The organism is Enterobacter sp. HG048 (assembly GCF_024702055.1).
Lineage (GTDB): Bacteria > Pseudomonadota > Gammaproteobacteria > Enterobacterales > Enterobacteriaceae > Enterobacter > Enterobacter dykesii.
Window position 1 is genome coordinate 1 of the sequence record NZ_JANLIZ010000014.1, and the last position, 57205, is coordinate 57205.

The 57205-nt window shown below is 57.4% G+C and carries 53 protein-coding genes, 1 rRNA gene and 1 pseudogene (1 of these 55 cut by a window edge); 34 read left to right on the plus strand and 21 right to left on the minus strand.

What is annotated here, in order from left to right; all coding sequences use genetic code 11:
- Positions 1 to 452: ribosomal RNA gene (locus NUX24_RS15795) — 16S ribosomal RNA — on the minus strand; the annotation flags it as partial.
- A gap of 497 nt (positions 453 to 949) precedes the next feature.
- On the opposite strand from NUX24_RS15795, the gene NUX24_RS15800 reads away from it, so the two are divergent.
- On the plus strand, positions 950 to 1903 hold the full coding sequence (locus NUX24_RS15800; protein WP_257832712.1) for a nickel/cobalt transporter: 954 nt from the start codon (positions 950 to 952) through the stop codon (positions 1901 to 1903).
- 33 nt (positions 1904 to 1936) lie between these two features.
- On the opposite strand, the gene proP is transcribed toward NUX24_RS15800, so the two are convergent.
- A complete protein-coding gene (gene proP / locus NUX24_RS15805) occupies positions 1937 to 3439 on the minus strand; it encodes a glycine betaine/L-proline transporter ProP (RefSeq protein ID WP_047653062.1) in 1503 nt (500 codons plus the stop codon).
- 648 nt (positions 3440 to 4087) lie between these two features.
- Here proP and kdgT point away from each other — a divergent pair.
- Entirely contained in the window at positions 4088 to 5080 is a 993-nt protein-coding gene (gene kdgT, locus NUX24_RS15810; RefSeq protein WP_257832715.1) for a 2-keto-3-deoxygluconate transporter, read from the plus strand.
- 44 nt (positions 5081 to 5124) lie between these two features.
- On the opposite strand, the gene NUX24_RS15815 is transcribed toward kdgT, so the two are convergent.
- Together NUX24_RS15815 and crfC are read right to left on the minus strand one after the other, a co-directional pair.
- The gene (locus NUX24_RS15815; RefSeq protein ID WP_054829827.1) at positions 5125 to 6000 is read right to left on the minus strand and encodes a diguanylate cyclase regulator RdcB family protein; all 876 of its coding nucleotides are present in this window, start codon (positions 5998 to 6000) and stop codon (positions 5125 to 5127) included.
- Positions 5997 to 8349: pseudogene (crfC, locus tag NUX24_RS15820) on the minus strand (clamp-binding protein CrfC). The gene NUX24_RS15815 and the pseudogene crfC overlap by 4 nt, the downstream one beginning before the upstream one ends.
- A 595-nt stretch (positions 8350 to 8944) precedes the next feature.
- Here crfC and NUX24_RS15825 point away from each other — a divergent pair.
- The 16 genes from NUX24_RS15825 to phnP all read left to right on the plus strand — a co-directional run bounded on the left by NUX24_RS15825 (position 8945) and on the right by phnP (position 20596).
- A complete protein-coding gene (locus NUX24_RS15825) occupies positions 8945 to 9280 on the plus strand; it encodes a zinc ribbon domain-containing protein YjdM (protein WP_023310096.1) in 336 nt (111 codons plus the stop codon).
- Positions 9281 to 9360: 80 nt separating this feature from the next.
- Positions 9361 to 9798 (plus strand): VOC family metalloprotein YjdN, encoded by a 438-nt coding sequence (yjdN, locus tag NUX24_RS15830; RefSeq protein WP_257832720.1) that lies wholly within the window; start codon positions 9361 to 9363, stop codon positions 9796 to 9798.
- A gap of 136 nt (positions 9799 to 9934) precedes the next feature.
- Complete coding sequence (phnC, locus tag NUX24_RS15835; RefSeq protein ID WP_023334215.1) at positions 9935 to 10723, plus strand: phosphonate ABC transporter ATP-binding protein; 789 nt, start codon at positions 9935 to 9937, stop codon at positions 10721 to 10723.
- 24 nt (positions 10724 to 10747) lie between these two features.
- Positions 10748 to 11764 (plus strand): phosphonate ABC transporter substrate-binding protein, encoded by a 1017-nt coding sequence (gene phnD, locus NUX24_RS15840; protein ID WP_257832723.1) that lies wholly within the window; start codon positions 10748 to 10750, stop codon positions 11762 to 11764.
- Positions 11765 to 11816: 52 nt separating this feature from the next.
- Complete coding sequence (gene phnE / locus NUX24_RS15845) at positions 11817 to 12596, plus strand: phosphonate ABC transporter, permease protein PhnE (RefSeq protein ID WP_257832725.1); 780 nt, start codon at positions 11817 to 11819, stop codon at positions 12594 to 12596.
- A gap of 20 nt (positions 12597 to 12616) precedes the next feature.
- Positions 12617 to 13342 (plus strand): phosphonate metabolism transcriptional regulator PhnF, encoded by a 726-nt coding sequence (phnF, locus tag NUX24_RS15850; RefSeq protein ID WP_257832727.1) that lies wholly within the window; start codon positions 12617 to 12619, stop codon positions 13340 to 13342.
- Entirely contained in the window at positions 13343 to 13795 is a 453-nt protein-coding gene (gene phnG, locus NUX24_RS15855) for a phosphonate C-P lyase system protein PhnG (RefSeq protein WP_109492570.1), read from the plus strand.
- On the plus strand, positions 13792 to 14376 hold the full coding sequence (gene phnH, locus NUX24_RS15860) for a phosphonate C-P lyase system protein PhnH (protein ID WP_257832731.1): 585 nt from the start codon (positions 13792 to 13794) through the stop codon (positions 14374 to 14376). The genes phnG and phnH overlap by 4 nt, the downstream gene beginning before the upstream one ends.
- Positions 14376 to 15440, plus strand: coding sequence for a carbon-phosphorus lyase complex subunit PhnI (locus NUX24_RS15865; protein WP_257832732.1), 1065 nt, complete (start codon positions 14376 to 14378; stop codon positions 15438 to 15440). The genes phnH and NUX24_RS15865 overlap by 1 nt, the downstream gene beginning before the upstream one ends.
- Complete coding sequence (gene phnJ / locus NUX24_RS15870; protein WP_193805537.1) at positions 15433 to 16278, plus strand: alpha-D-ribose 1-methylphosphonate 5-phosphate C-P-lyase PhnJ; 846 nt, start codon at positions 15433 to 15435, stop codon at positions 16276 to 16278. The genes NUX24_RS15865 and phnJ overlap by 8 nt, the downstream gene beginning before the upstream one ends.
- A complete protein-coding gene (gene phnK / locus NUX24_RS15875; RefSeq protein ID WP_008500057.1) occupies positions 16275 to 17030 on the plus strand; it encodes a phosphonate C-P lyase system protein PhnK in 756 nt (251 codons plus the stop codon). The genes phnJ and phnK overlap by 4 nt, the downstream gene beginning before the upstream one ends.
- A 9-nt stretch (positions 17031 to 17039) precedes the next feature.
- Positions 17040 to 17720 carry a phosphonate C-P lyase system protein PhnL gene (phnL, locus tag NUX24_RS15880; RefSeq protein ID WP_257832737.1) on the plus strand — a complete coding sequence of 227 codons (681 nt, stop codon included), beginning with the start codon at positions 17040 to 17042 and terminating at the stop codon, positions 17718 to 17720.
- Positions 17717 to 18853, plus strand: coding sequence for an alpha-D-ribose 1-methylphosphonate 5-triphosphate diphosphatase (gene phnM, locus NUX24_RS15885; RefSeq protein ID WP_257832739.1), 1137 nt, complete (start codon positions 17717 to 17719; stop codon positions 18851 to 18853). Before phnL ends, phnM begins: the two co-directional genes overlap by 4 nt.
- On the plus strand, positions 18850 to 19401 hold the full coding sequence (gene phnN / locus NUX24_RS15890; RefSeq protein WP_257832856.1) for a ribose 1,5-bisphosphokinase: 552 nt from the start codon (positions 18850 to 18852) through the stop codon (positions 19399 to 19401). Before phnM ends, phnN begins: the two co-directional genes overlap by 4 nt.
- Positions 19394 to 19828, plus strand: coding sequence for an aminoalkylphosphonate N-acetyltransferase (phnO, locus tag NUX24_RS15895; RefSeq protein ID WP_257832741.1), 435 nt, complete (start codon positions 19394 to 19396; stop codon positions 19826 to 19828). Before phnN ends, phnO begins: the two co-directional genes overlap by 8 nt.
- 9 nt (positions 19829 to 19837) lie before the next feature.
- Entirely contained in the window at positions 19838 to 20596 is a 759-nt protein-coding gene (phnP, locus tag NUX24_RS15900) for a phosphonate metabolism protein PhnP (protein ID WP_257832743.1), read from the plus strand.
- A gap of 40 nt (positions 20597 to 20636) precedes the next feature.
- Here phnP and yjdP read toward each other — a convergent pair whose 3' ends face one another.
- A complete protein-coding gene (yjdP, locus tag NUX24_RS15905; protein ID WP_039262386.1) occupies positions 20637 to 20960 on the minus strand; it encodes a DDRRRQL repeat protein YjdP in 324 nt (107 codons plus the stop codon).
- A gap of 69 nt (positions 20961 to 21029) precedes the next feature.
- Positions 21030 to 23312 (minus strand): ATP-binding protein, encoded by a 2283-nt coding sequence (locus NUX24_RS15910; protein ID WP_257832746.1) that lies wholly within the window; start codon positions 23310 to 23312, stop codon positions 21030 to 21032.
- Between the two features lie 169 nt (positions 23313 to 23481).
- Between NUX24_RS15910 and NUX24_RS15915 the strand changes: the two genes are divergently transcribed.
- From NUX24_RS15915 to NUX24_RS15940, 6 genes are read left to right on the plus strand one after another with little or no spacing between them, the layout of a single operon-like run.
- Entirely contained in the window at positions 23482 to 25002 is a 1521-nt protein-coding gene (locus NUX24_RS15915) for a sugar ABC transporter ATP-binding protein (RefSeq protein ID WP_047653081.1), read from the plus strand.
- Positions 24999 to 25994, plus strand: coding sequence for a ribose ABC transporter permease (locus NUX24_RS15920; protein ID WP_023310077.1), 996 nt, complete (start codon positions 24999 to 25001; stop codon positions 25992 to 25994). The genes NUX24_RS15915 and NUX24_RS15920 overlap by 4 nt, the downstream gene beginning before the upstream one ends.
- 32 nt (positions 25995 to 26026) lie before the next feature.
- Entirely contained in the window at positions 26027 to 26968 is a 942-nt protein-coding gene (locus NUX24_RS15925) for an ABC transporter substrate-binding protein (RefSeq protein WP_021242935.1), read from the plus strand.
- 49 nt (positions 26969 to 27017) lie between these two features.
- Complete coding sequence (locus NUX24_RS15930; RefSeq protein WP_257832750.1) at positions 27018 to 27704, plus strand: D-lyxose/D-mannose family sugar isomerase; 687 nt, start codon at positions 27018 to 27020, stop codon at positions 27702 to 27704.
- Positions 27705 to 27714: 10 nt separating this feature from the next.
- Positions 27715 to 28575, plus strand: a complete 861-nt coding sequence (locus tag NUX24_RS15935) for a ketose 1,6-bisphosphate aldolase (protein WP_257832858.1) — start codon at positions 27715 to 27717, stop codon at positions 28573 to 28575.
- Positions 28575 to 29579 (plus strand): carbohydrate kinase family protein, encoded by a 1005-nt coding sequence (locus NUX24_RS15940; protein ID WP_257832752.1) that lies wholly within the window; start codon positions 28575 to 28577, stop codon positions 29577 to 29579. The genes NUX24_RS15935 and NUX24_RS15940 overlap by 1 nt, the downstream gene beginning before the upstream one ends.
- Here the strand turns inward: NUX24_RS15940 and NUX24_RS15945 are convergent.
- On the minus strand, positions 29576 to 30307 hold the full coding sequence (locus NUX24_RS15945; protein ID WP_029740750.1) for a response regulator: 732 nt from the start codon (positions 30305 to 30307) through the stop codon (positions 29576 to 29578). The two genes, NUX24_RS15940 and NUX24_RS15945, sit on opposite strands and share 4 nt — an antisense overlap.
- Before the next feature lie 255 nt (positions 30308 to 30562).
- Between NUX24_RS15945 and fdhF the strand changes: the two genes are divergently transcribed.
- The 3 genes from fdhF (at position 30563) to NUX24_RS15960 (ending at position 33981) form a co-directional block, all read left to right on the plus strand.
- Positions 30563 to 32710 carry a formate dehydrogenase subunit alpha gene (gene fdhF, locus NUX24_RS15950; RefSeq protein ID WP_257832755.1) on the plus strand — a complete coding sequence of 716 codons (2148 nt, stop codon included), beginning with the start codon at positions 30563 to 30565 and terminating at the stop codon, positions 32708 to 32710.
- Positions 32711 to 33032: 322 nt separating this feature from the next.
- Positions 33033 to 33185, plus strand: a complete 153-nt coding sequence (locus tag NUX24_RS15955; protein ID WP_047653088.1) for a Hok/Gef family protein — start codon at positions 33033 to 33035, stop codon at positions 33183 to 33185.
- A gap of 121 nt (positions 33186 to 33306) precedes the next feature.
- Positions 33307 to 33981 (plus strand): tetratricopeptide repeat protein, encoded by a 675-nt coding sequence (locus tag NUX24_RS15960; protein WP_047653089.1) that lies wholly within the window; start codon positions 33307 to 33309, stop codon positions 33979 to 33981.
- A gap of 52 nt (positions 33982 to 34033) precedes the next feature.
- On the opposite strand, the gene gltP is transcribed toward NUX24_RS15960, so the two are convergent.
- Complete coding sequence (gene gltP / locus NUX24_RS15965; RefSeq protein WP_023310067.1) at positions 34034 to 35347, minus strand: glutamate/aspartate:proton symporter GltP; 1314 nt, start codon at positions 35345 to 35347, stop codon at positions 34034 to 34036.
- Positions 35348 to 35770: 423 nt separating this feature from the next.
- Between gltP and acs the strand changes: the two genes are divergently transcribed.
- From acs to actP, 3 genes are all read left to right on the plus strand, one after another.
- On the plus strand, positions 35771 to 37729 hold the full coding sequence (gene acs / locus NUX24_RS15970; protein WP_048976116.1) for an acetate--CoA ligase: 1959 nt from the start codon (positions 35771 to 35773) through the stop codon (positions 37727 to 37729).
- Positions 37730 to 37807: 78 nt separating this feature from the next.
- Complete coding sequence (locus NUX24_RS15975; protein ID WP_257832759.1) at positions 37808 to 38122, plus strand: DUF485 domain-containing protein; 315 nt, start codon at positions 37808 to 37810, stop codon at positions 38120 to 38122.
- Complete coding sequence (actP, locus tag NUX24_RS15980) at positions 38119 to 39768, plus strand: cation/acetate symporter ActP (RefSeq protein ID WP_032662568.1); 1650 nt, start codon at positions 38119 to 38121, stop codon at positions 39766 to 39768. Before NUX24_RS15975 ends, actP begins: the two co-directional genes overlap by 4 nt.
- Positions 39769 to 39800: 32 nt before the next feature.
- Here actP and NUX24_RS15985 read toward each other — a convergent pair whose 3' ends face one another.
- Entirely contained in the window at positions 39801 to 40490 is a 690-nt protein-coding gene (locus NUX24_RS15985; protein WP_257832763.1) for an LrgB family protein, read from the minus strand.
- Complete coding sequence (locus NUX24_RS15990; RefSeq protein WP_257832765.1) at positions 40483 to 40893, minus strand: CidA/LrgA family protein; 411 nt, start codon at positions 40891 to 40893, stop codon at positions 40483 to 40485. The genes NUX24_RS15985 and NUX24_RS15990 overlap by 8 nt, the downstream gene beginning before the upstream one ends.
- Positions 40894 to 40995: 102 nt before the next feature.
- Between NUX24_RS15990 and NUX24_RS15995 the strand changes: the two genes are divergently transcribed.
- On the plus strand, positions 40996 to 41883 hold the full coding sequence (locus tag NUX24_RS15995; protein WP_023310061.1) for a LysR family transcriptional regulator: 888 nt from the start codon (positions 40996 to 40998) through the stop codon (positions 41881 to 41883).
- Between the two features lie 47 nt (positions 41884 to 41930).
- On the opposite strand, the gene NUX24_RS16000 is transcribed toward NUX24_RS15995, so the two are convergent.
- The 4 genes from NUX24_RS16000 to soxR form a co-directional block, all read right to left on the minus strand.
- Complete coding sequence (locus tag NUX24_RS16000) at positions 41931 to 43577, minus strand: Na+/H+ antiporter (RefSeq protein ID WP_126331182.1); 1647 nt, start codon at positions 43575 to 43577, stop codon at positions 41931 to 41933.
- A 150-nt stretch (positions 43578 to 43727) separates the two neighbouring features.
- On the minus strand, positions 43728 to 45077 hold the full coding sequence (gene ghxP, locus NUX24_RS16005; protein ID WP_023310059.1) for a guanine/hypoxanthine transporter GhxP: 1350 nt from the start codon (positions 45075 to 45077) through the stop codon (positions 43728 to 43730).
- A gap of 294 nt (positions 45078 to 45371) precedes the next feature.
- Positions 45372 to 46043: a glutathione S-transferase family protein gene (locus NUX24_RS16010; protein ID WP_109846225.1), complete on the minus strand. Its 672-nt coding sequence runs from the start codon at positions 46041 to 46043 to the stop codon at positions 45372 to 45374.
- 267 nt (positions 46044 to 46310) lie between these two features.
- Positions 46311 to 46769, minus strand: coding sequence for a redox-sensitive transcriptional activator SoxR (soxR, locus tag NUX24_RS16015; protein ID WP_257832769.1), 459 nt, complete (start codon positions 46767 to 46769; stop codon positions 46311 to 46313).
- A 98-nt stretch (positions 46770 to 46867) separates the two neighbouring features.
- Here soxR and soxS point away from each other — a divergent pair, with 98 nt between their 5' ends.
- Complete coding sequence (soxS, locus tag NUX24_RS16020; RefSeq protein ID WP_013095071.1) at positions 46868 to 47194, plus strand: superoxide response transcriptional regulator SoxS; 327 nt, start codon at positions 46868 to 46870, stop codon at positions 47192 to 47194.
- Positions 47195 to 47200: 6 nt separating this feature from the next.
- Here soxS and NUX24_RS16025 read toward each other — a convergent pair whose 3' ends face one another.
- Complete coding sequence (locus tag NUX24_RS16025; RefSeq protein ID WP_257832772.1) at positions 47201 to 48766, minus strand: EAL domain-containing protein; 1566 nt, start codon at positions 48764 to 48766, stop codon at positions 47201 to 47203.
- 646 nt (positions 48767 to 49412) lie between these two features.
- Here NUX24_RS16025 and NUX24_RS16030 point away from each other — a divergent pair.
- Positions 49413 to 49694, plus strand: coding sequence for a YjcB family protein (locus NUX24_RS16030; protein ID WP_008503385.1), 282 nt, complete (start codon positions 49413 to 49415; stop codon positions 49692 to 49694).
- Between the two features lie 62 nt (positions 49695 to 49756).
- Here NUX24_RS16030 and ssb1 read toward each other — a convergent pair whose 3' ends face one another.
- A complete protein-coding gene (gene ssb1, locus NUX24_RS16035; RefSeq protein ID WP_047653100.1) occupies positions 49757 to 50287 on the minus strand; it encodes a single-stranded DNA-binding protein SSB1 in 531 nt (176 codons plus the stop codon).
- Between the two features lie 251 nt (positions 50288 to 50538).
- Here ssb1 and uvrA point away from each other — a divergent pair, with 251 nt between their 5' ends.
- Positions 50539 to 53361 (plus strand): excinuclease ABC subunit UvrA, encoded by a 2823-nt coding sequence (gene uvrA / locus NUX24_RS16040; protein WP_041911534.1) that lies wholly within the window; start codon positions 50539 to 50541, stop codon positions 53359 to 53361.
- A 3-nt stretch (positions 53362 to 53364) separates the two neighbouring features.
- On the opposite strand, the gene NUX24_RS16045 is transcribed toward uvrA, so the two are convergent.
- The 5 genes from NUX24_RS16045 to NUX24_RS16065 form a co-directional block, all read right to left on the minus strand.
- A complete protein-coding gene (locus NUX24_RS16045) occupies positions 53365 to 53718 on the minus strand; it encodes an MmcQ/YjbR family DNA-binding protein (RefSeq protein WP_023310053.1) in 354 nt (117 codons plus the stop codon).
- A gap of 2 nt (positions 53719 to 53720) precedes the next feature.
- Entirely contained in the window at positions 53721 to 54137 is a 417-nt protein-coding gene (locus NUX24_RS16050) for a secondary thiamine-phosphate synthase enzyme YjbQ (RefSeq protein WP_023310052.1), read from the minus strand.
- Between the two features lie 113 nt (positions 54138 to 54250).
- Entirely contained in the window at positions 54251 to 54964 is a 714-nt protein-coding gene (gene aphA, locus NUX24_RS16055; protein WP_032662578.1) for an acid phosphatase AphA, read from the minus strand.
- A gap of 217 nt (positions 54965 to 55181) precedes the next feature.
- Positions 55182 to 56375 (minus strand): aromatic amino acid transaminase, encoded by a 1194-nt coding sequence (tyrB, locus tag NUX24_RS16060; RefSeq protein ID WP_047653102.1) that lies wholly within the window; start codon positions 56373 to 56375, stop codon positions 55182 to 55184.
- A gap of 75 nt (positions 56376 to 56450) precedes the next feature.
- Positions 56451 to 57205, minus strand: the 3' portion of a protein-coding gene (locus NUX24_RS16065; protein WP_257832779.1) for an AAA family ATPase. It continues 256 nt past the right edge of the window; the window shows 755 of its 1011 coding nt (coding positions 257–1011); the start codon falls outside the window, past its right edge; it ends in the stop codon at positions 56451 to 56453.

The window sequence follows — 57205 nt, forward strand, 5'->3', positions numbered from 1 at the left end:
CCTTCCTCCCCGCTGAAAGTACTTTACAACCCGAAGGCCTTCTTCATACACGCGGCATGGCTGCATCAGGCTTGCGCCCATTGTGCAATATTCCCCACTGCTGCCTCCCGTAGGAGTCTGGACCGTGTCTCAGTTCCAGTGTGGCTGGTCATCCTCTCAGACCAGCTAGGGATCGTCGCCTAGGTGAGCCGTTACCCCACCTACTAGCTAATCCCATCTGGGCACATCTGATGGCAAGAGGCCCGAAGGTCCCCCTCTTTGGTCTTGCGACGTTATGCGGTATTAGCTACCGTTTCCAGTAGTTATCCCCCTCCATCAGGCAGTTTCCCAGACATTACTCACCCGTCCGCCGCTCGTCACCCGGGAGCAAGCTCCCTGTGCTACCGCTCGACTTGCATGTGTTAGGCCTGCCGCCAGCGTTCAATCTGAGCCATGATCAAACTCTTCAATTTAAGTTTGATGCTCGTGAATTAAACTTCGTAATGAATTACGTATGTTCACTCAGAGACTTGGTATTCATTTTTCGTCCGAGGACGTTAAGAATCCATGTCACTTTGAGTGCCCACACAGATTGTCTGATAAATTGTTAAAGAGCAGTTGCAACGCGGCTTTCGCTCACCGTTGCGAGGTGGCGTATATTACGCTTTCCTCTTTCAGAGTCAACCCGTTATTTCAGGATTTTTTCTCTTCAACCGACCGGGCTGTTTGTGAAGTGATTCACATCCGCCGTGTCGATGGAGGCGCATTATAGGGAGTTCTCAGCAGGCCGCAACCGCTAAATGACAGAAAAATGACTGACTGCTGCATTCCACAGCAAAACCCCGCCTTATACCCTTTTATGCACAAAGTTATCCACAATCATGAGCGGATCGCGATGCGATCCTACGAATTGAACGGGAAGATCAACTATACTAGCGGCAAATACTCTCCTCAGTGCAGGCCCACCCTCATGACCACACAACCCCTCGCCCGCGACTGGCGTCTCCCTACAGCAGGGGTGATGCTGCTGGCACTCCTCTTTGCGGGTTTTACCCTGCATGCGCACTGGAACGCCTTTATCCAGTGGTGTCTCGCCACGCAAATTACGCTGCACCGCTATCTTGTGATGTATCTGCTGCAGCTTAATAACCACCAGTACAGCGGCGGATTATGGCTGTTAACGGGGGCTTTCCTTTATGGTGTCCTTCACGCCATCGGACCCGGGCACGGAAAATTCATCGTGACGACCTATCTGACCACCAATAAGGAAAGCGAGCTGGCCGCCCGGGTCGTCCCCTTCCTGGGTAGCCTGATGCAGGGCGTCAGCGCCATTCTGTTTGTCTTTATTCTGGCGGTGGGGTTTAACCTCGCCTCCGGGGATATCAGTACTAGCCGCTGGTACGTGGAGAAGATAAGCGCAGTGCTTATTGGTGCATTCGGTGCTTTTGTCATTTATCAGGCGCTGAAGAGCCTGCGCCCGCGCAGGATGTCTATCTCCGCCATCAAGCCTCTTCATCAGCACGATGAACACTGTGGCTGCGGCCATCACGGCGTAGGTACAGACCTGACGCAGGGTGACTGGAAAACCCGTCTGGGCGTGATTCTGGCAATTGGCGCACGCCCGTGCAGCGGGGCGATCATGATTCTGATGTTTTCGAATGCGCTGGGCATTGTCACCTGGGGAGTGGCCGCGGTCATGACCATGTCTTTGGGAACCGCACTCTCTATTGTGGGGCTTTCACTGGCAGTACGTTATGCCCGCGAGCGCACGGTGACCTGGTTCGGCGAAAGCACCTCATTAAGATGGCTCGTACCGGCAGTCAAAATAGCCGGCGGGATAGTCCTGATCCTGTTTGCGACGGTACTGTTCCTGACGGTGATACCCATCAGCGCCAATGGCGACTACATCGCTGCTGGATGCTAATAAAAGAAAACCCGCCGTTGGCGGGTTTCTTTATTACTCGTTGATGCGTGGATGTTGGTCCACCAGTCGGGAGCGTTTTTTCTGCAGCTCTTCAATCTCTGCGTCAATATCCTCAATCTTCTGCTCTACGTTGTCGTAGTGCTCGCGCAGGATCTCTTTCGCTTCCTGGATATCAGACGCCGCAGGCGTTGCACCTTTCAGAGGACGGTTCGCCGTCTCCTTCATGGTAAGACCGGTAATCAAACCAATCACCGCAATCACCATCAGGTAATAAGCCGGCATCATCAGGTTCTGCGTGCTCTCGACCAGCGAGGCGGCAAGCGTCGGGGTCAGACCGGCAATCAGCACCGAGATGTTAAAGGCCGCGGCCAGCGCGCTGTAGCGAATATGCGTCGGGAACATCGCGGGCAGCGTAGAGGCCATCACCCCGATAAAGCAGTTAAGGATCACCGCCAGCATCAGCAGACCGGCAAAAATCAGCCCCAGCACATCACTGTTAATCAGAATGAATGCCGGAATTGCCAGAGCAAACAGCGCAACGCTTCCCAGGATAATGAACGGTCGACGACCAAAACGGTCACTCAACAGGCCCATAATCGGCTGCACAAACAGCATACCCACCATGATGGCGATAATAATCAGCACACCGTGATCTTCCGAGTAGTGCAGGTTATGCGACAGGTAGCTCGGCATGTAGGTCAACAGCATGTAGTAGGTCACGTTGGTCGAAATCACCAGACCAATACAGGTCAGCAGGCTGCGCCAGTGCTTAGTGGCAATCTCTTTGAACGACACCTTCGGACCATCCTGCAGCCCTTCGCGGTCACCCTGTTCCAGTTTATCGACGTGCTGCTGGAAAGCAGGCGTCTCTTCCAGCGCATGACGCAGGTAAAGACCAATTATCCCCAGCGGCAATGCCAGGAAGAACGGGATACGCCAGCCCCAGTCGAGGAAGTTATCTTCACCTACCACGGTTGAAATCAGTACGACTACGCCCGCGCCCATAACAAACCCGGCAATCGAGCCGAAGTCCAGCCAGCTCCCCATAAATCCGCGCTTACGGTCCGGGGAATACTCGGCAACGAAGATCGAGGCACCGGTATATTCACCGCCTACGGAGAAGCCCTGCGCCATCTTACAAATCAGCAGGAGAATGGGTGCCCAAATGCCGATGGTGGCGTAAGACGGTATAAGGCCGATACAGAATGTACTGATCGACATGATGACGATGGTGATTGCCAGGATCTTCTGACGACCATATTTATCGCCGAGCATACCGAAGAACAGACCGCCCAGCGGGCGAATCAGGAAGGGAACGGAGAACGTACCCAGTGCGGCAATCATCTGCAGGCTGGGATCGGCCCCGGGGAAAAACACTTTACCTAACGCATAGGCCACAAAGCCGTAGACACCAAAATCGAACCATTCCATCGCATTACCGAGCGAGGCTGCGGTAATGGCTTTACGCAGCTTTGCGTCATCAATAATGGTGACGTCGCGAAGCGTGATGGGTTTAATCTTTTTCCTTCTCAGCATAGCTATCCTCGTTGACTCGGCCCTGTCTGTTTCACAGTTCAGTTAGCGTTCTGTGAATCATGGGATCCGCTCCATGCGAATCGCCTTATTCAAGCGTAGCAGGTTTACTTACATTGACGTTTTACGTCGATACAACCGAACCTGTTGACGCCTGCCTGGGCAGTTAATGACCTTTTTACCCTACCAGCGTTTATATTTGTGATCAACTTCACACATATTTTCGCGTCTCGTCAACTCAGGCAAATTTTTGTCAGGGAGTGCCAATAAGTACTTCCTTACCCCACCTGAAGAACATCCTCCCGCACGTCATTATTTCTTTCGTAACAGAAAAACAAACCACGTTAATTCACATCAGATTTACATAAATTTTCATCAACGGGAACCGGCCTCAGGTTTTACATTGAATATGTGATAAAGATAACTAAAACGATGTTTTATTTTCATTGAATCAATATTCCAATGATCGCATCATAAATCCGAATTCAGCGTTTTACGTGTTCCAGGAAAAGGTTAATTGAGAGCACGCATTTAATTTTGTTGCAGGGCTTTCGAAAAAACACCACAAGCAATACGAGCAATCAATTGAATTTATTGACTAATTTTTAACGCCTATCCCCCGTACTGCGGGATCCGATGTGAGGTTTGTCTATGAAGATTAAAGCCACGATAGAACGTATACCCGGCGGTATGATGCTGGTTCCGCTGGTACTGGGCGCGATCCTGAATACCCTTGCTCCCAATACCGGAGCTTATTTTGGCGGTTTCACAAAAGGCATGATAACAGGCACGGTTCCCATTCTTGCCGTCTGGTTTTTTTGTATCGGCGCATCCATTAATTTGCGGGCAACGGGGACAGTATTACGGAAATCCGGCACGCTGGTGATAACCAAAATATCGGTAGCCTGGGCGGTGGCAATGATATGCGCGACGTTCATTCCGGAGAATGGAATTCAGACCGGGTTCTTCGCGGGTTTATCGGTCCTGGCGATTGTCTCCGCGATGGATATGACCAACGGCGGATTGTACGCCAGCCTGATGAACCAGTACGGGACGAAAGAAGAGTCCGGCGCATTTGTGTTGATGTCACTGGAGTCCGGCCCGCTTATGACGATGCTGATCCTGGGGTCTGCTGGCCTGGCCTCGTTTGAACCGCACCACTTTGTCGGCGCGATCCTGCCCTTCCTGGTCGGTTTCGCCCTTGGCAATCTCGACCGCGATCTGCGTGATTTCTTCAGCAAAGCCACGCCGGTGCTGATCCCGTTCTTCGGTTTCGCGCTGGGGAACACCATCAACCTGAAGGTCATTCTCGATACCGGCCTGCTGGGTATTGTGCTGGGTATCGCCGTGATCGTCATCACCGGTATTCCGCTGATTATTGCCGATCGCGTAATCGGAGGAGGAAACGGCACGGCCGGCGTCGCCGCCTCTTCAGCCGCCGGTGCTGCTGTTGCAAACCCGGTGATTATTGCCCAAATTAACCCGGCCTTCGAACCGGTCGCCGCTTCAGCGACGGCGCTGGTTGCCGCGAGCGTGATCGTCACCGCGATTCTGGTCCCCATCATCACGGCGCTGTATGCGAAACGCTACGGGAATATGCAAGAGACCCTGCCAGAACCGAAGCCGATAGAAATGAATCATTAACACACCGCACCATTCCCTCTCCCAACGGGGAGAGGGTGAGGGATTTACCCAAAAATCTCTTCCACCATCGCGTCCACCAGCCGTTTTGCCGAACAAAGCCTCGGCATGCCCAGCGCGACGGTCTGCCAGTTTTGCGTCACTGACCAGCTCACCGGATGTTGATCCGCCTGACACCAGTCCCCCAGCCAGCCCAGCATGTCTTTATGATCGATTAAACCCGGAGAGGCCGGCGTTGTCAGCCACTGGTGATAGAAATGGCGGGTCGTGGGGGACGCGTTGATGCCCTGTGCCAGATAGTTAGCCGCCATGCTGCGCAGGTTATCCTTAAGCATTGCCGCCACATCTTCATTCGCGAGGCGGCATGCGTCACCAAATGCCCCCCAGCGCAGCTCTTCCAGGACGATAAAACAGCGCCCGGCCAGCGACCAGCCATCATAATGCCCGGCCCGCCAGCGGGTAAAAATCTGCTCGCTATGCTCACCCGCCTGCACCGTCAGCCCGCGCTGGGTTAGCGCCTTCTCTTTATAGGCGGCGCGTTGGGTAAAATGAGAAGCGAGTTCAGCGTACTGCTGCATCAGGCCGGGGGACTGCTGGGCGCGCGGGTGCGTCTGCTGGCGCAAAGCAATCAGCTTCTCTGCCATCAGCGTCAGCGCGAGATGACCCGGGTCAAGCATGCCGGCCAGTTTTTCCGCCAGCCCCAGGCGCAGCGCTGCATTTTCATTGAGCATACCCGCCATCGCCCAGGGGCGTAGCCGGGTATGCGTCATGATTTCCTGAGTCAAACGCTCACGAAACTGAAGCTGTTGTGGTCCCAGGTGAGGATGACGCGCCGCGTCCACGCCCTGCACCAGATCGACCATAAATTTTGGATTTATACACTCCAGCGTTCGCCCGGGGCCGTCCAGTAGTGGTGTTGTCATGGTTGCTCTGCCGCGAATAGAGTTTGAATATCATCGCGTAACAGTCGGGTATCTTCCTGTATCCACGTCGCAGTCGTAATGCTTTGCTTCAACAGCTGGCAGAGCGCTCGGGTTGAATGCTCATTCTGTTGACGCACTGCGAGGCTATCACGCAAGCTTTCCTGTAACCCGGTCAGGCACAACGAAATCTGCAAAAAACGTCGCCATTCCTGCCGTAACAGAGACATCGACCTGCGCGGACAAAGCTTTACGTATTTGTTCACAAAACAGCTCAATATGTTGCTTAAATTTGTCATGTAGCTGCGCAATATCGATAACATATCGCGTGCGCGTTTCCACATACTCATCCCAGCCCCAGCCCGGGCTATTGAGCCAGCGAGCGACCGTTTCTCGCATGCTGCTCCCGCCTGATGAGGGGCCTGCCTGGCTGTCATCCTGCGCTATCGCATCATTAAACAGCGCTCGCGTGTTGAAGTTAAGCTGGTGAGCCTGAAACGCCGGGAAACTGATTCGCGCCCGAAAACCCGCATGGCTCAGATGCTCTTTAATACGCGTTTCGATGGGGCGCATGGCTTCGTTCAGGGAACGCGCCAGCGTAGATTCAAGCTGGTCGAAGCGTAACGCCAGCTCCCGGCAGATTCTCGTCTGTGCATCCAGCATCACCCGTTCGCAGGAGGAGCGGATTTTACTCAGCGCGATCTGCGCCTGCCCTTCATCGTCCAGAACCAGCTGCTTCAGCTCGTGCGGCTCCTCACCGTGAGGGGTCTGCCGATCGATGCCAGCCAAATCAAGAATATGCTGGGCGCTGAACACCTCGCCAATCGCCTGGTTAAGCGCGGTTTTTTGCGCTCCCATAAAGTCCGCAGTGGCGTTTAGCGCCTCCTCAACTTCATGTTTCACCTCATCGCTCACCACGCTCTGACGCGTCTGGAGAAGCGCCATGTCCTCTTCCAGACGTGCGATATTCAGTTCCAGCGCCTCAAAGGCAACCGTCAGCCCCTGATAGCGGAAGTCGAGGTACTCCCGGGCATTTTGTGCGTAGTTGAGCAGCTTATGCGAGGCCGAACGCAGCGCGTAAAGCGAGGCATTGGCATAGGCGGCGTAGATCAGCTTGCGTATCGGTTGTTCGAAAAGCGAATCTTCCCAGAGCAAATCGGCAGCATGACGAATATGGTCGATATCGTCCAGGTCCGCCGTACGCCAGCGCCGCCCAAGCGCCGCTTCGGCAAAATCCTGCACCCAGGGTTGCTCCTGATGATCCGGCAGTTGTCCGTGGGTACTCATCTCGTAGCGAGCGCGGTTCGCCAGATAGGCCCACATGGACGAAACGGGGTAGATCTGGCCAGGCGAAATATTGCCTTTCATTAAGGTGCCGGAGATCATCGCCCGGATCTGCTCTTCATCATCGCTATTGCGATCTTTCTGATCGAATTTATTAACCAGCGCATATAGAGGCACGGATTTTCCCGCCGCGGAAATGGCCTGCCGGACTTCTTCATCAGAAATGGATTTAAGCTGGGTATAATCCATCACGGCCAGCACCGCCGACGCGCGGGACAACTGCTCGCTGAGCATTTTTTGCAGATGCGGCTGTCCCGCCTCATTCGGCCCGGGCGTATCGAGCAGCGTCAGCTGCCCGAGGTGAGCATCCAGACCCGCAAGATGCACGAACTCCACTTCAATGACCGGAATGTGTTCGATAGCCGCATATTCAGAGAATGGAAACGCCACGCCTAACGCCTGGGATAGTCTCACCAGATCGTTGAGGCTTTTCAGACAATGAAATATCGGCTGCGCGCCCAGGTGATGCTTCTCAAAAGCTTCTCCTTTTTCAATGCGCTCCAGCAGCGTATTCATGTCTTTATCAATTTCCAGATGCTGGGCCAGCTTCCCGCGATCGTAATCGCATAGCTTTTTCTGGAGCAGTTGAATCAATTCATCAATTGGCGAGGCATGTGAGAAATGCAGCACCGGCTCCTTCTGGCCCGGCGTGTGGCGAATTAGGGTAGGAAGCGCCGTCATCGGACGATTGCGGTTCGGCAACACTTCAGTCCCCACAATCGCATTAATGGTAGTCGATTTCCCCGCTTTCATGGTGCCCACAATAGCCAGGACCATTTCCAGCCGGGTTATTTTTCGTAATTCATTATTCAGCATCGCCTGCTGCGCTTCGACACCACGCGCACTAAAATGCAAAGGTAAAACGTTGTTCTTTTCACCCGTAATAGCAGCCGCGGTGCTCTCCAGCATCGCAGTCGGCATTGATTTCAAGGTATCGAGGTTTTGCAGGGCGAGCTGTAGCAAACGCTCAGCTTCCTGGCTTAATTCAAAAATGGTCTGTGTGTGCATGATAAAAGCCTTTCCTTAACGCAAATTTATTACTTTTATTAAGCCACTGGTATTAATTATGTTGTTCAGGCTTATATGATCACGTGTGGAAAACATGTTCGCCGAAATATAACTGATTGATGATAATCAGAAATATTTCGCTATCCTTGCATGGCGTGTATAGCTCCCCTTCTGGCCTGACGGCCAAAGGAAAAAAGCGTAGCCCAATTTTAAGAAACTTCAGGATATATCATCATTATTTACCCACCTAAAAAGAGAGGTAATACGCCCCTGCCAGAAGATATGGATGGCAGCGAAGTCAGGAGATAAATAACAATGTGTCGCTTCACCTTATCCGAAATGAAGGAGCGTAGCAATTTGCTGCAATAAAATATTCGATATATTTAGCGTCATTTCTTCCCACCGTGTTAATGAGGTAAGCTTCGCTTAACTGACTGACAGGAAGTGTCACTCCCGATACGCTTTTTGCATTTTTTTAATTCACAATGTCACCGACAAACGTGTGGATTTGCGCTATACTTGCCGCCTTTTTCGGCACGCTGCCGTTATTTAGCTGGCACTTTCCAGCGTGTTTACACTTTTTGAGGATACCGATATGTCACTCCCACACTGCCCAAAATGCAATTCTGAATACACCTATGAAGATAATGGCATGTTCATCTGCCCGGAATGCGCTCACGAATGGAATGATGCCGAACCATCACACGATGCTGATGCACTTGTCGTAAAAGATGCAAATGGCAATCTGCTGGCGGACGGCGACAGCGTAACCGTGATTAAAGATCTGAAAGTGAAAGGCAGTTCTTCCATGCTGAAGATCGGCACCAAAGTGAAGAATATCCGTCTGGTTGAAGGCGATCATAATATCGACTGCAAAATTGACGGCTTCGGTCCGATGAAGCTGAAATCAGAGTTCGTGAAAAAGAACTGATTTACCCGCCCGGTGGCGCTTCGCTTACCGGGCTTTCGGGAACTACACTTAACGGGCTTTTCTTACGTGAGGTAAAGATTATGCCGTTAAGTCCCTACATCTCCTTCGCCGGCAACTGTGCAGAAGCCACTTCTTTCTACCAGCAAGCCGTCGGCGCAGAGCTTCTCTATAAAATCACCTTCGGCGAAATGCCAAAAAGCGATAACAGCGAAGAAGGCTGTCCGTCCGGTATGCAATTTCCGGATTCGGCTATCGCGCACTCCAACGTCCGCATTGCGGGCAGCGATATCATGATGAGCGACGGGATGCCGCCGGGCAGCAACGCGCAGTACGCAGGCTTCACCCTGGTTCTCGACACCCAGGACGTCCATGAAGGCAAACGCTGGTTCGACAACCTCGCCGCGGGCGGGAATATCGACATGGCCTGGCAGGAAACCTTCTGGGCACACGGTTTCGGTAAAGTCACCGATAAATACGGCGTGCCGTGGATGATTAACGTCGTTAAGCAACAGCACTAATTTTCGGGCGGAGGGCGGTCTGCCTCCGCCTGTCATCAAATTCCGCTCAACTCTTCAAACTCCCGCAACCCAGACTTAACCCAAATGTCACATTGATGCGCCAGCATGAGGCCACATTTATCGTGAGGCCCAGCACATGCAAACCGTCATCCGCGTCGAGAAACTGAGCAAGACCTTCAATCATAACAAGGCTCTGCATGCCGTTGATCTGACCGTCCAGCAGGGCGAAATGGTGGCGCTGCTGGGGCCATCCGGTTCAGGTAAATCCACCCTTCTGCGTCATTTAAGCGGCCTTATCACCTGCGATAAAACGCCGGAAAGCCACGTCGAGCTGCTGGGCAATACCGTGCAACGCGCGGGGCGTCTCGCCAGCGATATCCGCAAGAGCCGCGCCCAGACGGGCTACATCTTCCAGCAGTTCAACCTGGTGAACCGCCTGACGGTGCTGGAGAACGTGCTGATTGGCGCGCTCGGCAGCACCCCGTTCTGGCGCACCTGTCTGCGCTGGTTCTCCCCTTCGCAGAAGCAGGAAGCCTTGCAGGCGCTGACCCGCGTCGGCATGGCGCATTTTGCCCACCAGCGCGTCTCCACCCTGTCCGGTGGACAACAGCAGCGCGTGGCGATTGCGCGTGCGCTGATGCAGAAAGCGCAAATTATTCTCGCTGACGAACCCATCGCCTCGCTGGACCCGGAGTCCGCCCGCATCGTGATGGAAACCCTGCGCGACATTAACCAGAACGACGGCATCACCGTGGTGGTCACGCTGCATCAGGTGGATTACGCCCTGCGCTACTGCGAACGCATTGTCGCCCTGCGTCAGGGACATGTGTTCTTTGATGGCGCGAGCCATCAGTTTGATAACGAACGTTTTGACCATCTCTACCGCAGCATTAACCGCGTCGAAGAGAACGCGCAGGCTGCTTAATTAAACCCGATCCGAGGAAAGTACATGAGCTACAAAGCCGTTGCCGCGCTGGCCTTTACCAGCATGTTCAGCCTCAGCACCCTGTTAAGCCCGGCGTATGCACAAGAGCATGAAAAAGCGCTGAACTTCGGCATTATTTCGACGGAATCACAGCAAAACCTGAAGCCTCAGTGGGAACCGTTCCTGAAAGATATGGAAACCAAACTGGGGATCAAAGTGAACGCCTTCTTCGCCCCGGACTACGCGGGCATCATCCAGGGGATGCGCTTTAATAAAGTGGACATCGCCTGGTACGGCAACCTCTCCGCCATGGAAGCGGTGGACCGCGCGAACGGCCAGGTCTTTGCCCAGACCGTCGCGGCAGATGGCTCCCCGGGCTACTGGAGCGTGCTGATCGTCAACAAAGACAGCCCGATCAACAACCTCAATGACATGCTCGCCAAACGCAAAGAGCTGACCTTCGGCAACGGCGACCCGAACTCCACCTCCGGTTACCTTGTCCCAGGCTACTACGTCTTCGCCAAAAACAACGCCTCCGCCAGCGACTTCAAACGCACGGTGAACGCCAGCCACGAAACCAACGCCCTGGCCGTGGCCAACAAGCAGGTGGACGTTGCCACCAACAACACAGAGAACCTCGACAAGCTGAAAACTTCCGCGCCGGACAAGCTGAAAGAGATCAAGGTTATCTGGAAATCGCCGCTGATTCCGGGCGACCCGATCGTCTGGCGTAAAAACCTCTCCGAGAGCACCAAGGACAGGGTTTACGACTTCTTCATGACCTATGGCAAAACGCCGGAAGAGAAAGCGGTCCTGGCGCGTCTGGGCTGGGCACCGTTCCGCCCGTCAAGCGATCTGCAGCTGGTCCCGATTCGCCAGCTGGCGCTGTTTAAAGAGATGCAGGGCGTGAAGGACAACAAAGGGCTGAAGGACGACGAGAAGACCAGCAAAGTGGCCGCAATTGAGGCCCAGCTGGAAGACCTCGACCGCCTGACCGCCGCGCTCGGCGCGATGACGAGCGTGAATAAAGCGGTGCAGTAGTGCCTTTCTCCCTCTCCCTGTGGGAGAGGGGACTAAACCCAAAGGAGCCAACATGCAAACCATCACCCTCCCGCCGCCTAAGCGCAGCTGGTTCTCGCTGATAAGCTGGGCCGTCCTGCTGGCGGTGCTGGTTATCTCCTGGAAGGGCGCGGAAATGGATCCGCTGCTGCTCTTCAAAGACGCGGGCAACATGGCGACCTTCGCCGCCGACTTCTTCCCGCCGGACTTCAGCCAGTGGCAGGACTATCTCAGCGAAATGGCGGTCACCCTGCAAATTGCCGTCTGGGGCACCGCCCTTGCCGTCGTTCTCTCCATTCCGTTTGGCCTGATGAGCGCCGAAAACATCGTGCCGTGGTGGGTATACCAGCCGATGCGTCGCCTGATGGACGCCTGTCGCGCCATCAATGAAATGGTCTTTGCGATGCTGTTCGTGGTCGCCGTCGGCCTGGGTCCGTTCGCCGGCGTGATGGCACTGTTCATCCACACCACCGGCGTGCTCTCCAAGCTGCTCTCCGAAGCGGTCGAAGCCATCGAGCCCGGCCCGGTGGAAGGTATTCGCGCCACGGGCGCCAACAAAATCGAAGAGATCCTGTACGGCGTCCTGCCGCAGGTGATGCCGCTGCTGATCTCCTATTCGCTGTACCGATTCGAGTCCAACGTCCGCTCCGCGACGGTGGTCGGCATGGTGGGCGCAGGCGGGATTGGCGTCACCCTGTGGGAAGCGATTCGCGGTTTCCAGTTTCAGCAAACCTGCGCCCTGATGGTGCTCATCATCGTCACCGTCAGCCTGCTGGATTTCCTCTCTCAACGTTTGCGTAAGCACTTCATCTGAGAAGCGAGGCTTTGTTTTGTATGCACTTATCCAGACATCCGACCAGTTACCCCACCCGCTGGCAAGAGATTGCGGCAAAGCTCGAAGTGGAGCTGCGCACGCACTACCGCTGCGGGGACTACCTGCCCGCCGAGCAGCAGCTTGCCGACCGCTATGAAGTGAACCGCCACACCCTGCGTCGCGCCATTGACCAGCTGGTCGAGCGCGGCTGGGTCCAGCGCCGTCAGGGCGTGGGCGTGCTGGTGCTGATGCGCCCGTTCGACTATCCGCTGAACGCCCAGGCGCGCTTTAGCCAGAACCTGCTGGATCAGGGCAGCCACCCGACCAGCGAAAAGCTGCTCTCGGTATTGCGTCCGGCCTCCAGCCACGTGGCGGACGCGCTGGGTATTCAGGAAGGCGACGACGTCATTCACCTGCGCACCCTACGTCGCGTTAACGGCGTGGCGGTATGCCAGATAGATCACTACTTTGCGGACCTCGCCCTCTGGCCCGTGCTCCAGCATTTCTCCAGCGGCTCGCTGCATGATTTTCTTCAGGATGCGGCAGGCATTGCGCTCAAGCGAACCCAGACGCGCATCAGCGCCCGCCGCGCGCAGGCGAAAGAGAGCAAGGTACTGGAAATCCCCAACATGGCCCCGCTGCTCTGCGTCCGCACTCTTAACCACCGTGACGGCGAAATCAACGCGACGGAATACTCCGTCAGCCTGACCCGCGCCGACATGATCGAATTCACCATGGAGCACTGAATGCACTTCGACATCGCCACCCGACAGCGCTGGATGCGCGTGCTGGCCCACAGCCAGCCTGCTGCGCTCTCTGCCCGCATGAGCGCCCTTAGCCTGGCACCTGATTACGACACCCTCCGCGCACCGGAGATTGGCCTGGTACAAATCCAGGCGCGCATGGGCGGCACCGGCGAGCGCTTCTTCGCCGGAGACGCCACCCTCACCCGCGCAGCAATCCGTCTGAACAGCGGCACGCTGGGCTACAGCTACGTGCTGGGGCGCGACAAAGCCCACGCCGAGCGCTGCGCGGTGATCGACGCGCTTTTACAGGAACAGCCGCATTTCCAGACGTTAATGGAAACCCTTATTGCCCCGCTGGAAGCCGACCGCGCCGCGCGCATTGCCGCACGTCAGGCCGAAGTGAACACCAGCCGGGTCGACTTCTTTACGCTCGTTCGCGGAGACAACGCATGACGCTTCAACCTGCATTTACCCTGGCCGTCCAGGATGCCCAACACAGTTTTCGTCGCCTGCTGAAGGCCATGAGCGAGCCGGGCGCGATCGTCTCGCTGCACCAGCTTTCACAGGGCTGGCTGCCGCTGAACCTGGCGACCACCAGCGTGCTGCTGACGCTTGCCGACAACGACACGCCTGTTTGGCTTTCAGGCGCATTATCCAACGACATCGCCAGCCAGAACCTGCGCTTTCACACCAGCGCCCCGCTGGTCGATCAGCCCCGGCAGGCAATCTTTGCCGTGGCCGATGAGCAAATCAGCCATGAACAGCTTAACGCCCTGAGTGAAGGCAGCGCCGTCGCCCCGGAGACCAGCGCCACGCTGATCCTGCAGGTTTCCAGCCTGAGCGGCGGCCGCATGCTGCGCCTGACGGGCGCAGGCATCGCCGAAGAACGCATGGTCGCGCCGCAGCTGCCGGAGTGCATCATTCATGAGCTGACCGAGCGCCCGCACCCGTTCCCGCTGGGCATTGACCTGATCCTGACCTGCGGCGAGCGCCTGCTGGCAATCCCGCGGACCACCCACGTGGAGGTGTGCTGATGTACGTTGCCGTCAAAGGGGGCGAGAAGGCCATCGCCGCCGCCCATGCGCTACAGGCGCACAGACGACGGGGCGATGAACGGCATCCCGAGCTGAGCGTCGCCCAGATTGAACAGCAGTTAAACCTCGCCGTTGACCGCGTGATGACCGAGGGCGGCATCGCCGACCGCGAGCTGGCGGCGCTGGCCCTGAAGCAGGCCAGCGGCGACAGCGTCGAAGCCATCTTTCTGCTGCGCGCCTACCGCACCACGCTTGCCAGACTGGCGGTCAGCGAGCCGGTGAATACTTCACAGATGCGCCTGGAACGCCGCATTTCAGCGGTTTATAAAGACATCCCCGGCGGCCAGCTGCTTGGCCCCACCTGTGACTACACCCACCGCCTGCTGGATTTTACCCTGCTGGCGAGCGGCGAAGCGCCGCAGCTCAGCACTTCCGACGCCGAACAGGAACCGTCTCCGCACGTCTTCAGCCTGCTGGCAAAACAGGGCCTGGCGAAGGCGGAAGAAGATTCTGGCGCGCAGCCGGATGACATCACCCGCACGCCGCCGGTTTACCCCTGCTCGCGCTCGTCCCGCCTGCAGCAGCTGATGCGCGGCGACGAAGGCTATCTGCTGGCGCTGGCCTACTCCACCCAGCGCGGCTACGGGCGCAACCACCCGTTTGCCGCCGAAATTCGCAGCGGCTACATCGACGTTGAGATCGTACCGGAAGAGTTGGGTTTTGCGGTGAACGTCGGCGAAATGCTGATGACCGAGTGTGAAATGGTCAACGGTTTCGTCGCTCCGGAAGATGAAGACCCGCACTTTACCCGCGGCTACGGGCTGGTGTTCGGCATGGGCGAGCGCAAGGCCATGGCCATGGCGCTGGTTGACCGTGCCCTGCAGGCACCGGACTACGGCGAGCACATTGCAGGCCCGGCGCAGGACGAGGAGTTCGTGCTGGCCCACGCGGATAACGTTGAGGCCGCTGGCTTCGTCTCGCACCTCAAGCTGCCGCACTACGTCGATTTCCAGGCCGAACTGGAACTACTGAAACGCCTGCAACGGGAGCGCGCCAATGGCTAACTTAAGCGGCTACAACTTTGCCTATCTGGATGAGCAAACCAAACGCATGATCCGCCGCGCCATCCTCAAAGCGGTGGCGATCCCGGGCTATCAGGTGCCGTTCGGCGGCCGCGAAATGCCAATGCCCTACGGCTGGGGCACGGGCGGTATACAGATCACCGCCAGCGTGATCGGCGAGGCGGACGTGCTGAAGGTCATCGATCAGGGCGCCGACGACACCACCAACGCCGTGTCGATCCGCAGCTTCTTCCAGCGCGTCACCGGCGTCAATACCACCGAAAAAACCGAAGACGCCACGCTGATCCAGACCCGACACCGCATCCCCGAAACCCCGCTCACTGAAGATCAGATTTTGATTTTCCAGGTACCGATCCCTGAGCCGCTGCGCTTTATCGAGCCGCGCGAAACGGAAACCCGCACCATGCACGCGCTGGAAGAGTACGGCGTCATGCAGGTCAAACTCTATGAAGACATCGCCCGCTTTGGCCATATCGCCACCACCTACGCCTATCCGGTGAAGGTGAACGGGCGCTACGTGATGGACCCGTCGCCAATTCCGAAATTCGATAACCCGAAGATGGACATGATGCCCGCCCTGCAGCTGTTCGGCGCCGGGCGCGAAAAACGCATCTACGCCGTCCCGCCTTACACCCGCGTGGAAAGCCTGGATTTCGACGATCACCCGTTTACGGTGCAGGAGTGGGACGAGCCGTGCGCTATCTGCGGCTCAAGACACAGCTATCTGGACGAAGTGGTGCTGGACGACACGGGCAAACGGATGTTTGTCTGCTCCGACACCGATTACTGCCGCCAACAGAGCGAGGCGAAAAGCCAATGAAACCGCTGCTTTCGGTTAATCACCTGACTCACCTGTATGCGCCGGGCAAAGGCTTTAGCGACGTGTCGTTCGAGCTGTGGCCGGGCGAAGTGCTGGGGATCGTCGGCGAGTCCGGCTCCGGCAAAACCACCCTGCTGAAGTCCATCTCCGCGCGCCTGACGCCGCAGAACGGCGACATTCTGTATGAGGGCGCCTCGCTGTACGGCATGAGCGAGGCCGAACGCCGCCGCCTGCTGCGCACCGAGTGGGGCGTGGTGCATCAGCACCCGATGGACGGCCTGCGCCGTCAGGTCTCCGCCGGGGGCAATATCGGCGAACGCCTGATGGCCACCGGCGCGCGCCACTACGGCAACATCCGCGCTACCGCCCAGCACTGGCTGGAGGAAGTTGAAATCCCCGCCTCGCGCATCGACGACCTGCCCACCACCTTCTCCGGCGGGATGCAGCAGCGCCTGCAGATTGCGCGCAACCTGGTCACCCATCCGAAGCTGGTGTTTATGGATGAACCCACCGGCGGGCTGGACGTCTCGGTGCAGGCGCGCCTGCTCGACCTGCTGCGCGGCCTGGTGGTGGAACTGAACCTCGCGGTGGTGATTGTCACCCACGATCTGGGCGTCGCGCGCCTGCTGGCGGACCGTCTGCTGGTGATGAAGCAGGGCCAGGTGGTGGAAAGTGGGTTAACCGACCGGGTGCTCGACGATCCTCACCATCCGTACACCCAGCTTCTGGTGTCGTCCGTGTTGCAGAACTAAGAGGCCAACATGATCCACGTACAAAACGTAAGTAAGACCTTTGTGCTCCACCAGCAAAACGGCGTGCGCCTGCCGGTACTGCAAAACGCCTCTCTGGAGGTTAATCGCGGCGAATGCGTGGTGCTGCACGGCCATTCCGGCAGCGGAAAATCCACCCTGCTGCGCTCCCTGTACGCCAACTATCTGCCGGATGAAGGCCACATTCACATTCGCCACAACGATGAGTGGGTCGATCTGGTGCAGGCCCCCGCGCGTAAGGTGCTGGAAGTGCGCCGCACGACGATCGGCTGGGTCAGCCAGTTTCTGCGGGTGATCCCGCGGATCTCCGCCCTGGACGTGGTGATGCAGCCGCTGCTGGATCTCGGCGTGCCGCGTGAAGCCTGCGCCGCCAAAGCCGCCTGCCTGCTGACGCACCTCAACGTGCCGGAGCGCCTGTGGCACCTCGCCCCATCGACCTTTTCCGGCGGCGAGCAGCAGCGCGTCAATATCGCCCGCGGGTTTATCGTCGACTACCCGATTTTACTTCTGGATGAACCCACCGCCTCGCTCGACAACAAAAATAGCGCGGCCGTGGTGGAGCTGATCGAACAGGCCAAAGCGCGCGGCGCGGCGATCGTCGGGATCTTCCACGACGACGCCGTACGCAGCCGCGTGGCGGACAGACTACACCCGATGGGGGTCCACGCATGATTATCAATAACGTCAGGCTTGTGCTGGAAAATGAAGTCGTTGATGGCTCGGTTGAAGTCCATGAAGGCGTTATTCGCGCCTTTGCCGAAACCCAGAGCCGTACCCCTGAAGCAATGGACGGTGAAGGCGGCTGGCTGCTGCCGGGGCTGATTGAGCTGCACACCGACAATCTGGACAAATTCTTCACCCCGCGCCCGAAGGTCGACTGGCCCGCCCATTCGGCGATGAGCAGCCACGACGCGCTGATGGTCGCCAGCGGCATCACCACCGTGCTGGACGCGGTGGCGATTGGCGACGTGCGCGACGGTGGCGATCGCCTGGAGAATCTGGAGAAGATGATCAACGCCGTGGAGGAGACGCAAAAACGCGGCCTCAACCGTGCCGAGCACCGTCTGCACCTGCGCTGCGAGCTGCCGCACCACACCACCCTGCCGCTGTTTGAAAAGCTGGTCGGACGCGAGCCGGTCTCGCTGGTCTCCCTGATGGACCACTCGCCGGGGCAGCGCCAGTTCGCTAACATTGAAAAGTATCGCGAATACTATCAGGGCAAATATTCTCTCAGCGATGCGGAGATGGCCCGTTATGAAGAAGAACAGCTGGCGCTTGCCGCGCAGTGGTCGCAGCCGAACCGTCTCAGGATTGCCGCAATGTGTCGGGACCGCAACATCGTCCTGGCCAGTCATGACGACGCCACGCGCGATCACGTGCGCGAATCCCACCAGCTTGGCAGCGTGATCGCCGAATTTCCCACCACGTTTGAAGCAGCTGAAGCCTCCCGCAGGCACGGCATGAACGTGCTGATGGGCGCACCAAACATCGTGCGCGGCGGATCGCACTCCGGCAACGTCGCGGCAAGCAGGCTTGCCTCCCTTGGTCTGCTGGATATCCTCTCATCCGACTACTACCCCGCCAGCCTGCTGGATGCGGCGTTCCGGGTGGCCGACGACGAGGGCAATAGCTTTACGCTGCCGCAGGCGATTCGCCTGGTGACGAAAAACCCGGCCTCGGCGCTTAATCTTCAGGATCGCGGGGAAATCGCCGAGGGTAAACGCGCGGATCTGGTGCTTGCCCACCGCAAGGGCGAACACGTTCATATCGACCACGTCTGGCGGCAGGGAAAAAGGGTGTTCTGATGGGAAGGCTCATCTGGTTAATGGGGCCCTCCGGCTCCGGTAAGGACAGCCTGCTGTCCGCCTTACGGCAGCGGGAACATCCGCAGCTGCTGGTCGCGCACCGCTATATTACCCGCGCGGCCAATGCCGGGAGTGAAAACCATATCGCCCTGAGCGAGCAGGAATTTTTCATCCGTGCCGGGCAAAACCTGCTGGCGCTGAGCTGGCACGCCAACGGCTTTTACTATGGCATGGGCATCGAAATCGACCTCTGGCTGCACGCGGGCTTCGACGTGCTGGTTAACGGCTCGCGCGCGCATCTGCCACAAGCGCGCGCCCGCTATGAGGCGGCCCTGCTGCCGGTCTGCCTGCAGGTTTCGCCGGACGTTCTGCGCAGCCGGTTGCAGAGTCGGGGGCGTGAATCAGCCCGTGAGATCGATCAGCGGCTTGAGCGTGCGGCCCGCTATGCCCCGTCGGACTGCCACATCCTCAATAACGACGGAAGTTTGCTACAGTCAGTCGATACCTTTTTATCGCTTATCCGCCAGAAGGAGAAACAGCATGCCTGACTGCCAGCTTCGCCCCGCCACCGCCGACGATGCGCAGATTGTCTATGCCCTGATCTGCGAACTGAAGCAGGCAGAGTTCGATCATCAGGCGTTCCACGCCGGGTTTCTTGCCAATCTGCAGGATCGCAACATGCGCTACCAGCTTGCGGAGAGAGAGGGACAGGTCATCGGCATGATCGGTCTGCACATGCAGTTTCACCTGCACCACGCGCGCTGGATCGGCGAGATCCAGGAGCTGGTCGTAATGCCGCAGGCGCGTGGGTTAAAGGTCGGAAGTCAGCTGCTGGCCTGGGCGGAAGAGGTAGCGCGACAGGCCGGCGCGGAGCTGACCGAACTTTCCACCAGCGTGAAGCGCGTGGACGCCCATCGTTTTTACGTTCGTGAAGGATACACGCAGAGCCATTTCCGATTCACCAAACCGCTGTAGAGGTGCGCTATGAGTCTGACCATCACGTTGACGGGAACGGGTGGCGCCCAGCTGGTGCCGGTCTTTGGCTGCGACTGTGCGGCGTGTCGCCGGGCGCGCCTGCAGGATAACTATCGCCGTCGCCCGTGCAGCGCGGTGGTGAAATTCAACGATGCGGTGACCCTGCTGGACGCGGGTATTCCGCACCTGATGGACGACTGGCCGGCGGGCAGCTTCCAGCAGTTTTTGCTCACCCATTACCATATGGATCATGTTCAGGGGCTGTTCCCCCTGCGCTGGGGCGTGGGGGCGACGATTCCGGTTTACGGTCCGCCGGACGAAGCGGGATGCGACGACCTGTTTAAACACCCCGGCATTCTGGATTTCAGCCACACGGTCGAACGGTTTGTGATGTTTGAGCTTCAGGGTTTACGGGTCACGCCGCTGCCGCTCAACCATTCGAAACTGACCTTCGGGTATTTGCTGGAGTCGGCCCACAGCCGGGTGGCCTGGCTCTCCGACACCGCCGGACTGCCGGAAAAAACGGTGAAGTTCCTGCTCAATAACCAGCCGCAGGCAATAATTATCGACTGCAGCCATGAACCGCGCGAGGAAACGCCGCGAAACCATTGCGACTTAAATACCGTGATTGCGTTAAACGAGGCGATTGGTTGCCCGCAGGTGATCCTGACTCACATCAGCCATCAGTTTGACGTGTGGATGATGGATAACCCGCTGCCGCAGGGCATAGAAGCGGGCTATGACGGGATGGTGCTGGTGCTGGATTAGGTTTTCTCCCTCTCCCGTGGGAGAGGGCAACAGGCCGCACTTAGCCTCGATCGTAATCGTCTTCTAACCTGCGCTCATCCTCTTCCAGACGACGTCTGTCATCATCCAGCTGTCGCTGGCGCTCGTCCAGACGGCGGCGTCGGTCTTCGAGCTGCCGACGACGATCGTCGTACTGTCGGCTGTCGATTTGACGGCTGCGATCGTAACGATCGTCGTCGTCATTGCTGCGGCTGCTGCCGGGGTTATAGGCATCGTTGATCGCCTGCTGAATGTTGCCAATAGCATCATCAACAATATCGGCATGAGCCAGTTGGCTGGTGAGTGACAGCAGACCGAATAACAGAGCAGTTGAGTAACGTTTCATAAGGCCAGACTCGCAGGTGAACTGGCCTTACGATAATGAACGGCGGGAAGCCGGGGTAGCGGAGGAATCTCAAATTACCATGACCTTGCGCAGCGCCTGCGCCAGCTGCACCCGCGTAAACGGCTTACGCAGTAGCTGAACGTCCGGCAGCTGCGGGTTATGCGCGGGCCGTAGATCCTGGCCGCTGATCAGCAGTACAGGAAGCAGCGGGTAATGGCTGCGCACATGGTTAATCACCTCGGCGCCGCTGAGGCTGCCGGGCAGCATCAGGTCGCTGATAAACATGCCAATATCCGGTGAAGCCTCCAGCATATTCAGCGCCTGCTCGCCGTTGTCCGCTTCCAGCGTCAGGTAGCCGAGTTGATGCAGCTGCTCGCACAGGGTTTGCCGAACATCGGCCTCATCTTCCAGCACCAGCACCAGCCGCTCGCTATCGACGGAGGCGGTGGCTGACAGCGCTTCATCGTCTGCTGCAGCAGGCAGCACCGAGCGCGGGAGGTGAAGCCGGACGGTCGTTCCCTGCCCCGGCGCGCTTTCAATTTCCACGCGGCCACCGGACTGGCGGACAAAGCCGTAGACCATCGACAGGCCTAACCCGCTCCCGCTTCCGGTCTGCTTGGTGGTGAAGAACGGTTCAAAGACCCGGGATTTCACCTCCTGCGACATGCCGCTGCCGCGGTCAATCACCTCCAGCGCCACCATATCCTGCCTGCGCCCGTCGCTGCGGGTGACGCGCTGATTCCAGGTCCGGATTTTAATCACCCCGCTTTGCCCTTCCATCGCATCGCGCGCGTTCATTACCAGGTTGATGATGGCATTTTCCAGCTGGCTAACGTCAATCCACGCGGGCCACGCCGGGGTTTGCGCTTCAATCTCCAGGGTCAGGGTGGCAGGCAGGGAGTGTCGCAGCAGTTCCCGGAGGTTCTCCAGCAGCGGCAGCATCTCTACCGCATGCGGCGTCAGGGATTGCTTGCGGGAAAACGCCAGCAGGCGCTGCGTCAGTAAGGCGCCGCGCTCGGCCGCCTTCAGCGCCCGGCTAATGCGCGGCGCGTCTTTTGATTCGGGGTCGGTGAGCTCAAGGCTGCCGATGATCACCGCCAGCAGGTTGTTAAAATCATGCGCCAGCCCGCCGGTCAGCTGTCCGACCGCCTTCATCTTCTGGCTGTGCAGCAGCGCCTCTTCCAGCCCCTGACGCTCAACGCGGTCGATCTCCATCTGCGTGGTTTTCTCTTTCAGCAGGCGCGTGGTGTGCTCAAGCGAGGCGGTATTGCGGGCAAAAACGTTAAACGCGCGCGCCAGCTCGCCCAGCTCATCTCGCCGCTGGAGGGCGGGAACGGAGACATCCTGTTCGCCGTGAGCAAGACGCGACATCGCCCGGGAAATCGCCGTCAGGTTAGAGGCCAGATTGCGGTAGATATACCAGCAGGCGCACCCGGTAATGATCAGCGCCAGCACGGCGAAGATGCTGATAAACACGCTGATGGACTGCAGCTCGTGATGGCTCTGGGCCGTACGAAGCCGGGAGGCCTGCGCCACTTGCCCGACGTACTGATTAATGTCGCTGTTGAGGATCGCCACCAGCGCCTTGATGTGGAACATATACCAGCTTATCGCCAGATCGCTCTCTTCCAGCTGCTTCGACAGCGGGGCGAGCTTGCCTAACTCGGCATTAAAATCAGGCAGAACCCCCTTCACGACCGGCTGTACGGCACTCCGGGGCAGCGCAGCGGCCACGGCGTCCAGCTGCTGAACGGTCGCGCGCGGCGAAGGCGTGTCGATGGCGGCGGCGATCAGCCGGTCCATCTCCATCAGCTGCTGCGCATCCGGCACGTTGCTGTCGTAACGGCGGTTGATGTCCTGAAGATGACGCAGGTAGCTCTGACTTTGATACAGCGAACTCAGCAGCGCGTTACGCTCCAGATGGCGCCGCTGGCCGCGCTCAAGCATCTCCGTCACGCTCTGCTGTAGCTCATTGCTTCGTTGAATAATGCGCGCCACCAGTGCCGGCTCCTGCTGCGCCAGCGGCGCATCCGCAAGCTGTTCCAGCGAGCGGCGCAGCGCCATTTGCGTCTGCTTCAGGCGCTCGGCTTCGCCTTTGTACTCCAGCGCCCCGACGACCTGCGAAAGCCGCACCGCCGCCGTCGCCACGTTGGCGGTATCGCGGGCCAGGTTCATGCTGCCGGTCATGTCATCCAGCGTTTGCTGCTGAACCTGCTCCTGGATTTGGCTGGCGTGACGAAAGCCGAGCACCGCCACGCCGCTCACCATCAGCGTCACGGCGACCACCAGCAGATTAAAAATCAGCAGGCGGCCTCGGGCGCTGGCGAAAAAGGGCGGACGGCGTGATGGCATGGGTTTGGGCTCCTGTGCGGTTTGGCGCCCTCACCCACCGGGAGAGGGAAAAGGAAAATGTGATGGCGATTAGCTATTCATAACTATGACAAATATGAACAGCTTCTGACATTTTGCATTTACGCACCTGTGATGAAGTGCAGATATCGGCATTCGCAGGAGATCCGCCATGAGCAGAACCCCGGTATTAGAGATGCGCAGCATTGCCAAAACGTTTGGCAGTTTCCACGCGCTCAAGGGTGTAGATTTGACGGTCTTTCCCGGAGAGATCCACGCGCTGATGGGGGAAAACGGCGCGGGGAAAAGCACGCTGATGAAAATCCTCGCGGGAGCCTATACCGCCACCAGCGGCGAGATCCTGATCGACGGCCAGCCGTTTCACATTAAAGGGCCGAAAGATGCGCTGGCCGCAGGCATTACCTTGATTTATCAGGAGATGCAGCTCGCGCCCAACCTGACCGTTGCCGAAAATATCTTTCTTGGCAGCGAGCTGTCGCGCGGTGGGATGGTACAGCGCAAAGAGATGGCTGCCCAGGCGCAGGCGGTGATTGACCGCCTCGGCGCACAGTTCAGCGCCACCGACTTGGTGATGAAGCTGACCATCGCCGAGCAGCAGCAGGTGGAAATTGCCCGCGCGCTGCACCGCAACAGCCGCATTCTGGTGATGGATGAACCCACCGCCGCCCTCTCCTCGCGGGAAACGCATCGCCTGTTTGAACTGATTTTGCGCCTGCGTGATGAAGGGATGGCAATCATCTATATCAGCCACCGGATGGCGGAAGTGTATGAACTCTCTGACCGCGTCAGCGTTCTGCGCGACGGTCAGTACGTCGGCAGCCTGACGCGCGACAAGCTAAATGCCTCCGAGCTGGTGCGCATGATGGTGGGCCGCCCGCTAAGCGACCTGTTCAACAAGGAGCGTGATATTCCTCTCGGCAGCCCGCGCCTCAACGTCCACCACCTCACCGACGGTAAAAAAGTACAGCCGTGCAGCCTGCAGGTGCGTTCCGGTGAAATCGTCGGGCTGGCGGGCCTGGTCGGGGCCGGACGCTCCGAGCTGGCGCAGCTTATCTTCGGCGTGCGTAAGGCCACCGGCGGCATGATTGAGGTCGACGGCGAGCCGGTGGTGATCCACTCTCCGCGTGCGGCCATCGAAAACGGCATCGGTTTTCTCACCGAGAACCGCAAGGAGCAGGGGCTATTTCTGGAGCTGGCGGCGCAGGAGAACATCACCATGGCGACGCTGGAGCGCGACGCGACCTTCGGTATGTTAAACCGCAAAAAAGCCCAGTCGATTTCCGATGACGCCATCGCCCTGCTCAACATCCGCGTGCCCCATTCGCAGGTGCGCGCGGGCGGGCTGTCCGGCGGCAATCAGCAAAAGCTGCTCATCTCCCGCTGGGTGGCGATTGGCCCACGCATTCTGATTCTGGACGAACCCACGCGCGGCGTGGACGTCGGCGCGAAAAGCGAGATCTACCGCATCATGAACCAGATGGCGCGCAAAGGGGTGGCGATTTTAATGATCTCCAGCGAACTGCCGGAAGTGGTGGGCATGAGCGACCGGGTGTACGTGATGCGGGAAGGCAGTATTGCGGGTGAACTCCACGGGCGCGACATCTCTCAGGAAAACATTATGACGCTGGCAACCGGCGTGAACGACACTCATCATCAGGCGGTGCAATCATGACAACTCCAACCCATCCGCAGCAGGTGGCGAAATCAGCCTCCGCCAAAAAAATGCTGATGAGCGATCTGATGCAAACGGTCGGCATCCTGCCGATTCTTATCCTGATTGTGGCGGTATTTGGCTTTATCGCCCCGAACTTCTTCACCGAGAGCAACCTGCTCAACATCACCCGTCAGGCGTCGATCAACATCGTGCTGGCGGCGGGAATGACCTTCATCATCCTGACCGGCGGGATTGACCTCTCCGTGGGCTCGATTCTGGGCACCACGGCGGTAGCGGCGATGGTGGTCTCGCTTATCCCTGAATTTGCCATGCTCTCCATTCCGGCCGCGCTGATGCTCGGCATGGTGCTGGGACTGTTCAACGGCGCGCTGGTGGCCTTTGCCGGGCTGCCGCCCTTCATCGTGACGCTCGGGACCTATACGGCGCTGCGCGGCGCGGCCTATCTGCTGGCGGACGGCACGACGGTCATTAACTCCAACATCAGCTTCGAGTGGATCGGCAATAACTACCTCGGCCCGATCCCGTGGCTGGTGGTGATCGCCCTCGCGGTGATTGCGGTGTGCTGGTTCATCCTGCGCCGCACCACGCTCGGCGTGCATATCTATGCGGTGGGCGGCAACATGCAGGCGGCGCGACTGACCGGCATCAAGGTCTGGCTGGTGCTGCTGTTCGTGTACGGCATGAGCGGCCTGCTCTCCGGGCTTGGCGGAGTGATGAGCGCCTCGCGCCTCTACAGCGCCAACGGCAACCTCGGCACGGGTTACGAGCTGGATGCGATTGCGGCGGTGATCCTCGGCGGCACCAGCTTCGTCGGCGGGATCGGCACGATCACCGGCACGCTGGTTGGCGCGCTGATCATCGCCACCCTCAACAACGGCATGACGCTGATGGGCGTCTCCTACTTCTGGCAGCTGGTGATCAAAGGGGCGGTGATCATCATAGCGGTGCTGATCGACAAATACCGTACCCGACACCATCAAAGTGCATAACAACAAAACCCTACAGCTTCGAGGAAAACCCTATGCGTTTGAAACCGTTAGTGACCGCGCTCTGTGCTGGCGCACTGCTTGCCGCAACGCCGTTTGCGCAGGCAAAAGATCTGAAGTCCATCGGCGTGACGGTGGGCGACCTGGCCAACCCGTTCTTCGTGCAGATCACCAAAGGTGCCGAGCTGGAAGCGCGCAAGCTGGCTGGCGATAACGTCAAGGTGACGCTGGTCTCCAGCGGTTACGATCTGGGCCAGCAGGTGGCGCAGATCGATAACTTCATCGCCGCGAAGGTGGACATGATCATCCTCAACGCTGCGGATTCCAAAGGGATCGGCCCGGCGGTGAAGCGCGCGAAGGACGCCGGGATCGTGGTCGTTGCGGTTGACGTGGCGGCGGAAGGCGCTGATGCCACCATCACCTCCGATAACACCCAGGCGGGCGAAATGGCCTGTAAGTACATTACCGATCGCCTGAAAGGCAAAGGCAACGTGGTGATCATCAACGGACCGCCGGTCTCTGCGGTGCAAAACCGCGTGGAAGGCTGTCAGACGGAATTCAAAAAACATCCGGATATCAAGGTGCTCTCGGATAACCAGAACGCCAAGGGCAGTCGTGAAGGCGGTCTGGAAGTCATGACCTCCCTGCTGGCGGCCAATCCGAAGATCGACGGCGTGTTTGCGATTAACGATCCGACCGCGATCGGCGCCGATCTGGCCGCGAAGCAGGCTCAGCGCAACGAGTTCTTTATCGTCGGCGTGGATGGCAGCCCGGACGGCGAGGAAGCGCTGAAGCGCGAAAACTCGCTGTTTGTCGCGACCCCAGCGCAGGATCCGCAGGTCATGGCGGCAAAAGCGGTGGAGATCGGCTATGACATTCTACAGGGCAAACCTGCGCCGAAAGCGCCCGTGCTGATCCCGGTGACGATGATCGATAAAAAGAACGTCGGCACGTATAAGGGCTGGACGGTTAAATGATCCTTTTCCCTCTCCCGCAGGGAGAGGGAACTGTTTTCAAGGAGTCCCCATGAAACGCTCCGACATCAATGAAATTCTCGGCCACACGCGACAGTTCTTTTCCATGCACGACGTGCATCTCCCGCCGTTTGCCAGCTTCCCGCCCACAAAATGGCAGCAGCTTGACCAGGCAGCATGGCAGGAAGTGTTCGACCTCAAGCTCGGCTGGGACGTGACGGCGTTCGGCGGCAACAGCTTTGCCGCTGAGGGCCTGACGCTGTTTACCCTGCGCAACGGCTCGCCCAACGGCGTGCCTTATGAAAAGTGCTATGCCGAAAAAATTATGCACGTGCGCGACGGCCAGGTGACGCCGATGCATTTTCACTGGCGCAAGCGGGAAGACATCATCAACCGGGGCGGCGGGAATCTGATTATTGAGTTATGGAATGCCGGGGCGCATGAAGAGACGGAGAACACCGACGTGACGGTCACCGTCGACGGCTGTCGTCAGACCCACGCGCCCGGCAGCCAGCTGCGCCTCATGCCAGGGGAAAGCATCTGTCTGACACCCACTCTGTACCACGGCTTCTGGGGCGAACGCGGCTTCGGCGACGTGCTGGTTGGGGAGGTGTCATCGGTAAACGACGACGAGCACGATAACCACTTTTTGCAGCCCGTTGCCCGCTATAACAACATCGAAGAAGACGAACCGGCGCTGCTGGTGCTGTGCAACGAGTACAACCTGTTTCGGATATAAGGAGTAAATGATGCCATTGATCTCTCTTGCCGACGGTCTGGAGCACGCCAGGGCGCATCGCTACGCGCTGGGCGCGTTTAACGTGCTCGACTCCCACTTCCTGCGCGCGCTGTTCGCCGCCGCAAAGCAGGAACGCTCGCCGTTTATCATCAACATCGCCGAAGTACACTTTAAGTACGTGTCTCTGGATTCGCTTGTCGAAGCGGTGAAGTTCGAGGCCGCCCGTCACGATATTCCCGTGGTGCTCAATCTCGACCACGGCCTGCATTTCGAGGCGGTGGTGCGCGCCCTGCGCTTAGGGTTCAGCTCGGTAATGTTCGACGGCTCTACGCTGAGCTATGAGGAGAACATTCGCCAGACGCGGGAGGTGGTGAAGATGTGCCACGCGGTCGGCGTGTCGGTGGAGGCGGAGCTGGGCGCGGTCGGTGGCGATGAAGGCGGCGCGCTGTACGGTCATGCGGATGAAGCGTTCTTTACCGACCCGCAGCTGGCGCGTGAGTTTGTCGATTCAACCGGCATTGACGCGCTGGCGGTTGCCATCGGCAACGCGCACGGCAAATACAAGGGCGAGCCAAAGCTCGATTTCCCACGCCTGGACGCCATTCGCCAGCAGACGGGGCTGCCGCTGGTTTTACACGGCGGCTCCGGGATTAGCGATGCTGACTTCCGCCGCGCTATCGAGCTCGGCATAAATAAAATCAACTTCTACACCGGCATGTCGCAGGCCGCACTCGCCGCCGTTGAGCAGCGCATGGCGAACCGCCAGCCGCTGTATGATGAATTTGCCGAACTGCTGTTGGGGATAGAAGAGGCGATTGCCGATACGGTCGCCGAACAGATGCGCATCTTCGGCAGCGCGGGGAAAGCCTGATGGAACGTAAAGGGATCATTGCCGCAGGCAACATGCTGGTGGATCACGTCCACCAGATCGTGCAGTGGCCGGAGCGCGGCTGGCTGGCGGAAATCACCCACAGCGAACGCTCAACCGGCGGCGCGCCGCTCAACGTGCTGCTGACGCTGGCAAAAATGCACGTTGGCCTGCCGCTGCAGGCGGTGGGGCTGATTGGCGAAGACGGCGACGGGGATTACATTCTGGCGATGCTCGACCAGTACCACGTCAACCGTCAGCGCGTCCAGCGCACCACCTTTGCACCGACCTCCATGTCGCAGGTAATGACCGATCCCAGCGGACAACGCACCTTTTTCCACTCGCCGGGCGCCAACCGTCTGCTGGATCTTCCCGCCTTCGATCGCTTAGACGGATCGATGAAGATCTTCCATCTCGGCTACCTGCTGCTGCTCGACAGCCTGGATATGCCCGATGACGAGTTTGGTACCCGCAGCGCGCGGCTGCTGGCGCAGATGTGCGACCAGGGGTATGAAACGTCGCTCGATCTGGTGTCCCGCAAGGGCGACCCGCGCTATCAGCCGCTGGTGCTCCCTGCCCTGCGCCACCTTGATTATCTGGTGATTAACGAGCTGGAAGCCGGGGAGTTTAGCGGACTGGAGATGCGCGACGCCGACGATGCGCTGAATATCGCCCATATCGCCGATGCCGCGACGCAGCTGCTGGCGGCAGGCGTGCGTCAGCGGGTGGTGATCCACTGTCCGGAAGGCGCATGGGGCGAAGCGCCGGGTGAGCAAGGCCGCTGGATCCCCTCATGGCTACTGGAGCAGAAAGAGATTGTCGGCAGCGTCGGTGCGGGCGATGCGTTTTGCGCGGGGTTTTTATACGGCTGCCACGAATCGCTCCCGCTCACGGAGAGCATTTATCTGGCACACGCCTGCGCGCGGGCCAGCCTGCTGGCGGCCAACGCGATTGACGGCGCGAAAACGCTGGCCGAGCTGCAGCTATTTATCAAAGAGAATACCTAGGCCGCTTTCTCGCTATGGGAAACATCGGTGGCAAACACATAGCCCAGCCCGCGGATAGTTTTGATGAGCGCAGGCTGATGCGGGTTGGCCTCAATCTTCCGGCGCAGGCGCATGATCAACACGTCAATCGTGCGGTCGAACACGTCGGCGCTTTCGCTGTGGGTCAGCTCAAGCAGCCGGTCACGACTCAGCACCCGACGGGCATTTTGCGTAAGCGCCAGCAGCAGGCCGTACTCGCCCTGGGTTAAGGGGACAGGGTTACGCTGCGGATCGCTCAGCTCACAGCGGGTGGTATCGAGCGTCCATCCGTTAAAAGCAATGCCCGCTACGGGCGCTGCAGGGACTTCCGCAGCCAGCACGCCTGTACGGCGCAATACCGCTTTAACGCGGGCGACCACCACGCGCGGGTTGAACGGTTTGCCAATATAATCATCGGCCCCCATCTCCAGCCCCACCACCACGTCTGACTCACTGCCCAGCCCGGTTAACATGATCACCGGTAGCGCCGGGCGCTGCTTTTGCAGCTGCAGCAAAACCTGTAAGCCGTTGATATCCGGCAGCATCATATCCAACAGCACTAGCGCAATATTCGGCTCCTGCTGTACCTGCCGCAGTGCATCCTGGCCGTTATGGCAGACAAGCACGCTAAAGACGTGCTCGCTCAGCACGTCCTGAAGCAGTTCGCAGACTGCCGTATCGTCATCAACCACCAGGATCGCCGGTTTCATCTTATGCTTCCGTCAGGGGATTATGTTAAGTCTGAACCATTCTGCCGTCGGCTCCAGTCAAATGGTTTTTTCAGTGAAGGAAATTCAACCCATGTCACATCCGCCGCCCTGTCGACACGTCAATTTTGACGATTGACTGCTTTTTGTCAGGGTTTTCACCGCGAAGGGACCGTAAAGTCAGGGTATACCCATACAAAAAACATGGCATAGAAGCTGCATAGTGGGTGCGAAGATTCGATTAACTGGAGCAGACTGATGAAAAAAGTCGTCACGGTTTGCCCTTATTGTGCCTCAGGTTGCAAGATCCACCTGGTGGTCGATAACGGCAAAATCGTCCGGGCGGAGGCCGCACAGGGGAAAACCAACCAGGGCACGCTGTGCCTGAAAGGTTACTACGGCTGGGATTTTATTAACGATACCCAAATCCTTACCCCGCGCCTGAAAACCCCTATGATCCGCCGCGAGCGCGGCGGCAAGCTGGAAGCCGTCTCCTGGAACGAGGCGCTGGATTACGTCGCCACGCGCCTAAGCGCCATCAAGGCCAAGTATGGCCCGGATGCCATCCAAACTACCGGCTCTTCCCGCGGGACGGGAAATGAAACCAACTATGTGATGCAAAAATTCGCGCGCGCCGTTATTGGTACCAATAACGTCGACTGCTGCGCTCGCGTCTGACACGGCCCATCGGTTGCAGGTCTGCACCAGTCGGTCGGTAACGGCGCAATGAGTAATGCCATCAACGAGATAGATAATACCGATCTCGTCTTCATCTTTGGTTATAACCCGGCGGATTCTCACCCTATCGTCGCGAACCACGTTATTCGCGCTAAACAGAATGGGGCGAAAATCATCGTCTGCGATCCGCGCAAAATTGAAACCGCGCGCATTGCGGATATGCACATCGCGTTGAAAAACGGCTCGAACATCGCGCTGTTGAACGCAATGGGGCACGTCATTATTGAGGAGAACCTGTACGACCAGGCGTTTGTCGCGACCCGTACGGAAGGCTTTGAAGAGTATAGGAAAATTGTCGAAGGCTATACGCCAGAGTCGGTGGAAACGATCACCGGCGTCAGCGCGCAGGAGATCCGCCAGGCGGCACGGATGTATGCCGGGGCGAAAACCGCCGCCATCCTGTGGGGCATGGGCGTGACCCAGTTCTATCAGGGCGTGGAAACCGTGCGTTCTCTGACGAGTCTCGCGATGCTGACCGGCAATCTGGGTAAAGCGCACGTCGGCGTCAACCCGGTACGTGGTCAGAATAACGTTCAGGGCGCATGCGATATGGGCGCGCTGCCGGACACCTACCCGGGCTACCAGTACGTGAAGTTCCCGGAAAACCGCGAGAAATTCGCGAAGGCCTGGGGCGTGGAAAGCCTGCCAGAACACACCGGATATCGCATCAGCGAGCTGCCGCACCGCGCGGCGCACGGCGAAGTGCGTGCGGCCTACATCATGGGTGAAGATCCGCTCCAGACCGACGCAGAGCTCTCTGCGGTGCGCAAAGGGTTTGAGGATCTGGAGCTGGTGATTGTCCAGGATATTTTCATGACCAAAACCGCGGCGGCGGCGGATGTGATTTTACCGTCGACCTCGTGGGGCGAGCATGAAGGCGTCTACACGGCGGCGGACCGCGGCTTCCAGCGCTTCTTTAAGGCGGTCGATCCGAAGTGGGACCTGAAAACGGACTGGCAGATCATCAGTGAAATCGCCACCCGCATGGGCTACCCGATGCACTACAACAACACCCAGGAGATCTGGGACGAGTTGCGCAGTCTGTGTCCTGACTTCAACGGCGCCACCTATGAAAAAATGGGTGAGCTTGGGTATATCCAGTGGCCGTGTCGCGATGAGTCCGAAGCCGATCAGGGGACGTCATACCTCTTTAAAGAGAAGTTCGACACCCCGAACGGGCTGGCACAGTTCTTCACCTGCGACTGGGTCGCGCCGATCGATAAACTCACCGACGAGTATCCGATGGTGCTCTCCACCGTGCGTGAAGTGGGCCACTACTCCTGCCGTTCGATGACGGGCAACTGCGCCGCGCTGGCGGCGCTGGCGGACGAACCGGGCTACGCGCAAATCAACACCGCCGACGCAGAGCGCCTCGGCATTGAGGACGAAGCGCTGGTGTGGGTGAATTCGCGCAAAGGCCGGATCATTACCCGTGCGCAGGTCAGCGATCGTCCGAACAAAGGTGCGGTCTATATGACCTACCAGTGGTGGATTGGCGCCTGTAACGAGCTGGTCACGGAGAACTTAAGCCCGATAACCAAAACGCCGGAGTATAAATACTGCGCCGTACGCGTGGAGCCGATTGCGGACCAGCACGCTGCGGAACAGTATGTCATCGACGAATATAACAAGCTGAAAGCCCGGCTGCGCGAAAGCGCAATGGGGTGAAGCCGTTAATTCATCGATGAATAAAGGGAGTGAAATATTCACTCCCTTTTTATTTCCGATTAACTCATCAACGATATTAATTATTGTTCTGGAAAGCGGCTCGCAGAAATAATGTAATTTTCGCGAAAAATAATTACATCTTTGCATTTTAATTCAGAGGGATAAGATGTGCGGCGGGTGCTTAAGACTTTCTGTCTTGAGCATTGTTGAGGGACAGAAAGTAGAAAGCCCCGGGAAATTTTCATTTACCCGAGGCTACTCCCTCAACTCCGAACAAGTTGAGAGTAGCCTCTTATTCTTTTTTTGACAAGGAGTAAAAGGCATGACGCCATTAAAAACTGCGTTAGGCATCGTCTTTATTATTTGCCTGACGATAGTGATCTTTACCTTTATTACTCGAGGTAAGTTATGCGAGTTTTCAATAAAGGGTGAACATCAGGAGGTGGCGGCAAAATTAGCCTGCAACCCAGGCTAACCTCTACGGGCGGAACCACGGTTCCGCCCGGCTTGCAGGATGCTGAGGTCTTAATGCACCCATTTTTTTCTTTCGCCACCGCGATTATACTGCGCGGCGTGTACCCAGATGATAAGAGTCCATGAAAGCCATTTTTCTGTTGTTAGTGTTTTTAACGTCCTTCGCCCGCGCGGATGAGATAGGCAGCCAGTATCTGAAACAGGCAGAAGCCGGCGATGCCCGCGCCCAGTATTATCTTGCCGATACGTACTTCAGCTCTGGTGACATTAAGCAGGCCGCTCTGTGGGCCGAGAAAGCCGCTAAAGGCGGCGATGTCGATGCCATGGGGCTGCTCTCGCAAATCCTCTTTACCCAGGGAAATTATGCGCAAGCTAAGGCACTGGCACAGCAGGCAACCATCGCGGGCAGCAAACGCGGCGCGATCATGCTGGCGCGCGTGCTGGTCAACACTCAGGCTGGTACAACCGACTATCCCCAGGCCATCAAACTGCTGCAAACGGCGACTGAAGATATCGACAACGACTCAGCGGTAGATGCGCAAATGCTGCTGGGGCTGATTTATGCCAACGGCGTTGAAGTGGCCCAGGACGACGTGCAGGCCGCCTCGTGGTTCAAGCGGAGCTCGGCACTTTCACGCACGGGCTACGCCGAGTACTGGGCGGGGATGTTGTTCAGGCAGGGTGAGAAAGGCTTTATCACGCCCAATAAACAGAAAGCGCTGTACTGGTTGAACCTGAGCTGTACGGAAGGGTTTGATACGGGGTGCGAAGAGTTTGATGCGTTGAGCGGGGAATAAAATCCCCTCACCCTAACCCTCTCCCCAAAGGGGAGAGGGAGAAAACGTTACATTACTGGTCAGCAGTCTTATCAAAACGACCCAGCACCTCGCGTTCATACGCCAGCGCCTTTTTACGGTCGAATTTGTGTTCCCACTTGGCGATAACTAGCACCGCCAGGGCATTCCCCACCACGTTCAGCGCGGTACGCGCCATGTCGAGGATACGGTCCACACCGGCGATAAACGCCAGACCTTCCAGCGGAATACCGACGCTGCCAAGCGTCGCCAGCAGTACCACGAAGGAGACGCCCGGAACGCCTGCAATACCTTTGGACGTCACCATCAGCGTCAGCACCAGCACGATCTCCTGCCACAGCGACAGGTCAATACCGTACAGCTGCGCAATAAAGATAGCGGCGATGCTCTGGTACAGCGTCGAACCGTCCAGGTTAAAGGAATAGCCGGTCGGTACCACGAAGCTGGTAATAGAAGCTGGCGCGCCGTAGGCTTCCATCTTCTCAATAATACGCGGCAACACGCTCTCAGAACTTGCCGTGGAGTACGCCAGAATCAGCTCATCTTTCAGGATGCGAATCAGGATCCAGATGCTCAGCCCGCACAGACGCGCCACGATCCCCAGCACCACCAGCGCGAAGAATAGAATGGCGAAGTGCACCAGGAGCACCAGCTTCGCCAGCGGCCACAGGGAGGCAAAACCGAAGTTCGCCACGGTGACGGCGATAAGCGCAAACACCCCTACCGGCGCGTAACGCATCACCATGTGCGTCACTTTAAACATGGTTTCAGAGATAGAGCGGAACACGGTCACCAGCGGCTCACGGTGCGTCGCCGGCAGGGAGGAGAGCCCCAGACCGAACAGCACCGAGAAGAAGATGATAGGCAGCATCTCGCCCTTCGCCATTGACGCCACAATGTTGGTCGGCACCAGCGACAGGATAGTGCCCATCAGGCCGTGCGCATGGCTTTGCACGTCAGCGGTCGTGCTTTGGTATTTCGAAATATCCACCGTCGCCAGCTGCGACATATCAATCCCGGAACCCGGCTGGAACACGTTCGCCAGCGTGATACCGAGGATAATCGCAACCGTAGTGATCACTTCGAAATAGATAATGGTTTTCGCGCCAATACGGCCTAACTGCTTCGCATCGCCGACGCCCGCAATACCGACCACCAGCGTCGAGATCACAATCGGTACGACAATCATCTTGATCAGATGAATAAAGATATCCCCTGCCGGTGAAAGCAGGTTCGCAATCAGCCATTCGCGGCTGTCGCTATGATAGTGGAGGTAACTGCCCAGCAAGATGCCCAGCACAAGGGCGATTAAGATCTGCCAGGCAAGGCTGACTTTAACGTTTTTCATAGAAACTGACTTCCTCAATGAAGCGCCTTATTCACTCAAACTGCATGAATATGGAGACATACTGAAAGGGTATGAATTGTGTTGCGTTGGTTTATGGGATTTTTTAACGCGGCGTATGAGTATCATTTGCGCGACCTGTTGCGCAAGCCTTAAAGAACGACGCGTTTCACTCACAAAAGCGACGATGACGGGAGTTTATTCTAATTCTGATAAATAACCTTTTGTTATAAAAACGCTTTTTTAAACATAAATGTGAATAATTGTCAGCATAAATTATTTCCCTTCAAAGATTCATTCGCTCAATTTTCATACTCTTCAAACAATGCGTGATCTGCAGCCCAAATAATAAACAAAGCTTGTAAAGCCCCTACAATTAACGTTTTTGCGACATATTATTAACATCTTACAAGGAGAAAAAAAGCCATGAGCCAAATACACAAACATGACATTCCCGCAAACATTGCGGACCGTTGCCTGATCACCCCGGAGCAGTACCACGAGAAATATCAGCAATCTATCACCGCCCCGGACACCTTCTGGGGTGAGCAGGGCCATATCCTTGACTGGATCAAACCTTATCAGAAGGTGAAGAACACCTCCTTTGCACCCGGCAATGTCTCCATTAAATGGTATGAAGATGGCACCCTGAACCTGGCGGCGAACTGCCTCGATCGTCATCTCGCCGAGCGCGGGAATGAGACGGCCATTATCTGGGAAGGCGATGACGCCTCGCAAAGCAAACATATTACGTACAAAGAGCTGCACCGCGACGTGTGCCGCTTCGCCAACGTCCTGCTGGAAAAGGGCATCAAAAAAGGCGACGTGGTCGCTATCTATATGCCGATGGTGCCGGAAGCGGCGGTGGCCATGCTGGCCTGCGCGCGTATCGGCGCAATTCACTCGGTGATTTTTGGCGGGTTCTCGCCAGAGGCGGTTGCGGGCCGTATTGTCGATTCCAGTTCAAAACTGGTGATCACCGCCGATGAAGGCGTGCGCGCCGGGCGCGGTATCCCACTCAAGAAAAACGTCGACGAAGCGCTGAAAAACCCGAACGTCAAAACGGTCAGTAACGTCATCGTCCTTAAGCGTACCGGCGGCAAAATCGACTGGACCGAGGGGCGCGACCTGTGGTGGAGCGACCTGATTGAGAACGCGAGCGACCAGCATCAGCCTGAAGAGATGAACGCAGAAGATCCGCTATTCATTCTTTACACCTCCGGTTCCACCGGTAAGCCGAAAGGCGTCCTGCACACCACCGGCGGCTATCTGGTCTATGCGGCCACCACCTTCAAATACGTCTTCGACTACCATCCGGGCGACATCTACTGGTGTACCGCCGATGTGGGCTGGGTTACCGGACATAGCTATCTGCTGTACGGCCCGCTGGCCTGTGGCGCAACAACGCTGATGTTTGAGGGCGTACCGAACTGGCCGACTCCGGCGCGGATGTGCCAGGTGGTCGACAAACACCAGGTCAACATTCTCTACACCGCACCAACGGCGATCCGCGCCTTAATGGCGGAAGGCGATAAAGCCATCGAAGGCACCGACCGCTCTTCATTGCGCATCCTCGGTTCCGTGGGTGAGCCAATCAACCCGGAAGCCTGGGAGTGGTACTGGAAGAAAATCGGCAACGAGAAATGCCCGGTAATGGACACCTGGTGGCAGACCGAAACCGGCGGCTTCATGATCACCCCAATGCCGGGCGCCACGCAGCTGAAGGCCGGTTCCGCAACCCGTCCGTTTTTCGGCGTGCAGCCTGCGCTGGTGGATAACGAAGGCAACCCGCTGGAAGGTGCCACCGAAGGCAACCTGGTGATCACGGACTCCTGGCCGGGTCAGGCGCGTACCCTGTTTGGCGATCACGATCGCTTCGAGCAGACCTACTTCTCGACCTTTAAAAACATGTACTTCAGCGGCGACGGCGCGCGTCGTGACGAAGATGGCTATTACTGGATAACCGGGCGCGTGGACGATGTGCTGAACGTCTCCGGCCACCGTCTGGGCACCGCTGAGATTGAATCGGCGCTGGTGTCGCATCCGAAGATTGCCGAAGCGGCGGTTGTGGGCATTCCGCATAACATCAAAGGCCAGGCGATTTACGCCTATGTCACTCTGAACCACGGTGAAGAACCGTCGCCAGAGCTCTACGCTGAGGTGCGCAACTGGGTGCGTAAAGAGATTGGCCCGCTGGCGACGCCGGACGTGCTGCACTGGACCGACTCGCTGCCGAAAACCCGTTCCGGCAAAATTATGCGTCGTATCTTGCGCAAAATCGCGGCTGGAGACACCAGCAACCTCGGTGATACCTCAACGCTCGCGGACCCTGGCGTGGTGGAAAAACTGCTCGAGGAGAAGCAGGCCATCGCGATGCCATCGTAACCCCCTTACCCTAACCCTCTCCCTCAAGGGAGAGGGAACAATAAAACCTCCCCTACAAATACTTCTGGAGACTCTGTGATGAATAACGATATTTGTCAGCAGATAGAGAATAGTGCGCACTACAGGGAGCTCGTCGATAAGCGGCAACGGTTTGCCTTCATCCTTTCCATCATCATGCTGGTTATCTACGTCGGCTTTATTCTGCTGATCGCCTTTGCCCCGCACTGGCTGGGCACCCCGCTGCACGAGGGGACCAGCGTGACGCGCGGTATTCCGATTGGCATTGGCGTGATTGTGATTTCATTCCTTCTGACCGGCGTCTACGTCTGGCGCGCGAACGGTGAATTCGATCGACTTAATAAAGCGGTACTGCAAGAGGTAAATGCATCATGAAGAGAGTTCTGACGGCGCTCGCCGCCACGCTTCCCTTTGCCGCCCACGCGGCGGATGCCATTACCGGCGAGGTCCAGCGCCAGCCAACCAACTGGCAGGCCATTGTGATGTTCCTGATTTTCGTCCTGCTGACGCTGTACATAACTTACTGGGCGTCGAAACGCGTGCGCTCCCGTAACGATTACTACACCGCAGGCGGCAACATTACCGGCTTCCAGAACGGGCTGGCGATTGCGGGTGACTTTATGTCCGCCGCCTCGTTCCTCGGGATCTCCGCGCTGGTGTATACCTCCGGCTATGACGGCCTGATCTACTCCCTCGGCTTCCTCGTCGGCTGGCCGATCATCCTGTTCCTGATTGCCGAGCGCCTGCGTAACCTGGGCCGCTATACCTTCGCTGATGTGGCCTCCTATCGCCTGAAGCAGGGGCCGATTCGCACCCTCTCCGCCTGCGGTTCGCTGGTGGTGGTGGCGCTGTACCTGATTGCGCAGATGGTGGGCGCGGGTAAATTGATCGAACTGCTGTTCGGCCTGAACTACCACATCGCGGTGGTGCTGGTGGGCGTGCTGATGGTGATGTACGTCCTGTTCGGCGGCATGCTCGCCACTACATGGGTGCAGATCATCAAAGCCGTTCTGCTGCTGTTCGGCGCCAGCTTTATGGCCTTTATGGTGATGAAGCACGTCGGGTTCAGCTTCAATAACCTGTTTACCGAAGCCATGGCGGTCCACCCGAAAGGGGAAGCGATCATGAGCCCGGGCGGGCTGGTGAAAGACCCGATATCCGCGCTCTCGCTCGGTCTCGGCCTGATGTTCGGTACCGCAGGTTTACCGCACATTTTGATGCGCTTCTTCACCGTGAGCGATGCGCGTGAAGCGCGCAAGAGCGTCTTTTACGCCACCGGTTTCATGGGTTATTTCTACATCCTGACCTTTATCATCGGCTTTGGCGCGATCATGCTGGTGGGGGCGAACCCGGCGTTTAAAGACGCGGCGGGCGCGCTGATTGGCGGTAACAACATGGCGGCGGTGCACCTGGCTGACGCGGTGGGCGGTAACCTGTTCCTCGGCTTTATCTCCGCCGTGGCCTTCGCCACCATTCTTGCGGTGGTTGCAGGGCTGACGCTGGCCGGCGCGTCTGCGGTGTCGCATGACCTCTACGCCAACGTCTTCCGCAAAGGCGCGAGCGAGCGCGACGAGCTGAAGGTCTCGAAAATCACCGTGCTGGTGCTGGGCGTCGTGGCGATTCTGTTAGGCATTCTGTTTGAGAAGCAGAACATCGCCTTTATGGTGGGGCTGGCCTTTTCGATTGCGGCAAGCTGCAACTTCCCGATCATCCTGCTCTCCATGTACTGGTCGAAGCTGACCACGCGCGGCGCGATGATTGGCGGCTGGCTGGGGCTGCTGACGGCGGTGATCCTGATGATTCTGGGCCCGACCATCTGGGTGCAGATCCTCGGTCACGCAAGCGCTATCTTCCCGTATGAATACCCGGCGCTGTTCTCGATCGCCGTGGCGTTTATCGGCATCTGGTTCTTCTCGGCCACCGACAATTCGCCGGAGGGTAACCTGGAGCGTGAGAAATTCCGCGCCCAGTTTATCCGCTCGCAAACCGGCCTGGGCGTCGAGCAGGGCCGCGCGCATTAAGCCTTTCTCCCCGGTCATTCTGGCCGGGGAGCTTAAAACATCACCCACGCCACCAGCGGCGCAATCAGCACCATCACTACGCCTGAGAGCATCATCACCAGGCTTGCGACAACGCCCTCCTGCTGTCCCAGCTCATACGAACGTGCCGTGCCCGCCCCGTGCGACGCCGCGCCAAACCCCGCGCCTTTCGCCATCCCTTCACGGATCGACAAGCGCAGGAACAACATATCGCCGACGGCCATCCCAAAGACGCCCGTCACCACCACAAACAGCGCCACCAGGTCCGGCTGCCCGCCGAGCGGTTTAGCGGCCGCCAGCGCAAACGGCGTGGTCACCGAACGCACCGCCAGGCTGCGCTGAATTCCATCGGGCAGCGTAAACAGCCGCGCCAGCCAGACGGAGCTGCATACCGCGACCACCGTGGCGGTGATGACGCCTGCGCTGAGCGACATCCAGTGGCGTTTTATAATGGCGAGGTTGTCGTAAACGGGGACGGCAAAAGCGATGGTCGCCGGGCCGAGCAGCCACAGCAGCCAGTGGGATTCGCCAATATAGTTCTGCCAGGAGATGTGGCCGAAGACCAGCATCAGCACCAGTAGGATCGGCGTGAAGACCAGCGGCATCAGCGGCAGGGCGTGAAAGCGGCGATAGAGCCGCTTGTTGGCAAAGTAAATCGCCAGCGTCGCAATCAGGCACAGGACGCTTACCTGAAAGTTAGTCATGTTTGTGCCTGCTGATTTCAAAGCGATACACTTTATCCACCACCCAGGCGGTCGTCCCCAGCACCATCAGCGTACTCAGCGCGATGACCGCAAAGATTCGCCAGCCGTCCACCATCAGCAGCTGCGCATAGTTCACCACCGCCACCACGGCAGGAACAAAGAACAGCAGCATTTCCGCAAGCAGCCAGCGCGCCCCGGCGCGCAACCAGTTAAGGGGGATCACGCGGCACAGAATAAGCGTCAGCATCAGCAGCATCCCGACAAGATTGGCGGGCAGCGGCAGATGCAGCCAGCCGACAAGATATTCCGCGAAAACAAACAGTCCCGCGTAGAGCAGTACCTGCACCGGGACCTGGAGTCGTTGCACAACGGCAGGCGTAACACGGCTTAACGCCACGGCCATGGGGGTTTTCCTCAAAAATGAGATGAGGCGCCAGTATAGAGAGCGCACGGTATGGACTGAAATGAATTAAAATCATCAAAGGTATAGTTTCGAGGAATAATCATGGACATAAGAACGCTGCGCTATTTTGTCGAAGTGGTTCGTCAGCAAAGTTTTACCCGCGCAGCGGAGAAGTTGTTTGTTACCCAGCCCACCATCAGCAAGATGCTGAAAAACCTCGAAGATGAACTTAACTGTACCCTGCTGATCCGCGACGGGCGCAAGCTGCTGCTGACCGACACCGGACGCGTGGTGTTCGAACGCGGGCTGGCGATTCTGGCGGAGTTTCGCCAGCTGGAAGCGGAGCTGGGCGATATCAATCATCTGAAGAAAGGTGTCCTTCGCCTCGGCATTCCGCCAATGGTGGGGATGATGATGGCCGGGCCGATTAGCCTGTTTCGCCAGCGTTATCCCGGCGTTGAGCTGAAGATTTCGGAGTTTGGTGGGTTAACCGTCCAGCAGGCCGTCACCAACGGCGAGCTCGACGTGGCAATGACCGCCCTTCCCGTTGAGGAAGAGAGCGGTCTGGCGACGCTTCCGCTCTTTAGCCACCCGCTGTGCGTGCTGGTTCCCCGCTCCGGCGACTGGCTGAAGTTAGACTCGGTGAGACCTGAACTGCTCGGCGAGCACCCTCTGCTGATCTACAACGAAGACTTCGCTCTCAGCCGCCAGCTGATGACGCTGTTTAACCAGCATAACGTCAAGCCGCGCATAGCGGTGCGCAGCGGACAGTGGGATTTCCTGGCGGCGATGGTGCAGGCCGGCGTGGGGATTGCCATTCTGCCGCAGCCTATCTGCGAGCGTCTGGATAAAAACACGCTGCGCTGGATCCCGCTGGAGAGCGACCTGCACTGGCAGCTGGGGATGATCTGGCGTGAAGGGGTCTATTTGTCGCAGAGCGCGCAGGCGTGGCTGCAGTGTTGTGAGGGGTTTTGGGTGCCCTCACCCTAACCCTCTCCCACAGGGAGAGGGAAGCGATTGAGCACGTAAAAACAGCGCTACTGATTCTCTATCAACAGCGCTTCCAGCAGATCCAGATCGTGCAGCAGCTTTTGCAGCGTTTCGTTGCTGATCTGGCGCGTGGCGCGCAGATGGTACAGCTCGGCACGCTCTGAGCGCAATGCTGCCAGACGGAAGCGGCGTTCCAGGTTCTCCTCCTGCAGCGAGCTTTCCACATCGTTACGCCCGTCCGCGCGGCGGCGCAGGTTACCAATCACGCGGGAACTGACCTCCGTCAGCAGCTGATTGTCGATGTTCTCTTCCGCATCGGCGGCCAGACGCTCTTCCATCTTCTGAATCGCGACAATTGCCACTTCGGCGGTGGCCGCCCGGGCAATACGCTCCTCTTTATGCTGCTGGGTCGAATCACCGGCATCAATATGCTGGAGCAAAATCGGCAGCATAATCACGCCGACAAACAGGGAGAACAGAATCACGCCCGCCGCCAGGAAGACCAGCTCGTAGCGCGCCGGGAAGACGTCGCCCGTGGGCAGCAGCAGCGGAATGGAGAGTACACCGGCAAGGGTGATCGCCCCGCGTACGCCCGCAAAAGAGGCGATCAGCAGCTCACGCGTTGTCCACGAGCCGAACTCCATCGGCTTTTTCTTCAGGAAACGCACGCTGAAGTTTTTCATCGTCCACAGCCAGCCGAAACGCACCAGCATCAGCGCCAGGTAGATCAGCACGATGTCGGTAAACAGCATCCAGACCTCAACGTTCGGATCGGCTTCGGCCGCCACCAGCGAGGATTCCATAATGCCTGGCAGCTGCAGGCCCAACAGCAGGAACACCATGCCGTTAAAGACAAACTCCAGCATGGCCCAGGTGCTGTTGGCACGCAGGCGCATCGCCAGCGGCGCGCGGCGCATTACGCCGGAGCGGGTGATGGTCATCCCTGCCGCCACCGCCGCCAGAATGCCCGACACGCCGATGTGTTCGGCTATCAGATAAGAGGCAAACGGCAGCAGGAACAGCAGTACGATCTGCGTTGCGGGCTCATCGCCGCCCCAGCGGCTGAGGAAGCGCAATGAGCGGCCGTACAGCCAGCTCACCACGAAGCCTGCGAGAATACCGCCAATCGCCACCTTGAAGAATTCCAGGGTTGCGCCGCCGATGGTAAAGACCATCGTGCCCATCGCAACGGCCACGGCAAACTTGAGGGCGACCAGGCCGGAGGCGTCGTTCATCAGCGCCTCACCCTGTAAAATCCCCATGATTTTCTTCGGAATACGGCCTTCACCCACAATGCCGGACAGCGCCACGGCATCGGTTGGCGACAGCACGGCGGCCAGCGCAAAAGCCGGTATTAATGGAATACCCGGTACCGCCCAGTAGATCAGAAAACCAATCCCGACGACGGTGACCACCACCAGCGCCAGCGCCAGGCCGAAGATCTCGCGCCCGTGCTCAAGGAACTCGCGCGTGGGCGTTTTCCAGCCATCGGCAAACAGCAGCGGCGGGATAAACAGCACGAGGAACAGTTCGGGGTCAAATTCCACGTGCAGGCCAAACGTCGGCCACGCCAGCAGCGCGCCGATGGCAATTTGCATTAATGGCAGGGGGACCTGAAAGGGCAGTACGCGTGTAACCACCCCGGATAACGAGACCACAAGGGTCATGATGAGTATTGTGAAGAAGATTTCCATGCGTTCCCTGTTTGCTGTGTTGCTTATGTACTCCGGAAGGCGTCGTGCCTTTTATTCTATCTTCCCCAGAGTAACGCAAAAGGCAACAGGATGAGTCCTGAAAATAAAAACGGGCGGCCTGAGCCACCCGTTTTCGCATCAATGGACAACTTAGATTGCCCAGCCGCCCGCGTAGAACGCTACCAGCGCAACGGCGATAATCACGGTGCCGACGTTCAGCTTGCGCCATTCACCGGAAACCAGACGACCAATCACCAGCGACGCGAAGCCGATCATAATGCCGGTCACGATGTTACAGGTCAGGACGATAAAGACCGCGGTAATCAGGCCAGACATCGCGTCCACGAAATCCGCAAAGTCGATTTTCGCTACATTGCTCAGCATCAGCAGGCCAACGTACATCAGCGCTGGCGCGGTCGCATACGCCGGAACCAGATAGGAGAGCGGAGAGAGGAACAGGATCAGCATGAACAGCACGCCGACGGTGATCGCCGTCAGGCCGGTTTTACCGCCTGCCGCCGTACCCGCTGCGGACTCGATGTACACCGCCGCAGGCGCCGCGCCCACCAGACCAGAGAAGACGCTGCTCAGGGAGTCGGTGGTCAGCGCTTTGCCGCCGTCAATAATCTGACCGTCTTTATCCAGCAGGTTCGCCTGACCGGCCACCGCACGAATGGTACCGGTCGCATCAAACACGGCGGTCATGACCAGCGCCAGCACGCTTGGCAGGATCACCGGGTTCAGCGCGCCAACGATATCCAGGCTGCCAATCAGGGAGTTGCCTTTGTCATCGCTCAGCGACGGCATGGCGAAGATACCAGAGAAGTGGACGGTTGGATCGAAAATCAGGCCGACAATAGAAACGCCGATAATGGTCAGCAGAATGCCGCCAGGCACCTTCAGTTTTTCCAGACCGATAATCACCGCCAGGCCGATCAGCGACATAATCACCGGGAAGCTGGCGAAGTGGCCCAGCGCAACCGGCAGGCCGTCCAGCGGGTTCTTGATGACCAGACCGACGCCGTTGGCGGCGATCAGCAGCAGGAACAGGCCGATACCGATGCCGGTACCGTGCGCCACGCCCTGCGGCAGGTTGCGCAAGATCCAGCTACGGATGCCGGTCGCTGAAATAACGGTAAACAGCACACCCATCAGGAACACGGCACCCAACGCAACCGGTACGCTGATGTGCTGACCCAGCACCAGGCTGAACGCGGTAAACGCGGTCAGGGAGATGGCGCAACCAATCGCCAGCGGCAGGTTCGCCCACAGGCCCATCACGATGGAGCCCACGCCGGCCACAAGGCAGGTCGCCACAAAGACAGCCGCTGGCGGGAAGCCTGCTTTGCCCAGCATGCCCGGCACAACGATGACGGAATAAACCATCGCCAGAAACGTTGTCAACCCGGCAACAATTTCCTGGCGCACGGTGCTGCCGCGGGCCGAAATTTTAAACATGGCGTCAAGTGAACCGCCAGTACGCGCAGATGGCGTAGACATAGAAAACATCCCCTGAGAGTTTTTTAGGAAGTCCGTAAGCGAGGTGGAGACGCCACTGCCAGCTGAACGTCAAATCCTTGTGTTGCGTTTGTGACGAAAAGGCGTCACAAAAAAAGCAAACGTTTAGCTCCGCGCTTACAAACGGGTGGTCAAATTAAGGCAAACGATTATCTAGCGTAATCCCCGCCCTTTTCAACTGAACTTTCTCGTTTTTCGCTAAAATTCACTTATGACGCTGAAGAAATAAACAGAGGATGCGCAAACGTTATCGTTTATGCGCAATCTGTTTACATTTCAGTCCTCGCCGGGGATAGATAACGGCCCCCCTTGTTCCAGGGTTCTTTGCCAGCCAGGGCTGTTCTCAACTTTTGTCTTCCATGCCTGAATATGCGGCAGATTAGCGATACCGCCGCGCGCCAGCAGGGCAAAGATCGGGAAGCTCATCTGAATATCGGCCATGCTGAGCGAATCCCCGGCAAACCAGCTGTTTTCGGCAAGGTGTGACTCAATAAAGCGCGCATGGGTCTCCAGCTGACGGTTGAGATACGCTTTCTGCACCCCCTGCCCCAGCGCCTTGCCCAGGGTTCTGATACCAAACGGCACCGGCGGCTTGCCGAGGCTGTTGAAGACCAGCTTCATTAACAGCAGCGGCATCAGCGATCCTTCGGCGTAATGCAGCCAGAAGCGATACTGCACCTTATGCGCCGGATCTAAAGGCTTAAGGCGCGACTCGGGATCGTACGTTTCCTGCAGGTATTCCAGGATGGCGCCCGACTCCGCAAGGATCAGCCCGTTATCTTCAATGACCGGTGATTTGCCCAACGGATGCACCTTTTTGAGAGCCTCCGGCGCCAGCATGTTCTTTTCGCGCTGGTAGTGGACAATCTCATAAGGCAGGCCGAGTTCTTCCAGCGCCCAGATCGCGCGGTGCGAGCGCGACTGGTTAAGGTGGTGTACCGTGAGCATGGCTTTCTCCTGTTATTCATACTTTTTAACTATAGAAAATTGAACAACACCGCGAAAAAAATTCGTCTAAAAAACGGTCGGTGAGGCTGGCGAAAAAACGGGTCTTGCATAGAATTAAAGTGTCAGCACAATCCGGAACCTCCCCAACCAGCTCGACACTGAGGGGTGCTGACGTCGGGGGAAACCCTCCCGTGAACCAGCGGGATAGAGTGAAAGACAAAGACCGGGAAAAATTAAAGCGCCCTTATGTGGCGCTTTAGTTCTTTATTAATCTTCTTCCAGCAACCGCGCCCCCGTCCCCTGCTCGCCCAGCCTGTCGCCGGGGTTACGCAACGGACAATCGCTACGCGACAGGCAGCCGCAGCCGATACAACCATCCAGTTCGTCACGCAGGACGACCAGCGTATGTATACGCCGCTCCAGCTCTTCACGCCACTGGGACGAAAGCTCTTTCCACTCTTTCGGGCTAAGCGTATGCCCTTCCGGCAGCACGCCAAACGCCTCGCCGATCGTGGCCAGGGGAATTCCGATTCGTTGCGCAATTTTAATAATCGCCACGTAGCGGAGCACGTCGCGGGTATAGCGACGCTGGTTGCCCCCGTTACGGATGCTCTTGATTAACCCTTTACTTTCATAGAAGTGGAGCGCCGATACCGCAACGCCGCTTCGCTTCGCCACTTCACCGGGAGTTAAAAGCGCTTTAATTCGCGGCAATCTCTTTTCCATAAAACCTCTTTACCTCAAGTTAACTTGAGGAATTATACTCCCCCGCAGAGAAAACGACGAATTAACCGAGATAGTTGTATCTACAGAGGGGCAACCTTATGTCGCATCAGCAGATTATTCAGACGCTTATTGAATGGATTGATGAACACATCGACCAACCGTTGAACATTGATGTGGTCGCTAAAAAGTCGGGCTATTCGAAATGGTATTTACAGAGAATGTTCCGCACGGTCATGCATCAGACGCTGGGTGAGTACATTCGCCAGCGCAGACTGCTGCTGGCGGCGCAGGCGCTACGCTCAACGCAGCGGCCCATTTTTGATATCGCGATGGATCTGGGCTATGTGTCGCAACAAACCTTTTCCCGCGTGTTTCGCCGCGAGTTTGACCGCACGCCGAGCGACTATCGCCACCAGTTGAATTAATCACCCTCAGTGCAAAGGCTGCTGCTGCCAGGTCATAAATTCCTGGGGCGGCATCGCTTTCGCGAAGTGCCATCCCTGACAAAACTGCACGCCGCGCTTCAACAGCCAGCTCACCTGCTCTGTCGTTTCTACCCCTTCCGCAATGGTTTTCAGCCGCAGGCTTTGCGCCATCTCGATAATGTGCTCGGCGATCAGGTGGCTGGTGCTGTTGGTCGTTAAGGTATCGATAAACGATTTATCGATTTTCAGAATATCCACGTTCAGCGAGTAGAGGTTGTGCAGGTTCGAGTAGCCGGTACCGAAATCATCGATCGCGACTTCGTAACCCGCCTGACGGAAAGCCTGAATCACCGGCGTGGTTTTTGGCACATCGATAAAACCGCGCTCCGTCACTTCTATTTTGATTTGCTGCGCACGGACGGCGTAGTGGCGGGCCTTGTCGGAAATCATGGCGATCAGTCGCGAGGAGTGGAAATCCGTGGCCGACAGGTTAATCGAAATATAGAGATGCGGATGCTCGGCCAGGAAATGGCCCAGATCGTTGAACACCTCCTCAACGACATAGTCCGTAATCCGCTCGCTCATACCTTCATTTTCCGCCAGCGGAATAAATTCAGCCGGGCTCATCACCTGCCCGTTAAAACCAGGCCAGCGTAACAATGCCTCCGCGCCTACACACCGGTTGTTCTTGATATCGATAATCGGCTGATAGTGGACGCAAAGCTGTCGTTTGTTCAGCGCCCGGTGCAGTAAGCGCCCCGGCGAATTGAGCTCACGATGGGTACGGGACCATACCAGCAAAATAATAATGCTGCAGATCATGCCCAGCGGTAGCGTCAACGTCGCCTGGTGATAAAGCGTTTCATAAAAGCGTTTATTCGATGTCGACACAATGGCCGCAATTGGTCTTTTGGGGGATGTTACGATCGTATAAAAGCGGTTATCTTTTTGAAATACCGATTCCTTATCCCGAATCATCGAATTTAATAAAGAAACATTGGCTTTCTGACTAACCGAAAAGAAAGCATTGGTTACCGTGTCGTACACACCCCAGGAGAGAGAATGATCCGCGGACATGACTTCGCTGTATGAAAGCGGATTGACGACCACCACATAATTTCCGCGCTGCATATATGTCATTTTATAGCCAGTATAAAATGGGGTATCGCGATAATAATAGATAGCGACGTCTGGTTTACGCGTGTAATTAGCGACAGGAATGGCGTAGGGGTGATCCGGTGTAAAAACGGTCGAACAAAGAAAATTCTGACCTTCAGCGTAAATTAAATCGGCGACAAACAGGCGGCCACGAACAACGTTCAGCATATATTGACGGTGTCCCGGCGTGCAAAGCTCGCCCTGATATTTTTCAGCCTCGTCCCGGGCCAGCTCAACCTGTTGAATAACCAGCTCTGTTTTGTCTAAAGCCAGTTCAGCAAATGTGCGTAGCTGGGCGCTTGTTTCAGACACGGCTCGTAGCTGGGCAAACCATAGCGCAAGCATCACCGGCAGCATAACTACCATGATGATCCCTAACACCCTGAGCATTTTGCGCCGCGCGCTACGATTCATTTCCCGCCCTATATCCCTGCATGTTGTACGCCTGTAGTAATGAAGGCCGGATGCTTTGTTAAACAGGTGATTACGTTGCATGAATCATGCGAAGTTAGCAACTGACTTTTAGTATTAAAAATCTTAAATTTCGTTATGACGATAATATTTTCCCGTAAGTTAAACTGTAAGTATTCGTTCCGTTTCAATTAAGGGAAATAATTATCCAGCCCGCCGGGGCAGGCGGGAAGATAACACAACAGACGATCGTTGATTAAGCCAAATGTCTGACAGCATGAAAAAAGTACAACTTCACCATGACGTTTTATGCTATTTGCTCTGGGATATTGTGTTCGTTGATTTATAAATAATCAGTCTTCGCCACACTATTTTCAGGATTGGCAGAGAATAACGGCCCCACTTATAAAAACCGAATTTGAGTTACTCCCACTTGCCCGAAGGGCGTTTCCGGCACGCCGTGGGTCTGCCTCCTCATGCGCCGAGTCCGGGTCTGCCTGCTCAACCGCCTTTCCTGAGGAATAAAATCCTCTTTTTTGATCGCACAGATACTGGCGAATAAATCAACAAATGTGATATAGTTCACACATATTTTGCAACGAGAAACACTGTTTCATTCAGTTCGTCTGTTTTATAGAGGATGGGTTTTATGGCAACCATTACCACCAGCATGGTTCTCCTGCGCTGGCCTTTGTTGAGTGCGGTACTGATGTTTTTAGCCAGCACGCTGAACATTCAGTTTCGTAAATCTGACTATGCGGGTCTTGCTGTCATCAGCACCCTGCTGGGGCTGGGCGCAGCCTGCTGGTTTGCAACGGGCCTGCTTGGCATCACCCTGCTGGATATCGCCGCCGTCTGGGAAAATATTAAAGTGGTGATGGTTGAGGCGATGAGCCACACGCCGCCAGACTGGCCGATGGTGATTACCTGATACCTTTCGGAATAAAAAAACCCAGACGCTAGTCTGGGTTTTTTGTTTTCAGCGCGCGGAAATCAGAACGGAATGTCGTCGTCGAAATCCATTGGCGGTTCGTTAGACTGCGCCGGAGCAGACTGCTGCTGCGGACGAGACTGCGCGCCGCCGCTGAACTGGTTGCCGCCCTGCGGCTGCTGAGGCTGACCCCAACCGCCCTGCTGCTGGCTCTGACCGCCACCTGCCGGTGCGCCACCGCCCTGACGGCCACCCAGCATCTGCATGGTGCCGCCCACGTTGACCACGACTTCCGTGGTGTACTTCTCAGCGCCGGACTGATCGGTCCATTTGCGAGTACGCAGCTGGCCTTCGATATAGACCTGAGAACCTTTACGCAGATACTCACCGGCCACTTCTGCCAGTTTGCCAAACAGCACTACACGGTGCCATTCGGTCTGCTCTTTCATCTCACCGGTCGCTTTATCACGCCAGGATTCGGAAGTAGCCAGCGTAATGTTGGCAACTGCGCCACCACTCGGCATGTAGCGTACTTCCGGGTCCTGGCCCAGATTACCGACGAGAATCACCTTGTTTACGCCTCTGCTGGCCATGTTCGTGTCTCCTGAATACGTTTCTTAATAGTGTAAACGCGCGAGTGTACCATTTCCACGCCGCAATTTGCATAGTTGCGTAGTCGGTTCAGAAATCTCTCGCGAACTCGACATTGTTACACAACCAATCAGAAAATGCATTCCAATACTGTATATTCAAACAGGTCAAATTGTGTCATAATTAGCCGTTTCTGACAGCCGTTTGTCCTTCAAACAAACCAGGCAATCCGTGTTCCAACCGGGAAAGGTGAATGGATAAGATCGAAGTTCGGGGCGCCCGCACCCACAATCTCAAGAATATCAACCTCATAATCCCTCGCGACAAACTCATTGTCGTGACCGGGCTTTCGGGGTCTGGCAAATCCTCACTGGCTTTCGACACTCTGTATGCCGAAGGACAGCGTCGTTACGTTGAATCGCTCTCTGCGTACGCGCGTCAGTTCCTGTCGCTGATGGAAAAACCGGATGTCGACCACATTGAAGGGTTGTCCCCTGCTATCTCTATTGAGCAGAAGTCCACCTCGCATAACCCGCGTTCAACGGTCGGTACCATTACCGAAATTCATGACTACCTGCGTCTGCTGTATGCCCGCGTGGGCGAGCCGCGCTGCCCGGACCACGACGTCCCGCTGGCGGCACAGACCGTGAGCCAGATGGTGGATAACGTGCTGTCGCAGCCGGAAGGCAAACGCCTGATGCTGCTGGCGCCAATCATTAAAGAGCGTAAGGGCGAACACACCAAAACGCTGGAAAACCTGGCAAGCCAGGGCTATATCCGCGCCCGTATTGACGGCGAGGTGTGTGACCTGTCCGACCCGCCCAAGCTGGAACTGCAGAAGAAGCACACCATCGAGGTGGTGATTGACCGCTTCAAGGTGCGCGACGATCTCGCCACGCGTCTCGCAGAATCGTTTGAAACGGCGCTGGAACTCTCCGGCGGCACGGCCGTGGTCTCCGACATGGACGACCCGAAAGCGGAAGAGCTGCTCTTCTCCGCCAACTTCGCCTGCCCGATTTGCGGCTACAGCATGCGCGAGCTTGAGCCGCGCCTGTTCTCGTTCAACAACCCGGCGGGCGCGTGCCCGACGTGTGACGGCCTGGGCGTGCAGCAGTATTTCGACCCGGACCGCGTGATCCAGAATCCGGAGCTGTCCCTGGCGGGCGGCGCCATTCGCGGCTGGGACAAACGTAACTTCTACTACTTCCAGATGCTGAAGTCGCTGGCGGAGCACTATAAGTTCGACGTTGAAGCGCCGTGGGCCAGCCTGAGCCCGAACGTACACAAAGTGATCCTGTTTGGCTCTGGCAAAGAGAACATTGAGTTCAAGTATATGAACGATCGCGGCGATACCTCCGTGCGTCGCCACCCGTTCGAAGGGGTGCTGCACAACATGGAGCGCCGCTACAAAGAGACCGAATCCAGCGCGGTGCGCGAGGAGCTGGCGAAGTTCATCAGCAACCGCTCCTGCGCCACCTGTGAGGGCACGCGTCTGCGTCGCGAAGCGCGCCACGTGTTTGTGGAAAACACGGCGCTGCCGACCATCTCAGACATGAGCATCGGCCACGCGATGGACTTCTTCAACAACCTGAAGCTCTCCGGCCAGCGCGCGAAAATCGCCGAAAAAGTGCTGAAAGAGATTGGCGATCGCCTGAAGTTCCTCGTGAACGTCGGCCTGAACTACCTGACGCTTTCCCGCTCGGCAGAAACGCTCTCCGGCGGTGAAGCCCAGCGTATTCGTCTGGCGAGCCAGATTGGCGCGGGCCTGGTGGGCGTGATGTACGTGCTGGACGAGCCGTCCATCGGCCTGCACCAGCGCGATAACGAACGTCTGCTCGGCACCCTGATCCACCTGCGCAATCTCGGCAACACGGTGATTGTGGTCGAGCACGACGAAGACGCCATTCGCGCCGCTGACCACGTGATCGACATTGGCCCAGGCGCTGGCGTGCACGGCGGCCAGGTGGTTGCTGAAGGGACGCTGAAGGACATCATGGCGGTGCCCGAATCGCTGACCGGCCAGTACATGAGCGGCAAGCGCAAGATTGAAGTACCAAAACAGCGCGTGGCGGCGAACCCGGAAAAAGTGCTGAAGCTGACCGGCGCGCGCGGCAATAACCTGAAAGACGTCACCCTGACGCTGCCGGTTGGCCTGTTTACCTGTATCACCGGCGTGTCCGGTTCCGGTAAATCGACGCTGATCAACGATACGCTGTTCCCGATTGCGCAGACGGCGCTGAACGGCGCGACGCTGGCCGAGCCTGCACCGTACCGCGACATCCAGGGGCTGGAGCATTTCGATAAGGTTATCGACATTGACCAGAGCCCGATTGGCCGTACCCCACGCTCTAACCCGGCAACCTATACCGGCGTCTTTACGCCCGTACGTGAACTGTTCGCCGGCGTGCCGGAAGCGCGCTCCCGCGGCTATACGCCAGGACGTTTCAGCTTTAACGTTCGCGGTGGTCGCTGCGAAGCGTGCCAGGGCGACGGCGTGATCAAGGTTGAGATGCACTTCCTGCCGGATATCTACGTGCCGTGCGACCAGTGCAAAGGCAAGCGCTATAACCGCGAAACGCTGGAGATTAAGTACAAGGGCAAGACCATCCACGAAGTGCTGGATATGACCATCGAAGAGGCACGCGAATTCTTTGATGCCGTCCCTGCGCTGGCGCGTAAGCTGCAGACGCTGATGGACGTGGGCCTGACCTACATTCGTCTGGGACAGTCGGCCACCACGCTGTCCGGCGGTGAAGCGCAGCGCGTGAAGCTGGCGCGTGAACTGTCAAAACGCGGCACCGGTCAGACGCTGTACATCCTGGATGAGCCAACCACCGGCCTGCACTTTGCCGATATCCAGCAGCTGCTCGAGGTTCTGCATCAGCTCAGAGACCAGGGCAACACTATCGTGGTCATCGAGCATAACCTGGACGTGATTAAAACCGCGGACTGGATTGTCGATCTCGGCCCGGAAGGCGGCAGCGGCGGCGGTGAAATTCTCGTCTCCGGTACGCCAGAGACCGTTGCAGAGTGCGAAGCCTCGCACACCGCGCGCTTCCTTAAACCGTTGCTGTAATTGTCACACGGAGAGTTGCTGTCGGGTGGTTTCCGGCAGCAGCTCAACCGCCTGCTGATAGGACGCGTCCACCAGGTAGTAAATCTGCGAGCCAGGAATCGATCCATCCAGATAGACGGTGCTCCAGTGCGCCTTATTGAGGTGCTTGCTCGGCCTCACGTCATCATGCTGTTGACGTAGCAAATCCGCCAGCTCCGGGCTGGTTTTCAGCGACGCCGCCGGACGGCCTTCCACCTCTTTCACCATCGCAAACAGCACATCTCCCACCTTAATCTGCGTGGCTTTCCAGTCGCTGTGGACGCTCTGCTCCGCGCCGGGCTTGCTCATGCAGTACTGTAGTATCTCCGAAATTGTCATCTTTATTCCCCTTGTAGCGTGGCGATAATTTTACGCGAACCACCGTGAATGCGATGCTCTCCCAGCCAGATCCCCTGCCACGTTCCCAACAGCAGCCGGCCGTTGTGAACCGGCAGCATCAACGACACGCCCAGCAGGGAGGATTTAATATGGGAAGGCATATCGTCCGCCCCCTCATAGTCATGCTCGTAAGGCGCGTTGTCCGGGACGCTCTTCAGAAAATGGTGCTCCATGTCGGACCGGACGGTGGGATCGCAATTTTCATTCAGCGTGAGAGAGGCTGACGTATGCTGAAGCAGCAGATGCAGCAAACCCGTTTTTACCCGCGACAGATCGCGGAGTTGCCCGATAACTTCATCCGTCACCAGGTGAAATCCGCGTGGTTTAGCGCTTAAGGTCAGGGTCTGTTGATACCACATGTGCTGCTCCGTGATGAAAGATGAATCTTTCTAAGTGTGCAGCAAGAAGACGAAAGGTAAAACCCGCAGCAGCGAGATTTGATTAAAAAAGAGTCAAACTCGCTGCCGGGCACTTAATACTCCGAGTTGACGATCACCTCTTCGCCAAACTTTCCGGCCATCGGCAGCGGTCGATAGGTCGAGTTAGAGGCACGCAATACCCTGATCCCTCTGGCCCCCACGTCATGCGCGGCGGTGATGTCGTTATCCGAATCGCCGTAGAATACTTTGATATTTTTCTTTTCCAGCCATTGGGTCTTGGTGTTTTGCCCTTCTTTGTCACCGGCAAAAATGACCGGGTTCATGCTGGTCGCCGGGATCTGGAAATCATCCTGCAGCGTTTTAGAGACGGTTTCGGTTTTGGTCTGACTGCGGCCGGTGACAAAGTAGATGCTGTCACCACGCTTCACGTGCATAGCAATAAGCGCACGGGCAACCTCTTTCGGGATGCTGAATTCGTCCCAGCCGTTATTCATTTTTTCCCAGAATTCCGGGTTCTTCAGATACGCTTCGCTGTCGGGTGAATACGTTTTCTTCCCGCGCCAGAAGCCGGGGCTTGAGAACAGCACGGTATCGTCAATGTCAAAGCCCACGGCCATTGGCGCGCGGCCGATCAGGCTGTTTTCGATTTGGGCCACGGAAACCCAGTGAATGGGCGCCTGCTCGGCGAGAATGGCGGCGGTGGTGCCAGTGTAAAGCGGCGTCGGGGCAGAAGCTCGCGCGACGACGGCGCTGTTAAGCGAGAACAATAAGCAGGCGGCGCTGAGCGCCAGTGTGATCTTGCGCATATTTTCCCCTGAATATTCAGTTTGTTATCGTTTTAATTTGAGCGGATGGTCAAAAAACTACCCGACCATAACCCCAGCGGGAGGTGAAGGGAAGGAGTTTTTGCTTATGAAGCTGAATAAAAAGAAGATGATCACAGAATGCCGGGCAACGTCTTTGTACGGACTGATGCCCTCACCCCGCCCCTCTCCCTGTGGGAGAGGGGCGGTTGGTAAGTGCTTACATTACAGCAGCAAACGCCTGCGCCACGCGATGAACGTTGCTGGCATTCAGGCCCGCCACGCACATACGGCCGCTGGCGATCAGGTAGACGCCGAACTCTTCGCGCAGGCGATCGACCTGCGCCGCGCTCAGACCGGTATAGCTGAACATCCCGCGCTGCTTGAGCAGATAGTCGAAGTTATGCCCCGGCACCGCCTCTTTCAGCACGTTAACCAGCTCCTGTCGCATGGACAGGATGCGCTTACGCATCGCTTCCACTTCGGCAAGCCAGGACGCTTTCAGCTGTTCGTCACCGAGAACCGTCGCCACCACCTGCGCACCAAAGTTTGGCGGGCTGGAGTAAATGCGGCGTACCGTCGCCTTCAGCTGGCCGAGCACGCGACCCGCCGCTTCGGCGTCTTCACAGACCACGGACAGACCGCCAACGCGTTCACCGTACAGGGAGAAGATTTTAGAGAAGGAGTTGCTGACCAGCGCTGGCAGCCCGGCGCTGGCCACGGCGCGGATGGCGTAAGCATCTTCTTCCATACCCGCGCCAAAGCCCTGGTAGGCGATGTCGAGGAACGGAATCAGATCGCGGGCCTTCAGTACCTCAATCACCGCATCCCACTGGGCGTTGGTGAGATCCGCACCGGTCGGGTTATGGCAGCATGGGTGCAGCAGCACAATGCTGCGCGCCGGCAGGGTGTTCAGTTTTTCCAGCAGCGCTTCGACGCGCACGCCGTTCGTTTCGCTGTCGAACCACGGATAGGTCGCCACGTTGAAACCTGCGCCCTCGAAGATCGCAACGTGGTTTTCCCACGTCGGGTCGCTGACCCACACGCCTGAATCCGGGAAATATTTTTTCAGGAAGTCTGCGCCCACTTTCAGCGCACCCGAGCCGCCCAGCGTCTGGATGGTCGCCACACGTTTTTGTGCGAGCACCGCGTGATCGGCACCAAACAGCAACGGTGCGATGGTGTTGCGGTAGGCGTTTAAGCCTTCCATCGGCAGATAAAGAGAAGCACCGTGTGGAACAGCGTTCAGACGCGTTTCGGCTTCGGCAACGGCTTTTAATTGAGGAATGATGCCATCCTCGTTGTAGTACAGACCGATGCTGAGATTCACTTTGTCGCTGCGAGGATCTTCTTTGAAACGCTCCATTAAGGAGAGGATAGGGTCGCCGGCATAGGCGTCAACTTTCTGAAACACGCGATGGTTCTCCGGAATTCGATGAGACAGGGATTTCAACAATAAACCGGAAGCAGGTGAAGGTCGAGAGCGATATCAGGCCAGACACTCGATATATCGGCAAATGCAATCGATTCGCTCAGGCAGTGAGCCCTGCACGCGCAGAAAAGGAATATTTCGTGCCGGCAGCTCCGCTTCATACCACGCTTGCTGTCGGTGGCGAAACGCCTCGCCCTGCCGGGTGCCATCCTGTACAAACGGAAATTCATCTCCGCAAAGTACGACCAGTGCATAGTCTCGTTCAGCTAACTCCTTTAACGCCTGCGGCGCGCTGCCAAACTGATCGAGTGCGTAAAACAGGGTCGTTAAAGGTGACGTATCACAGACCAGATAAGGCGCCGTGCAGGCTAATTCTTCCCGACGCACTTGCTCGCGGGCAATATGCAGCAAATCCTCCAGATCAAGGATGCCGTTCTTCTCTTCCCAGTGTTCACGACCATACTCTGCAACGTACGGAACGTTTAGCGTTTGCGCCAGTGCCTTTGCAAGCGTGCTTTTGCCCGTCGATTCTCCACCTAATAAGCAGATACGGAAAACAAAGCTGCGATACACCTCAGGGGACATCATCTTGCGATAACGATGAACATCAGAACGGATGAGCGTTCCCGATGGAGCCTCTGGTCCCTGTTGACGCTGGAGACGCACGTGCGCAACCGGTCGTCCGAAACGCTGGCTCAGGACAGTGGCAAACCCGTCTCCATAGTCTTCGGCAGTAAATACCGCCTCTGGCTGACAATCCAAAATGTACTCACATAGCGTTGCAACATAATGCCGGTGAAGATCGTCATCAG

Excerpts from the sequence above, each read along its gene's own strand:
- yjdP (WP_039262386.1), bottom strand. The coding sequence starts at position 20,960 with ATGAAACGTTACTCAACTGCTCTGTTATTCGGTCTGCTGTCACTCACC.
- NUX24_RS15915 (WP_047653081.1), top strand. The coding sequence starts at position 23,482 with ATGAGCAGAACCCCGGTATTAGAGATGCGCAGCATTGCCAAAACGTTT.
- NUX24_RS16045 (WP_023310053.1), bottom strand. The coding sequence starts at position 53,718 with ATGACAATTTCGGAGATACTACAGTACTGCATGAGCAAGCCCGGCGCG.
- phnH (WP_257832731.1), top strand. The coding sequence starts at position 13,792 with ATGACGCTTCAACCTGCATTTACCCTGGCCGTCCAGGATGCCCAACAC.
- actP (WP_032662568.1), top strand. The coding sequence starts at position 38,119 with ATGAAGAGAGTTCTGACGGCGCTCGCCGCCACGCTTCCCTTTGCCGCC.
- NUX24_RS15910 (WP_257832746.1), bottom strand. The coding sequence starts at position 23,312 with ATGCCATCACGCCGTCCGCCCTTTTTCGCCAGCGCCCGAGGCCGCCTG.
- NUX24_RS15945 (WP_029740750.1), bottom strand. The coding sequence starts at position 30,307 with ATGAAACCGGCGATCCTGGTGGTTGATGACGATACGGCAGTCTGCGAA.
- phnG (WP_109492570.1), top strand. The coding sequence starts at position 13,343 with ATGCACTTCGACATCGCCACCCGACAGCGCTGGATGCGCGTGCTGGCC.
- gltP (WP_023310067.1), bottom strand. The coding sequence starts at position 35,347 with ATGAAAAACGTTAAAGTCAGCCTTGCCTGGCAGATCTTAATCGCCCTT.
- NUX24_RS15920 (WP_023310077.1), top strand. The coding sequence starts at position 24,999 with ATGACAACTCCAACCCATCCGCAGCAGGTGGCGAAATCAGCCTCCGCC.
- phnF (WP_257832727.1), top strand. The coding sequence starts at position 12,617 with ATGCACTTATCCAGACATCCGACCAGTTACCCCACCCGCTGGCAAGAG.
- NUX24_RS16010 (WP_109846225.1), bottom strand. The coding sequence starts at position 46,043 with ATGCTCACGGTACACCACCTTAACCAGTCGCGCTCGCACCGCGCGATC.
- phnD (WP_257832723.1), top strand. The coding sequence starts at position 10,748 with ATGAGCTACAAAGCCGTTGCCGCGCTGGCCTTTACCAGCATGTTCAGC.
- uvrA (WP_041911534.1), top strand. The coding sequence starts at position 50,539 with ATGGATAAGATCGAAGTTCGGGGCGCCCGCACCCACAATCTCAAGAAT.
- proP (WP_047653062.1), bottom strand. The coding sequence starts at position 3,439 with ATGCTGAGAAGGAAAAAGATTAAACCCATCACGCTTCGCGACGTCACC.
- yjdN (WP_257832720.1), top strand. The coding sequence starts at position 9,361 with ATGCCGTTAAGTCCCTACATCTCCTTCGCCGGCAACTGTGCAGAAGCC.
- NUX24_RS15985 (WP_257832763.1), bottom strand. The coding sequence starts at position 40,490 with ATGACTAACTTTCAGGTAAGCGTCCTGTGCCTGATTGCGACGCTGGCG.
- phnO (WP_257832741.1), top strand. The coding sequence starts at position 19,394 with ATGCCTGACTGCCAGCTTCGCCCCGCCACCGCCGACGATGCGCAGATT.
- phnP (WP_257832743.1), top strand. The coding sequence starts at position 19,838 with ATGAGTCTGACCATCACGTTGACGGGAACGGGTGGCGCCCAGCTGGTG.
- NUX24_RS15975 (WP_257832759.1), top strand. The coding sequence starts at position 37,808 with ATGAATAACGATATTTGTCAGCAGATAGAGAATAGTGCGCACTACAGG.
- NUX24_RS16030 (WP_008503385.1), top strand. The coding sequence starts at position 49,413 with ATGGCAACCATTACCACCAGCATGGTTCTCCTGCGCTGGCCTTTGTTG.
- NUX24_RS15960 (WP_047653089.1), top strand. The coding sequence starts at position 33,307 with ATGAAAGCCATTTTTCTGTTGTTAGTGTTTTTAACGTCCTTCGCCCGC.
- ghxP (WP_023310059.1), bottom strand. The coding sequence starts at position 45,077 with ATGTCTACGCCATCTGCGCGTACTGGCGGTTCACTTGACGCCATGTTT.
- acs (WP_048976116.1), top strand. The coding sequence starts at position 35,771 with ATGAGCCAAATACACAAACATGACATTCCCGCAAACATTGCGGACCGT.
- aphA (WP_032662578.1), bottom strand. The coding sequence starts at position 54,964 with ATGCGCAAGATCACACTGGCGCTCAGCGCCGCCTGCTTATTGTTCTCG.
- NUX24_RS15815 (WP_054829827.1), bottom strand. The coding sequence starts at position 6,000 with ATGACAACACCACTACTGGACGGCCCCGGGCGAACGCTGGAGTGTATA.
- NUX24_RS15930 (WP_257832750.1), top strand. The coding sequence starts at position 27,018 with ATGAAACGCTCCGACATCAATGAAATTCTCGGCCACACGCGACAGTTC.
- phnK (WP_008500057.1), top strand. The coding sequence starts at position 16,275 with ATGAAACCGCTGCTTTCGGTTAATCACCTGACTCACCTGTATGCGCCG.
- NUX24_RS15825 (WP_023310096.1), top strand. The coding sequence starts at position 8,945 with ATGTCACTCCCACACTGCCCAAAATGCAATTCTGAATACACCTATGAA.
- NUX24_RS16000 (WP_126331182.1), bottom strand. The coding sequence starts at position 43,577 with ATGGAAATCTTCTTCACAATACTCATCATGACCCTTGTGGTCTCGTTA.
- phnJ (WP_193805537.1), top strand. The coding sequence starts at position 15,433 with ATGGCTAACTTAAGCGGCTACAACTTTGCCTATCTGGATGAGCAAACC.
- NUX24_RS15865 (WP_257832732.1), top strand. The coding sequence starts at position 14,376 with ATGTACGTTGCCGTCAAAGGGGGCGAGAAGGCCATCGCCGCCGCCCAT.
- NUX24_RS15940 (WP_257832752.1), top strand. The coding sequence starts at position 28,575 with ATGGAACGTAAAGGGATCATTGCCGCAGGCAACATGCTGGTGGATCAC.
- phnE (WP_257832725.1), top strand. The coding sequence starts at position 11,817 with ATGCAAACCATCACCCTCCCGCCGCCTAAGCGCAGCTGGTTCTCGCTG.
- NUX24_RS15990 (WP_257832765.1), bottom strand. The coding sequence starts at position 40,893 with ATGGCCGTGGCGTTAAGCCGTGTTACGCCTGCCGTTGTGCAACGACTC.
- phnM (WP_257832739.1), top strand. The coding sequence starts at position 17,717 with ATGATTATCAATAACGTCAGGCTTGTGCTGGAAAATGAAGTCGTTGAT.
- phnC (WP_023334215.1), top strand. The coding sequence starts at position 9,935 with ATGCAAACCGTCATCCGCGTCGAGAAACTGAGCAAGACCTTCAATCAT.
- phnL (WP_257832737.1), top strand. The coding sequence starts at position 17,040 with ATGATCCACGTACAAAACGTAAGTAAGACCTTTGTGCTCCACCAGCAA.
- NUX24_RS15935 (WP_257832858.1), top strand. The coding sequence starts at position 27,715 with ATGCCATTGATCTCTCTTGCCGACGGTCTGGAGCACGCCAGGGCGCAT.
- NUX24_RS16025 (WP_257832772.1), bottom strand. The coding sequence starts at position 48,766 with ATGAATCGTAGCGCGCGGCGCAAAATGCTCAGGGTGTTAGGGATCATC.
- NUX24_RS15995 (WP_023310061.1), top strand. The coding sequence starts at position 40,996 with ATGGACATAAGAACGCTGCGCTATTTTGTCGAAGTGGTTCGTCAGCAA.
- NUX24_RS15800 (WP_257832712.1), top strand. The coding sequence starts at position 950 with ATGACCACACAACCCCTCGCCCGCGACTGGCGTCTCCCTACAGCAGGG.
- ssb1 (WP_047653100.1), bottom strand. The coding sequence starts at position 50,287 with ATGGCCAGCAGAGGCGTAAACAAGGTGATTCTCGTCGGTAATCTGGGC.
- soxS (WP_013095071.1), top strand. The coding sequence starts at position 46,868 with ATGTCGCATCAGCAGATTATTCAGACGCTTATTGAATGGATTGATGAA.
- NUX24_RS16050 (WP_023310052.1), bottom strand. The coding sequence starts at position 54,137 with ATGTGGTATCAACAGACCCTGACCTTAAGCGCTAAACCACGCGGATTT.
- NUX24_RS15925 (WP_021242935.1), top strand. The coding sequence starts at position 26,027 with ATGCGTTTGAAACCGTTAGTGACCGCGCTCTGTGCTGGCGCACTGCTT.
- NUX24_RS15955 (WP_047653088.1), top strand. The coding sequence starts at position 33,033 with ATGACGCCATTAAAAACTGCGTTAGGCATCGTCTTTATTATTTGCCTG.
- soxR (WP_257832769.1), bottom strand. The coding sequence starts at position 46,769 with ATGGAAAAGAGATTGCCGCGAATTAAAGCGCTTTTAACTCCCGGTGAA.
- kdgT (WP_257832715.1), top strand. The coding sequence starts at position 4,088 with ATGAAGATTAAAGCCACGATAGAACGTATACCCGGCGGTATGATGCTG.